Genomic DNA, 53,383 nt, shown 5'->3' on the forward strand with positions numbered 1-53,383 from the left:
ATGCCGAGGCATGCGCTCGGCATCTCATGCACGCCGGGCTGAGACAGGCCTTCGCAAGCCACCGCTTCGATGAAGGCTGCGCGCAATTGCGCCTCCAGGCCCGACAACGCTGCCGCGAGCGGTTGCCCGTCCCATTGCGGATCCCGCAGGAGATCGGATGCGGTGTGCGCCAGCCAAGAGGCGTCGCTCGCGAAGCGGGTCCAGCGTCGGTCCGATACGCCGGTGGCGCCGTCGAGCACCCACAGCCGGCGCGGGCTGCTGCCGCAGGCATCGTCGTTGCAGTCGCCGATGGGCTGGCTGCGCGCAGCCCGGACGACGAAGCGGCTCGACTCAGACTGCATCGTCGAGCTCCAACAGCGGCGCGATTGCCGGACCGGCATTGATCCAACGACCCGACTGCATGACGGCTGCCACCTGGAAGTCGGCATCGAAAACGATCAGGTCGGCGTGCGCACCGGCTTGCAGGCAACCGCGCTCAGCCTGCACGCCGAGCAGGCGGGCCGGCGCGCGCGTGGCGCAGTACAGCGCGTCCGATGCCTGCATGCCGTATTCGCGGATGCCGATCCGGACTGCATCGGAAAGCGTGATCGCCGCGCCGGCAAGCGTCCCGTCTTCAGCGACGCAGCGTCCGCCCTGCACCGAAATCTCGCGCCCCTGAAGCACGAAATGCGTCTGCGTGGACCCGGCCGGCGACATTGCATCGGACACGAGGATCGTGCGATTGCGGCCGCGCAGGCGCCAGGCGATCTCGAAGCTCTCGCGCTTCACGTGATGACCGTCCAGGATCAGGCCGGCCCACAGGTCGGCGTGAAGCAGTGCGTAGCCCAGCACACCCGCCTCGCGCGGACCCAACTGCGACATCGCGTTGAACAGGTGCGTGACGCCGCTGACACCGTCGCGGGCCACCGCGTCGAGCATGCCCGCATAGGGGGCTTCCGTGTGGCCGGCGAACACGATGGCGCCGCCCGCCACCAGCGCACGGATGTGCTGCGGGGCCACGCATTCAGGGGCCAGCGTCACCAGCGTGCGTCCGGCGTCGCGCAGCGCGATCACCCGGCGCACATCGTCTTCAGCCAGATGGGCAATGAAGTCTTCGCGATGGATACCGCGGCGCCGCGCTTGCAGGAACGGCCCTTCCAGGTGGATGCCGAGGATGCCTGGGTCACCCGCTGCCAGGGACGCACGCACCGCGTCGATGGCGGCGTCCAAGCCGTGCGGCGCGTCGGTGATGAAGGTTGGCAGCAGAGCCGTGGTGCCGGCCCGCGCGTGAGCGGCCGCAATTCGCCGCACGGTGGCGCGGTCCGGCGTGTCGTTGAACAACACACCGCCTCCGCCATTGACCTGGATGTCGATGAGGCCGGGGGCGACGATATGGCCGGCCGGAAATGCGATGCCCACGCCGTCGTCGCGCGCGCCGATGCGGGCGATCCGGCCGGCTGCCGTCTGCATCGTGGCATTGGCGATGATGCACTCGCCGTCGAACAGCAGCGGGCAATGCAATCGGACCATGGGCGCGCTCATAGGGTCTGCGTGACCTTGGACAGGCTGGCTGGGGCGTCGGGGTTGCGCCCCATGCGCCGGGTTACGGCCTCGATCGCGAGGTACGCCGGCGGCAGCATGAGCACGGCATCGGTGAAGCGCTCGCACGCCGGCGGCAGGGAAAGATCACCGCTGCCGCCCGTGAATGCACTCAACGTGGGCGCGCCGCACTCGCCTGCGCGCCGCAACGCCTGGTTGACGCTGTCGCGGTGCTCGGCTGCGGAGCACAGGCCGATCACTGGCGTCTGCGCACTCACGGCGCCGAGCGGGCCATGCAGGAACTCGGCGCTGCTGAAGGCCAGTGCCGGAACGCCGGTGGTCTCGCTTATCTTCAGCGCGATTTCCTTGGCGATGCCGAGAGTGGCGCCGCGGCCCAGCACATATACGGCACGCGCGCCGGGCAACACGGCCGACAGCGCTTCCCATTTCTGCTCGAGCGCAGCGGCCATGCGCGCGGGCAGCGACGCGAGCGCATCGTGCAAGCTTGGATCACCCTTTGCACGGCAATAGCCCGCCACCAGGCCCAGGCCCGCCAGCGCCGCCGCCACCGTGCTCTTGGTGGCGGCGACGGAGGTTTCCACTCCCGCACGCAGCAACACCTCCAGGTCGCAGGCCTTGCCGAGCGGGGAATGGGGTGCGTTGACCAACGCCAGCGTGGACGCGCCTCCACGGCGGCAGGCACTGGCATAGGCGGCGAGATCGGGGCTGCCGCCGGACTGCGAAAGCGCCACCATCAACGCGCTGTGGCAAAGGCGCGGCATTCCGTCGCGCCCGGTGGATGGCAATGCCGCCGACACCGTAAGCGGCGTGTGCGACGCCAGGGCATAGCGCAGCAAGGTGCCGGCATGCGACGACGAGCCCCGGCCCAGGATCTCGACATGGGTGATGCGGCCCGATGCCAACCGCCCGCCCTCTTCGGCGACGGCCGGCGCCACCCGCATCAGGAATCTTCGCGCCACGTCGGCGCACTCCAGAGTCTCGCTTCGCATCCAACTCATGACATCCTCCCTCTCCTTGTCCTGTTCATGAAGGCGCTATTCGCATCTCCACGATGTAGTCGTACATGTCGCCGCGAAACAGCGCCCGCGTCAACTCCAGCGGTTTCCCTTCCTGCGTAAAGGAGCGACGCTCGGTCTCGAGCACCGCGGCCCCCAGGCCGATGTTCAACAGCCGTGCGGTCTCGGCATCGGCCACGCCCGCGCGAATGCGCTGGATGGCCCTGACCGGCGCGGCTGCGTTGCGCCGCATGGCCTCGTACAGCGAATCGCCGAACTCCGCGGTTCCACCCACGTGCGCCGCGTTGACCGACGCATGCTCCACAGTCATCGGCTCCCCATCGGCCGTTCTGACCCGCGCGCTGCGCATCACCAGGTCCGTCGACGACACCCCCAGCGCCAGCATTTCCTCGACCGTCGGCCTGACCAATTGGCGCGACAGCCACCTGGAGCCCGGCACGAAACCGCGCCGTTCCATGTCCTCCGAAAAGCTGGCCAGCAACGACAGCGGTTCCACGATCCGCGCGGATACGTAGGTCCCGGAACCCTGACGCGCCTTCAGCAAACCTTCCTCCGTCAACTGCTCGACCGCGCGTCGCACCGTCTCACGCGACACGCCCAGCCCGTGGGCCAGTTCCCGCTCCGGCGGGAGGCCAGCGCCCGTGGGAATCCTGCCGGCCTGGATGGCATGCCGAAGCACCACCGCCAACCGCATGTAGATCGGCCCGCCGCGCGCCTCATGGCCGTCCAGCGCGGCTTTCAGCATCGCGGCCAGGGAGCTTGCGATCGAATCAGTCATGGGAGATGCGATTCCTTTGTTGGCCAAATTCACAATCCAATCAACATCCTTTTCGAATAATTTCCTGGAGTGGTCTGAAATTAATATACCAATTAAATACCACTTAGTCATGGGAGCAAACACCCGGTCCGAACGGCCAAGCGGTGGCGCGCCTGACTGGCGCTGCGATTCGGGACGTCCTGACCGGCTCGCCTGACGGCGGCCCTCGAACGATCGCGGAAGGGGTCAGATCTCGAACTGCGGCTGCAACTCGCGGATGCGCTTCATGGCAACGCCCGCAGCGGCCGTGCGCGTCTCGACCCCAAGCTTGACGTACACCCGCTCCAGGTGCTTCTTGGCCGTGGCCGGGCTGCTGCCGAGGATGTCGCCGATGTCGCGATTGGTCTTGCCCTTGACCACCCAGTACAGCACCTCGGCCTCGCGGGCGGTGAGCTTCAGGCTCAGGCTCATGGCTTCGATGACGGCCGTGTCGGACACCTCGCGCATGATGATCATCCACTCGGCCCCATCGTTGTCGTGGCCGGTCTGCTGGTGCAGGCGCAGGTTGAGCCGCGCGGCGCCGTGCTCGATCGACAGCACCGGCGGCTCGATGCGGTCGACCGTGCCGGGCAGGTGCTGGTGCAGCCACGCGAGCACGGCCGCCGGCGTCTCGGGCGCGCTGGTGCCGCAGTAGCGCAGCAGCAGGTCGCGCGCGAGCGAGGTCTGCCAGATGAGCCGGCCTTCCGGCATTCGCACGGTGATGCTGGCATAGCCGAACGCGTCGAGCGCATTGCGCGCCTGGCCAGCCTGCCGCGCCGACTGCCGCGCCTGCCGGGCGCCCTGCAAGTGCACGTTCATGCGCGCCAGTACTTCCTTCGGCTTGATCGGCTTGGTCACGTAGTCGACGCCGCCGGCCTCCAGTGCGGCGACGAGGTGCTCGGTCTCGGTGAGCCCGGTCATGAACACGATCGGGATGTGCGCGGTGGCCGCGTCGGCCTTGAGCCGGCGCGCCACTTCAAACCCGTCGATGCCGGGCATCATCGCGTCGAGCAGCACGATGTCGGGCCGCGCATGCGCCGCGCGCTGCAGGGCCTGCTCGCCGCTGGTCGCGATCAGCACGGTGTAGCCGGATTCGTCGAGCGCGTCGTGCAGCACCGCGAGGTTGTCGGGCACGTCGTCGACGATGAGCACTAGGTCGCTGTTGGCCGCGTTGTCGCGCAACGTGCGGGCAAGTGCGTTGGGCTCGGCCATCATGAGGCTCCGACGCCCTGTTGCGCGATGGCGCGGCTCATGGCTTCGAACTGGAACTGCCGCGCCAGCGTGCGTTGCGCTTCGGTCCAGCTTGCGCACTCGGGTTGCGCTGCATCGATGTCGTCCAACTGATTCATGATTCCGCGAAAGTAACCAAGTCCGACGGCCTCTTCGAGCACTTTCAGCCGCGCCTCGGAGGGCCGCACCACCGCCACCGCCACCGCAACAGGCGGCGCCGCAGGCGCGATGGCGTTGTCGGTCCAATGGATGGAAAGCCGCCGTTCGAGCCATTCGAGCAAGTCGCTGTGGCGCACCGGCTTGACGAAGAAGTCGTCCGGCGCGATGCCGACGTCGTTGAACAGCCGCTTGTCGAAAGCATTGGCCGACACGATGGCCACCGCGGTTCGCGTCAGGCCGAGGCGATGTGCGCGGCGGATGGTTTCCCAGCCGTCGATGCCGGGCATGGCCAGGTCGACGAACATCGCGTCGGGCCGGTAGCCGGCCGCGATGAGGTCGAGCGCATCGTGGCCGCTGGCGGCGGTGCGCAGTTCGAAGCCCAGCCGGGCAAGCACATGCACGAGCAGTTCGCGGTCGGCCTCCTCGTTGTCGACCACCAATACGCGACGCCGCTCGCCGAGGTAGCCGCGGCGAACGCGCTGCGCCGGCGAGGGCCTGGGCTCCGTGACGGCCACGGCATCGTGCACGCGCGGCAGGAAGAGCCGCAGCCGAAACACCGAGCCCTGCCCCGGCGTGCTCTGCACGTTCATCTCGCCGCCCATCAGGTCGGTCAGCATCTTGGCCATGGTGAGGCCCAGCCCGGCACCCGGCACGCCGGATGCGCCGTGCGACTCGCCGCGCGAGAAGGGCTCGAAGATCACGTCGAGTTCGGCTGGCGACATGCCGGGGCCGGTGTCCTCGATCTCGACTGCGGCGAACTCCCGTGCATAGCGCAGCCGCAAGGTGACCTGGCCGAGGCGGGTGAACTTGATCGCATTGCCCAGCAGGTTGATGAGGATCTGGCGCACGCGCTTCTCGTCGGCACGCACCACAGCCGGCAATTCGCCACTCGGCTCGAAGCGGAACGCCAGGCCCTTCTCGGCCGCCTGCAACTCGAACATGTCGGCCAGTTCCTGCAGGGTCTCTGCAAAGGGCATCGGCCTGGCATTGAGCGTGAGCTTGCCGGCCTCGATGTGCGCGATGTCCAGCGTTCCTTCGATGAGCGACAGCAGGTGCTCGCCGCCCCGCTTGATCACGGCCACCGCCTGGCGCCGATGCGGCGGCACCGAGGCATCCTCGCCCATCAACTGCGCATAGCCCAGGATGCTGTTCAAGGGCGTGCGCAACTCGTGGCTGATGGCGCTGATGTACCGGCTCTTGGCCTGGTTTGCCAGGTCGGCCGTGGCGCGTGCGCGATCGGCGGTTTGCTTGGCATCCTGCAGCGCACGATCGGTCTCGCGGTGCAGCGCGATCTCGCGTTGCAGCAGGTGCGTCTGGCGATTCGACTCTTCCTGCGCCACCTTGCGGCTCTGGTGCGCAAGCACCAGCCACCAGGCCACGATGCCCGCGATGACCAGCAGCGCCATGTAGGCCTTGAGGAAGCCGCCGCGCAGGGACTGCGCGCTGGCATCGACGGCCTCGCTCAGCAGCATCGCGCGCAGCTCCTGCTGGTAGAGCACGCCGAACACCCCCGCGAGCAGCGGGACGATGATCATCATCAACAAGAGGAAGTGGCCCAGCCCCGTGTCGAGGTAGCGCCAGCTGCGGCGCGGCAGCAGCCAGCGCAGCACGGCCGACCATTGGGCGGAGAGGGCCGCATCCGGCTTGCAGAGGTCGCCGCAGCGCGCATCGAGCGTGCAGCACAGCGAACAGATCGCGCCCTGGTAGGCCGGGCAATGGGCCATGTCGGGGCCTTCGTATTCGCGCTCGCAGATCACGCAGCGTTGCAGCTTGAGCCGCTGATAGCTGCCCGCATCGACGTCGGAAGGCGTCTCGACGCGCGCCCACAGGACCTTGCCGCGCCTCTCCCCTTCATGACCCGGTCCGCGCGCAAGGTAGTACTTGCCGCGCGTGACAAAGGCCAGGAACGGTGTCGCGACGAACGCGGTGCCCAGTGCGATCAGCGCCGAAAAAGCCTGCGCCGTCTGGCCGAACATGCCGAGGTGCGCGCTGATCGACAAGCCCGAGGCCAGCGCCATCGCGCCTACGCCGACCGGGTTGATGTCCCACAGGTACGCCCGCTTGAACTCGATGCCCGGCGGCGACAGGCCGAGCGGCTTGTTGATGACGAGGTCGGCCACAACGGCCATCATCCAGGCGATCGCGATGTTCGCGTAGAGGCCGAGCACGTCCCCCAGCGCCTCGAACACGTTCATCTCCATCAGCATGAAGGCGATCAGCGCGTTGAACACCACCCACACCACGCGACCCGGGTGGCTGTGCGTGACGCGCGAGAAGAAATTGCTCCAGGCCAGCGAGCCGGCATAGGCGTTGGTGACGTTGATCTTGAGCTGCGAGATCACCACGAACACCGCCGTGGCCACCACCGCCCAGACGTAGTTCGGGAACACGTACTCGTAGGCCGCGAGGTACATCTGGTTGGGGTCGACCGCGCGCTCGGGCGGCACCATGTGCGTGATGGCGAGGTACGCCAGCAGGGCGCCGCCGAGCATCTTGATGACACCGAGGATCACCCAGCCCGGCCCGCCCGCCAGCACCGCTGCCCACCAGCGGCCGCGCGTGGCCGCGGTTCGGACCGGCATGAAGCGCAGGTAGTCGGCCTGCTCGCCCATCTGCGTGATGAGCGCGATGCCGACCGTGAGCGCGGCACCGAACAGGTGCATGTTGAAGCCCGACACATCGGACTTGACGCCGCTGTAGTGCGCAATGCCCGCAAACGCACCAGGATCGCGCGCCAGCACGTAGCCAAACGGCACCACGAGCATGAGCAGCCAGATCGGCTGCGTCCACAACTGCAGCCGGCTGATGGCGGACACGCCGTGCGTCACCAGCGGGATCACCACCAGCGCGCAGATCAGGTAGCCCCAGGCTGGCGGAATGCCGAGGGACAGTTCGAGCGCATAGGCCATCACCGCCGCTTCCAGCGCGAAAAAGATGAAGGTGAAGGACGCGTAGATCAGCGAGGTGATCGTCGAGCCGATGTAGCCGAAGCCGGCGCCCCGCGTGAGCAGGTCCATGTCGACGCCGTAGCGCGCCGCATAGACGCTGATCGGCAGGCCCGCGAGGAAGATGATCAGGCCGGTCGTGAGGATGGCCCAGAACGCGTTGAGGAAGCCGTACTGCACCAGCAGCGTCGCACCGACCGCCTCGAGGATAAGGAACGACGCCGCGCCGAATGCGGTGTTGGCCACGCGCCATTCCGACCACTTGCGAAAGCGCTGCGGCGTGTAGCGCAGGGCGTAGTCTTCCAGCGTCTCGCTGGCAACCCAACTGTTGTAGTCGCGGCGCACCTTGACGATGCGCTGCGGAGCGTCGCCATCTTCGACGGCGACTTCAGGAGGGAGCGTTGGCGGGGCGAGACTCACACGAGGTACGTGCAGCTTTCATGCCTGGATTTGTTGCTCGCCCCCAGGCTCCGCGCCACTTCGTGTCGCTCCTCCCACCCCCTGCCGGGGGCAACACCAGCGGCCCGGCGAAGCCGGTTCCGCGGTGTTCCACGCATGGGCTGGAATCGTTCGTTAACCTGACGGCGTGACTGTTGCAAAGCGAGCTCCTCCCACCCCCCTGCCGGGGGCAACACCAGGGGGCCGGCGAAGCCGGTTCCGCGGTGTTCCACGGATGGGCTGGAATCGTTCGTGAATCTGACGGCATGACTGTTGCAATGCGGCAATGCGGCAATGCGGAGTTGCCCATAATCGGCGCACCTTGCGCCAACCGATACAACGCCCATGGAACTGACGCCACGCGAAAAAGACAAGTTGCTGATCTTCACCGCGGCGCTGCTGGCCGAACGCCGGCAGGCACGAGGGCTCAAGCTCAACTACCCCGAGGCCGTGGCACTGATCTCGGCCGCCGTGATGGAAGGTGCCCGCGACGGCAAGAGCGTGGCGGCGCTGATGAGCGAAGGCCGCAGCGTTCTCACGCGCGCCGACGTGATGGACGGCGTGCCGGAGATGATTCCGGACATCCAGGTCGAAGCGACATTCCCGGACGGCACCAAGCTGGTGACCGTGCACCAACCCATCGTCTGACCCCCACTGATCCAGCGGAGAACCTCATGCGCTTTCTGACGCGTTCCACTTTCCTTGCGATGCTCGCAACCGCCCTGCCTCTTGCCGCCTCCGCGCACGTAGGCGTCGATGGCGCGGCGCATCACACCGCCGGATTTGCGCAGGGTTTCCTGCATCCGTTCACCGGCATGGACCACATGGCCGCGATGGTCGGCGTGGGGCTGTGGAGCGCCCTCGCCTCGCGCGGCGCACGCGATCTGTTCTGGGCGCCGCTGGGCTTTGCGGCGATGTTGCTCGTCGGCGCATTGCTGGGCCTGGCGGGTGCGCAGGTGCCCGCGGTCGAGCCGATGATTGCCGCGTCGCTGCTGGCGGTGGGGCTGCTGGTCGCGACGCGGCTGCACCTGCCGGGGCCGATGGCGGCGGCGGTGGTCGGCACGTTCGCAGTCTTCCATGGCGTCGCGCACGGCTACGAGTTGTCGGGCGACAGCGGCGCACTCGCGGCCGTCTGCGGCATGGTGCTGGCCACCGGACTGCTGCATATCGCCGGCATCGCGGCGGGCTGGGCACTGCGCCGACGCTCCACGCTGCCACCGCGCATCGCGGGTGCGGCAGTCGCACTGTTCGGCGTCGCGCTTCTCACGCAAGTGGCCTGAGCATGATTCCCGGCGAACTCATCACCGACGAGGGCGAGCATGCGCTCAACCCTGGCCGCCGAACCCTGACGATGGTCGTGCAGAACACGGCCGATCGCCCGATCCAGGTCGGTTCGCACTATCACTTTGCCGAAACCAACGGCGCGCTCGGCTTCGACCGCGAGGCCGCGCGCGGCATGCGGCTCAACATTGCATCCGGTACGGCCGTGCGTTTCGAACCCGGCCAGCAACGCACGGTCGAGCTCTGCGAATTCACCGGCGACCGCATCGTCTACGGCTTTCGCGGCCTGGTTCAAGGAAAGCTGTAAATGGCAACCATCGGACGGCGTGCCTACGCCGAAATCTTCGGCCCGACGGTAGGCGACCGCGTGCGCCTGGCCGACACCGACCTCGTCATCGAAGTCGAAGCCGACTACACGCTGCGCGCCGGCGGCTACGGAGAGGAAGTGAAGTTCGGCGGCGGCAAGACCATCCGCGACGGCATGGCGCAATCGCAGCGCACGCGTGCCGACGGCGCGGTCGACACGGTCATGACCAACGCACTGATCCTCGACCACTGGGGCATCGTCAAGGCCGACATCGGCCTCAAGGGCGGGCGCATCGTCGCGATCGGCAAGGCCGGCAATCCGGACGTGCAGCCTGGCGTCGACATCGTCATCGGACCGGGCACCGAAATCATCAGTTGCGAATGCAACATCGTCACGGCCGGCGGGATCGACAGCCACATCCACTTCATCTGTCCGCAGCAGATCGAGGAGGCGCTGGGTTCGGGCGTGACGACCATGCTCGGCGGCGGCACCGGCCCGGCCACAGGCACGTTTGCCACGACGGCGACGCCGGGTCCGTGGCACATCGAGCGCATGCTCCAGGCCGCGGATGCCTTCCCGATGAACCTTGGCTTTCTCGGCAAGGGCAACGCGAGCCTGCCTGCCGCGCTGCACGAACAGATCGACGCGGGGGCCATCGGCCTGAAGCTGCACGAGGACTGGGGCACCACGCCGGCGGCGATCAGCAACTGCCTCGACGTGGCCGACGCCACCGACACGCAGGTCGCGATCCACAGCGACACGCTGAACGAATCGGGCTTCGTCGAGAACACGATTGCCGCGGTGAAGGGCCGCGCGATCTGCGCGTTTCACACCGAGGGCGCGGGCGGCGGCCATGCGCCGGACATCCTGCGCGTGGTGGGCGAGGACAACTTCCTGCCGTCCTCCACCAATCCGACGATGCCCTACACCGTCAACACGCTCGACGAGCACGTCGACATGCTGATGGTGTGCCACCACCTCCACGCCAGCATTCCCGAGGACCTGGCCTTTGCCGAATCGCGCATCCGCAAGGAAACCATCGCGGCCGAGGACATCCTGCACGACCTCGGCGCGATCAGCATGTTCAGCAGCGACTCGCAGGCGATGGGCCGCGTCGGCGAGATCGTCATTCGCTGCTGGCAGACCGCGCACAAGATGAAGGGCCAGCGCGGCAAGCTGCCCGAGGACGGCGCGCGCAACGACAACTTCCGCGCCAAGCGCTACGTCGCCAAGTACACGATCAACCCGGCCATCGCGCACGGCATCGCGCACGAGGTCGGCAGCATCGAGGTCGGCAAGTGGGCCGACCTGGTGGTGTGGAAGCCGGCCTTCTTCGGCGTGAAGCCCTTCACCATCCTGAAGGGCGGCACCATCGCGATGGCCGCGATGGGCGACCCGAATGCATCGATCCCGACGCCGCAGCCGGTGCATTACCGGCCGCAATTCGGTGCCTACGGCGGCTCGCTCGCGCGCAGCTCGCTGACCTTCGTGTCGCAGGCCGGCCTGGCCGCGGGCGTGGGCCAGCGCTTCGGCTTGGCCAAGACGCTGAGCGCAGTGAAGAACACCCGCAGCGTGCGCAAGCAGCACATGATCCACAACGGCTACGCACCGAAGATGGAGATCGATGCGCAGACCTATGCGGTGCGCGCAGACGGCAACCTGCTGACCTGCGAGCCGGCGGCGTCGCTGCCGATGACGCAGCGGTATTTCCTGTTTTGACGGAGCTCCGTCTTTTTCAACCGATCCGGTATCGACCTCGACGAGTTAAAAAACCATGGGGGCCTGGCGTAGCTGGAGGGTGTCACCAGCCCTCCAATTCATGCTCGCCGCCATTTCGTCCGGGAAGATAATTCCTACCGCGTCCGGATCGTCGCCGATCTGAGTCAGCTGCAGCCTCCCGCTGCAGGTCTTTTCGAGTGTTGTCTTACAGGCCCTTGTCGGGCGCCGCGCAGGCGCCATCAACCAGCTCTCTCATGCTCACCGCCAACAAACTCATGTCCCAGGGCAAGGGCCTCGCACCCGTGCTGCTCAAGCGCGCAGCGACCATCGAACTCGACTGGGACGTGCGCCAGAAGAGCCGCTTCGACACGACCGATTCGCAGGGCCGGCAGATCGGCGTGTTCCTGCCGCGCGGCACGTCCGTGCGCGGCGGCGACGTGCTGGTGGCCGAGGACGGCTCGCTGGTGCGCGTGATCGCGGCGCCGCAGCCGGTGCTGGTCATCACGCATTGCAGCCAGCACGGCACGCCCTTCGACCTGACGCGCGCGGCCTATCACCTGGGCAACCGGCATGTGCCGATCGAGCTCCAGCCCGATCACCTGAAGATCGAGCCCGACCATGTGCTGGCCGCGATGCTGCGCTCGATGCACCTGATCGTGCGCGAGGCCGAGGCGGCCTTCGAGCCCGAAGGCGGGGCCTATGGCGCGCAGGGCGGTAGCCAAGGGCATGGGCATTCGCACGGCGGTACCGCGCCGGTCGGGCCGGTGCTGCATCCCGATGCCTACGGAGGCACGCCCGGCGGGCACGATCACGATCACGATCACGATCATGGGCACGATCACGATCACGATCACGATCATGGGCACGGCCATGACCACGACCACGACCACGGTCATTCCCACGGCCACTCCCACTGATGCCTGACGCCCCTGCCGCGCTGCCTGCGGCCAGCCTGCTGCAACTGATCTGGCTGGCATCGCCAGGCTTGCCGATCGGCGGGTTCTCGTATTCCGAGGGGCTCGAAGCAGGCGTCGAATGGGCCGGCCTCGACAGCGAGGCTCAAGCTTCGGACTGGATCGTCGACCAGCTTTACCTGAGCCTCGGGCGCGGCGACTTGCCGGTGGTCGCGCAGGCCATCGCAGCATGGCGTGCGGGCGACATCGAGCGCATCCATGCCCTCAACGCCTGGGTGCTGCAGACGCGCGAATCCGCCGAATTCCTGTTGCAGGCCGAACAGATGGGCCGCTCCTTCGTCGAGTGGCTCAAACTGCACCACGATGACGTGACCGACGCCTTCGACGGCATGCCGATCACCTATCCTGTTGCCTTCGCCTTTGCCGCGAGCCGCACCGATGCCGGCGTGCGCGACGGCTGCCTGGCCTTCGCCTTCGGCTGGGCCGAGAACATGACCGGCGCGGCCGTCAAATGCGTTCCACTGGGCCAGAGCGCCGGGCAACGCATGCTGGGGCGCTTGTCCCGCGAAATCCCCTCTGCGGTCGATCATGCGATCGCATTGCCGGACGAGGACCGCCAAGCCTTTTCGCCCATGCTCGCGGTGTACTCGGCCCGGCACGAAGTGCAATATTCACGTCTGTTCAGATCCTGATTCCTTCTCCAGGTACACGCCATGTCCTCCGCCCTGCACCACATCGCCAACCGCACCAAGAAACTGCCGCCGCTGCGCGTGGGCATCGGCGGGCCGGTGGGCTCCGGCAAGACCACGCTTCTCGAAATGCTCTGCAAGTCGATGCGCGACAAGTACGACCTGATCGCCATCACCAACGACATCTACACCAAGGAAGACCAGCGCCTGCTGACCGTCTCAGGCGCCTTGCCCGCCGAACGCATCATGGGCGTGGAAACCGGCGGCTGCCCGCACACCGCCATCCGCGAGGATGCATCGATCAACCTCGAGGCCATCGATCGCATGCTCGGCGACTTTCCGGATGCGGACGTGGTGTTCGTCGAGTCGGGCGGCGACAACCTGGCCGCCACCTTCAGCCCCGAGTTGAGCGACCTCACGATCTACGTGATCGACGTCGCGGCCGGCGAGAAGATTCCGCGCAAGGGCGGCCCCGGCATCACCAAGAGCGACCTGTTCGTCATCAACAAGACAGACCTTGCGCCCTACGTGGGCGCCGACCTCGGCGTGATGGAGGCCGACACCCAGCGCATGCGCAAGCACCGGCCCTATGTGATGACCAACCTGAAAACCAGCACCGGCCTGGCCGAGGTAGTGGCGTTCATCGAGCAGCGCGGCATGCTCGTTGGCGCTTGAAATGGAACACCCCCGATGCGCCTGCGGCGCCTCCCCCTCGAGGGGGCGCACCCCAGCGGCCCGGCAAAGCCGGTTCCGCGGGTGCCCACGAACAGACTTCGCGGTGCTCGTCCTGCGTCGCGGGTCGCGGGTCGCGGGTCGCGGGTCGCGGGTCGCGGGTCGCGGGTCGCGGGTCGCGGGTCGCGGGTCGCGGGTCGCGCGATAGCGTGCCGGAAAACTGATATGGCGGCATCCTGGGTCGACACAACCCAACCACCTCATGGCGAGGATCAGGCTTCAGGCAGCGCAGCGCTGCTGCGAAGGCGAATGCCCGCGAACAGCAGGGTCAATCCGAACACCAGCCCATAGGCGACCACGACGAAGCGCCGCTCGACGCTGCCGGACGGTCCGAGGATCAGGCCCACGCCAAACAATGCGGTGCTGACACTGGCGACGACGGCCGGCCACACGAGGGATTGCGGCGATCCGCTGTGACCCTGCTCCTTGAAGGAGTGCACGACGCCGTAGAGCACACCCGTGATGCCCAGCGCGATGAAGACGGTAATGACGGCGGTGGCGAAGAACGCGCCGGTGAGGAGATTCGTCGTGATGTTCGGGTTCAGCAGCAGCATGCCGCCGAATGCCAGCCGCACGATGCCATCGAGCAGCACGATGAAGAAAAGCCATCGCCCACGCACGCTTTGAAACAAGGCAACCGCGAGAAGCAGGGCGAGCGCGCCATCGATCACGCCGTAGTAGCCGCCCAGCATCGTGTCCTTCGGCGCTATCAGCAGGTAACCGGCGAACAGCACGTTGAAGGTACCGCGAAGCAGAAGCAGTTGTCGCATGAGCATGGCCCTGACAGTCGGAAAGCGGGCTACCTTACTAGCTTGCAAACCCGCATGCAAACGCTGTTTTGGCGCGTGCGCTGCACCTTGATGCAACGAATGGGTCGGGCACCGCCAACCCGCCGGCGATTTCCGCTACATTGCCGAAGCGACATTTCTCCGAGAGCCGATGCGGCGTCTGCGCAGCAGGCGCCATCGACTCAATCTTTTCAATGCGCGGGAGTCAATTTTTCATGCGTTATTCCGTCATCGTTCTGGCTGGCGCTCTTGCGCTCTCCAACGCCACATTTGCCCAGGACACGAAAGCTGCGAAGTCGGCGGACGGAAGCGTGCGCGCAACCGCTGGCGAGCTTGTGGTGAGTGCAACCGTCGTCGAACTCGACAAGGTTCACCGCACCGCCGTGTTGAAGGGTCCGAAGGGCAAGCTCACCCGGGTCGATGTTCCCGACTCGGTCAAGAACTTCGACGAAGTGCACGTCGGCGACCAACTCGTGCTGCGCTATGTCGCTGCCCTTGCGAGCAAGCTCGAACCGGTTGCCGACAACAGCGGCATCCGCGAACGGGTAGAAACCACCGGCGGGGCCACTGCGCCGGCAGGTTCGTTGCCTGGCACGGCCGCCATGCGCACGGTCGAAGTACTGGCCACGGTTCAGTCGATCGACCTCAAGGCACGCACGGCGCAGTTGCGCGGCATTTCGCGCACTGTCACCGTCAAGATCCCTGACGACCTGGACGTGAGCAAGGTGAAAGCCGGCAGCCAGGTGCGCGCCGTGTTCACCGAGGCCGCCGTGCTGAGCGTGGAGCGCGTGGCCAAGAAGAAGTAGCGCTAGCGGGATTGCCGCGCGCCCCGCGCACGAAACGCGGGCCAGGGTAGGTTCAACGGACAACATGAGCAGCAAACGTCACCGCAACAAGCAACAAAAAGGCGCCACGCCTTCGCAAGGCGCTGCTGCGCCCGGCAATATGTCGACCCCCGCGCCGGCGGCGCAGCCCCAGTCGACACGAAGGACGTTGCTGCTCGCCTCGATCGGCGCGGTGGCCGTAGGGGGTGCCGCTTATGGCGGCGCAACCTGGTGGCAATCGCGCCAGGCGCAACCGGCCCCGCGCGTGGCCGGCGCCAAGGGCGACAGGCCCATCGTCGTCAGTGGCGACGGCATTCGCGGCCCCAAGGGCATGGTGTGGGTACCCGGCGGCGTATTTCAGATGGGCAGCGACAGCAAGATGGCGCAGCCCAACGAGAAGCCCGCGCATCCGGTCCAGGTACAGGGTTTCTGGATGGACCGCGCGCACGTCACCAACGCGCAGTTCCGCGAGTTCGTCAATGCCACCCATTACGTGACCACGGCAGAACGCAAGCCCGATTGGGAGACCATTCGCGTGCAGAGCCCGCCTGGCACGCCCATGCCCCCCGAGGGCGCGATGGTTGCCGGCGCGATGGTCTTTGTCGGCACCGACAAACCCGTGAACCTCAATGACTGGTCGCAGTGGTGGCAATACATGCCTGGTGCCAACTGGAAGGCGCCGCAAGGCCCCGGCAGCAGCATCGAAGGCAAGGACGACCATCCAGTCGTGCAGGTCAGCTACGAAGATGCCCTGGCCTATGCCAAGTGGGCCAACAAGCGCCTGCCCACCGAGGCCGAATGGGAATTTGCCGCGCGCGGCGGACTCGAGCAGGCGACCTATGCCTGGGGCGACGACTACCAGCCCAATGGCCAGCCCATGGCCAACATCTGGGACCGGACGGCCAAGGGCCGCTTCCCGGTGGTGAGCGCCAAGGCCGGCGGCGCGATTGGCACGCAGCCGGTCGGCACCTTCCTGCCCAATGGCTACGGGCTGGTCGACATGACCGGCAATGCCTGGCAATGGGTGGCCGACTGGTACCGATCCGACTACTTCCAACTGCAGTCCAGGGCGCAAGGCGGCAAGCCAATCGACAACCCCACGGGCCCGCAAGACAGCTGGGACCCTGAGGACGCCAGCGCCCCGCCCGCCGCGCCGCGGCGCGTGACACGAGGCGGCTCCTTCCTTTGCAATGAAGATTATTGCCTGAGCTACCGCCCGAGTGCGCGACGTGGCAATGACCCGTTCAACCCCATGAGCCACATCGGCTTCCGGCTGGTGAGCGACGCTCCCAGACCCGCCAGCTAGCCGCCGGCGGCATTGCCCGCTTCGACCCCGGCGAGGCATGGCAGAAGGCCACTTCCCGAGCATCGTCGCTCTCGCTCATATCCGTTTTCCCCCACGCTATCGCGTGACTCGCGACGCATCAAATCGGGGCCAGCAAAGCGGGGCCTGTTCGTGGGCACCCGCGGAACCGGCTTTGCCGGGCCGCTGGGTGCGCCCCCTCGAGGGGGAGGCGCCGAAGGCGCATCGGGGGTGTTCCATCCCCCGCGGAACCGGCTTTGCCGGGCCGCAGGGTGCGCCCCCTCGAGGGGGAGGCGCCGAAGGCGCATCGGGGGTGTTCCATTTCCCCCGCGGAACCGGCTTTGCCGGGCCGCAGGGTACGCCCCCTCGAAGGGGAGGCGCCGCAGGCGCTTAGGGGATGTTCATCCTCTAGTTCGGAGGGTCGAGCCGCCTCGATTGCCATCTCACATAAGGCACCGTCGCGATGATGCTCACTACAAGGTACAGCATGATCGCGGCGGACGACTGGTGGTCGTTGGGGTCGGCCGCGTTGGCGGTCGCGATGGCAATGGCAATTCCGGGATGCCGGCATGCCGTCGACAGCGCGAGCACTCCCCGCTCCTCCGGATCGGGACCGCCGAGCGCATGGCCGACGACCAATGCGATGGCGACGAACACGACGATCGCGACCAGCGTTCCATCGCCCAGCAAGGCCCCGAGCGCACGGTGTGCGGCGATGAGGATCGCAACACCCGCGATGGGCAACAGGAATTTGCCCACGAGGATGGCGGGTGCCGCGATGGCCTGGGCCCGCTTGGGAAAGAGGCGGCCGCACAGCATGCCAGCCAGCAACGGCAGCACCGCCGCGGTAAAGACGATCTTCGCGATCGCCGCGGGCGGCGTCGCGTAGGACTTGTCGTAGAACAGGCCAAGCAGGTGCAGCGCCAGCGGGATGAAGGCCAACGACAGGACGGCCATCGTCACCATCAGCCCCAACCCGTAGGAGACTTGCCCGCCCGCCTTCTTGTGCTTGCGCGGGAGCAGCGGCGGCACCGGTGAAATGGCCAGCGCCACCAGCGCGACCTCGACCGGATGGCGGAAGTCGAAGCTCTGCGCCAGCACTACTGCAATGACCGGCATGATGACGAACATCGCGAGCACCGAGCGCACGAGATGCATGGGCCGCTCGAAGACATAGAGCACGTCTTCCCGCGTCGCCTTGAGGCCGAAGCCAAATACCGTCACGATGATGCTGGCCTGCAGGGCCAGCGCTATCACTTCACGTGCATTCATTGCACCGTCCTTTCAAAAACCACTTTCGCGACGCGCCACGGCCAGCAACTGCGTTGCACCTTCGCCCAGGAGGCTGCGGCGCGCGCCGTCGATCTGCAGATGGCCACGCACCTCCTGCATGGCCGGCGGCGGCGCATCGAGTTGAACCAGCACATGGAAGAGCGCCGGCGTCGGCACCAGCGCCTCGCCCTGCTTGGACGTGGCCAACGGTCCGCCATGGCGCGCCGCCAGCATGCGATGTTCGAGCTGCGCCACGCGCGTGCTGCCAATGGCGACGACGCGGCCTTCGATGGGCGTGAAGTGCCCTTCCGGATAGAAGCGCGCGCCGGCGCCGGCTTCGATCCGGTGCACTTCATCGGGCTTGACATAGGCATCGACCTGCCAGCTGCGCGGGTCGACCAGCATGCCCAGCGCTTCCCTGGTGCCGGTCCATTGCCCGGCCTGCCAGTCCGGGTCGACGTCGCGCCACTGTCCGTCGAAGGGTGCTTGCAGGTTCAGGCGCGCGATCTCGGAGCGGGCGGCGCGCTGCTCCTGGATCTGCACATCGAGGCGCTGGCGCGTGGCCGCCTCTTCGGTCAGGCCGGCAGGCTCGGCCAGCAGGCCGGTCAGGCGTGCGTCGTAGCTGCGCACGCCCGCTTCGCTTCGCGCCATGCGTTCGGTGATGTCGGGTTGTTCCAGCACGATCAGCGCTTCGCCGGCACGGACCGTCCCCATGCCACGAATGTCGCGGATCAGCGCAGGGAACGGCGCGAACACGCGAAGCTGATGCTCGGCCCGGGCCACGCCGTATGCATGGATCTGCGTTTGCCACGGCATCGCCAGCAGCGCCAGCAGCGCGGCCAGGAAGGCCAGCACGAAGAATTTGCGTCGCATGGGAATGCCCGCCCTTCGGGTCCACCAGTGCCCCAGTTCGCGCCAGATAGGACGCAGGATGAACCATGAGGCCTCGACCGCGAACAGGAAGATCCCGAGCAGCTTGAAGAACAGCAGGTACACCGCCACGGCGATGCCCGCGAACAGCACGAGCCGGTACACCCACGTGACCATGGCGAATGCAATCAGCGCATGCCGCTGCGCCGCGCCGAAGGACTCGGGCCATTCGTCCGGCAAGCCCAGCAGCCCGCGCCGCAACGCCACGCGCGCGAGCCGTTGCGAGCGCTCGTGCAGGTTCGGGAAGTCCAGCAGGTCCGACAGGATGAAGTAGCCATCGAAGCGCATGAACGGACTTGCGTTCAGCGCGAGCGACAGCACCCAGGCGGTGGTTGCCAGGTAGAAGAAGCCGTCGCGCAATGCGCCCGGCTCGCACACGGCCCAGCCGAGCGTGGAGAGCCCCGCGAGCGCCAATTCCGTCAGGATGCCGGCGCTTGCAATGGCCAGCCGCTGGCGCGAACTGCGCAGCTTCCAGGCCTCGCCGGTGTCCGTGTAGAGCATCGGCCACAACACGACGAAGGCAATGCCCATGTGCGCCACCTTCAGGCCCAGCCGCGTGGCCACCAGCGCATGCCCCATCTCGTGCAGGGCCTTGCCGAAGGCCACTGCAATGGCAAAGCCGACGATGCCTTCGGCCGAAAAGGATTCGACGACCGCGCCGCGAAACGCATCCCACTGGTGCGCCACGAGCGCCACGCCGAGGGCGCCGAGCGCCAGCACCAGCAACCCCGTCAACGGATGGAACAGCCAGCCGAGGTACCTCACCAGATGGCCCAGCATCCGCTGCGGCCGCACCAGCGGAATGCGAAAGAAGAGGTAGTGATGCAGCCAGCCCCTCCAGGTCCTCCATGGGTTGCCCTCGCTCTGCATGCGCAGGCGGTCGACCGCTTCCGGGCCGGGCCGCAACAGCTGGTTCTGGTCGAGGAAGCACCGGAAGTCGAGCACCTGTCCGGCGTCGGGCTTGAGCGCGGTCTGCTGCGAAATCAACTCGCTGATGGCGCGCGGCGTCTGGCCCCAGCGCAGCAGGCATTCGAACTCGAGCCAACCGATGCGGTAGAAGCGGTTGATGACCGTGTCCTGGATCACCCAGCTCGGCTCGCCGCTGCGATCGGCAGCGGCCTCGCTCAGGCGCAGATCCTCGCGCAACGGCGGCAGCGGCAGGTCTTCCAGCGCAACTTGCATCACCAGCCCAGCCAGGCGCGCGCCGCCGCGATCGGCCGGCGCAGCAGGTAGTAACCGAGCACGACGCGATCGCCGTATAGCTTGGCCGTGCCGTGCAGGCCGAGGCGTCGGTGCTCGCCCTGCCCCTCGATGCTCGCCAGCAGCCGATAGGCCACGACGCCTTCCTCGGTGCTGCGGGCCTGGTAGCTGGTCTCGAGGATCCTGCCCTCCAGCGGCTCCAGCGGATAGGCCGTGAGGTACAGCGTGACCGGCGCGCCCACCTCCAGTGCAATGGCATCGGCTACCGGCAACTGCACCAGCATCACAGGCTGGGCCGGATCGGCCACCTGGAGGATGCGCTCGCCGGTCACCACCGGCTTGCCGATCCAGTCGTTCGGATCGCTGAACACCGCCACGCCAGCGCGCGGCGACAACACATGCGTGCGCGCGAGTTGCGCCGTCACCGCCGCCCATTCAGAGCGGCGCTGTTGCGCCTTGCCGTTGAGCAACGTCAACTCGCTCTTGCTTTGCGGGTTGTCGAAGGCGCGCTGGCTGGCCGCGAGCAGTTCGGCGTCGGCCACGGCGACTTCCTTGCCCAGCACCTCGGCGCGGCTGCGCAACGTGGTCTCGTCGAGGGTGAACAGCGGTGTGCCCGCTTCGACCGCCTGGTTCGGCCGCACATGCACCTGCGCGATGACACCGTCGATCGGCGAGCTGATGATCTTGGCTTCGCGCGAGACGATTTCCGCCGGCGCCAGGGCGGTCTGGCGCACCGGCAGCAATGCCAGCACGGCAAGCAGTGCCGCCGCCAGCAAGCCGTGCCCGCGGCTCGGACGCCAGCCGGCGAAGCGGCGATGCCTGGTCAACGCCGACCAGCAGTAGGCCCAGGTCTGCCAGATGCCTTGCAGCAGCGGCTGCAGCGGTTCCAGCGGCGGCGCATCCATGAGGAACACCACCAGCCCCAGGCGCTTGCCGTCCTTGCCATGCAGCGGAATGCACCAGAGGCCGACGGGCCACCATTCGGTCCAGCCATCGGCAACCTCGGTCGGCGGCTTCAGCGCATCACGCGAAAGCCACTGCGGCTCGTTGCCCTGCAGCTGTTTCGCCAGCCAGCGCGCGGTGCGGCGCAACCACACCAGGTAAGGCGAGTCTTCCTGCGGCTTGGCCAGACCCGACACGCACAGCACCTCGAAGGATTCGCCGCGTTGCGCCAGCACCAGCGCCTGCCGGAACTGCAGCAGCGGATACAGGTCGTTGGCCATCGAGAAGGCCAGCGTGTTCAACGTATCGGCGGCCAGTGCCTTGTCGCGCAATGCACTCAGGTTGAGCAGCAGTTGCGGCGGGAGCTGGATGCGGTCGTTCACTGCGCAGCGCCCGGAAAGCTCGCGATGCCGCTCATGCCTGCAATGAGGTCGGGAAACTTTGCGTCGAGCTTGCCTTCGAGTTCGACCGTCTGCGCGACAGCGTCGACACGGGCATTGACGGCGCTGATGCGGGCCGGATAGGTCTTGCCGGTCTCGGCGATGAGGACCTTGAACGGCTGGCCCGGCTGCAGCTGCTTGAACAGCGTCGAAGGCACGTTCAACCGCAGCTTCAGCGCGCTGTCGCTCACGATGTCGAACAGCGGCGCACCGGCACTCACGGTCTGGTAGGACTTGGCATACACCTTGGCGATGCGCGCGGCGAACGGCGCGCGCACCGCGCAATAGCCGGCCTGCGTGACGGCGAGCGAGCGCGCACCGGCCGCCTTTTCGGCTTCGGTGTTGGCCATGGAGACTTCGAGGTCACCCACGGCATCGAGTTCGCGCAGGCGCTTCTTTGCGTCGAGGTTCTGCCGGGCCTGGGCCAGTTCCGCCTCGGCCACCTTGGCGCGGGCCTGCTGCTCTGCGCATTGCAACTGCACCAGCAGCGCACCCTTGGGCACCTGCTTGCCGAGCGACCCGTTGATTTCACCGAGCGTGCCGTTCATCTGGGCCGACAGCGTGGTCTCCAGTTCCGGCACCAGCAGCACGCGGATGGCGGACGGGTCGACGACGGCGGGCTTCGAGGCGGGCGCCTGGGCGATCGCGGGCGTGGCAACGACGACGCCGAGGACGAGCGCTGCCAACAACTTCTCAGGGCCTGACAAGGCTTGCACCGGCACCTCCACCTGTTGCAATGCGCAGCAGCGCGGACTGCTCCATCTCAGTGGTCACGCGCTGGATCTCGCCCGACAGCGTCTTGATGTCGAAGCTGTCGATGGCGGGCGGAAACACGTCGAGGCCGACCGAGTTGTACAGGCGCCCCCAGGCGGCCTGCGCGTTCGCGAACGCGGCCTCGCGCTGGTAGCTCGACAACAGGAAGCGGCCTTCGGCACGGATCACTTCGAGCTCCGAGCCGAGGGAGGTTTTCCTTGCGGCACGCGAATAGTCGAGCAGGTTGGCATCGACGCGCAGGCTCTCGTTGGCGAACTGGACTTCCTGCAGCGAAAGCTGGTAGCGCAGCGCGCCTACGCGTACCTGCGTCAGCACGGCCATCGACAGCGCGATGCGCCGCGCGTCGTCGGTCTCGCGCTGCGACTGTTGCGATGCATTGAGCGAAGGAATCGCCAGCAGCTTCAGCAGGTTGATCGACACGTCGACGCCGGTCGCGTTCCAGTAGTTGTTGTAGAGGTACTTGTTGGAGTCGTACTGGCTGCTCAGAATGAGGCTGAGGTTCGGCCAGAGCTGTGCCTTGGCTATCTCGATGTCACGCTCGTTGGCCCGCTTGCGATACCACTCCTCCATGATCTCGGGGCGCTTGACGAGCGAGAGCTGCTCCAGTTGCCCGATGTCCGTGCCGAGCGCGGGCAACTCCGGGTTGGGCGTGTCGACCAGTTGCATCGGCGCATTGGCCGGCAGCGACATCAGCGCACGCAACTCCGCCTGCGAGAACTCGAGGTCCTGCCTGCGGATCGTCAGCAGCGAGACCGAATCCAGCAGCGCGCGCTGGTAGGCCAGGATCTCCTGGCGCGGCAGCAGGCCCTTGTCCTGCGCCTCGCGCGCCTGGCGGATCGCGTTGTTGGTGCGTGCCAGCAGGCCGTCGACCTGCGGCAACAGCCGCTGCGCACCGAGGGCCCGCCAGTACGAATTGCGCACGTCCTGCAGCACGTTCTGCGCGACCTTGCGGCGGCGCTCCTCGGCCATCAGGATCTGGTCGGCCTTCTGCGCGGTGCGGTAGTAGGCAATGCTGAAGTCCAGCGTGCTCCAGCTCAGGCCCAGGCTGCCGAGGTAGCGATAGCGCTCCTCCGACGTCGATGCACGCACGCTCACCTGGCGGTCTTCGATGCCGATGGACGTGCCACCCGAATCGTTGTTGCGCCCGAGATGGCCGGCCGAGGCCACCAGCCGCGGCAGCATCTCGTAACTGGACACATCGCGCAGGTTGGACGCCAGCGCGCTCTCCATCAGCTTGAGGCGGTAGTCGAGGTTGTACTTGAGGGCGCGCGCAGCCGCCTCGTGGAAGGTGATCGGACCCGTCACCGGCTCCTGATCCTTGTACATGCTGACCTGGTCGGCCTGCGCGCGATCGATCGCCTGGTCTTCGGTATAGGGCTGCTGCCGGACGGCGCCGCAGGCCGCCAGCAAGACTGCGATCAGCAGCGTGCCCGGCGTCCTGAGTCTGCGGCAGACCATCGTGACCCCACACCGGCAGTTTCGTTATTGCGGGGGATTGACCACCACGTAGTTGACTTGAGAGCCCACGTACTGCGGCTGGTAATACGACCCGCCGCAATTCTGGTAGGTGATCCCGTTCATCATCACCGCCGAACACGACGGCGGCAGCGTGTTCACCACCGAACCCACCACCGCGGCCGTGACGGCGACGGTTGCCGTCACGGCCGCCGCGGTCGCGACCGGATGGTAGTTGTCGTAGTGGCCGCCGCGGCCGCCCACCACGTTGACGTTGTTGTTCACGTTGACGTTGCGGTTGACGTTGGTATTGGTATTGACGTTGGTATTGCGGTTCACGTTGGCATTGCGGTTCACGTTCGCATTGGCGTTGGCGTTCACATTGCGGTTGACGCCGCCGCCCCCGCCGCCCCCGCCGCCGCCGTGATTGACCGACGTGCGCGCACCGCCACCACCACCACCAACACCACCACCCGCACGTGCATCCGCGTTGCCCGCGAAGCCGAGGCCGGCGCATGCGACGGCCACCGAAAGGGCGCTGCTCGCGGTGAACGAAACAAACCTGCCTGCCGAATTTTTTTGCTGCTGAATCATGGCGCGTCCTTGCATTGAATGTTGATCGGATTCATCGAGTCGGGGCCTACTTGCCCGGGTTCTCGACCGTTCCATCGGTTCTCTGGATCGCAATGCGATGGCTGCCCGCAGGCGCCTTGAAATCGAAAACGCTGGGTGCGAAGGTGGCCGACGTGTTCCAGCGCAAGACCACGGTGTGCTGCGGCCTTGCCGGATCCGAAGTGGTGACGATCACCAGCTTGCGCGGCAGCGGCGTGCTCCCGCGCTCGATCCAGATCTGCCAATCGACATCCGCCTGACGGACCGCAAACTGATCGGTCAGGTGGCCATCGACAGCGGCCACGCCGAGGTAGCTGGCCGACTTGATCGCCGCCGGATCCATCTTGCCGCTGTCCCACGAGAACAGGTCGGCGGCCGGCACGTCGATGTCGTATTTTTCGGTCAGCACTCCCACCACTTCCTTCAGGGTCGCGGGCGCCGGCACGGTCGCGTAGTACTTGGTGCGCGGGCTGTAGATGCTGGCCGTCTTGCCGTTGTAGTACAGCACGTTGCGGTCGCCGCGGTCGTTGTTCAGCTCGACCTGCAGGCCATCGGGCCGGCGCACCTTCAGCCTGGCCGTGCGGCCCAGCTGCGCCAGCTGGCCGTTGTCGAGCGCATCGTCCGTCAGCGAGTAGGTGTCGACCTGGAAGGACGTGAGGGTACGCAAGTAGGCCGACATGCGGTCGAGCGCCTTGAGCACCTCGGGATCGACCGCATCCGCGGCAGGTGCGGCTGCAGGTGCGGCCGCAGGTGCCGCCGCAGCACCGCCCGAACTTGCCTTGGCGGGAGGAGGCGCGGGCGTCGTCGACGCGGGCGCGGAGGGCTGCTGTGCGCACGAAGCCAGCACAAGGCAGGCCGCGGCTCCGAGGACCGACAACTTCAAAGACTCAAATGTACGAAACATGAAACTTCCCTTCAGATGATCATTTCGACGACTGACAGCTGACCATACGATTCACGGCCCCCAGGCGCAATTGCCCCCTGGGGCAGTTTCAGGCCGGCCGCGAACCACTCTACCTTGGCAAGTTCAGGTCGGCGTATCAAGGCGGCCGTCATGCTTTCAGCTCCTTGCGAGGTGGTGATGGGCGCGGCGAGGCTATCGGAACCAGGACGGATTGAACCGCTTGGAAGCCAGCCTGAGCTGTTCGGTGAAGGCCGCCGCGGCAGGGCCTTGCGTACTGCTTGCATTGCCGTTGTCCTGGGCCTCCTTGGTGTCGTTGGTGTCGTTGGTGTCGTTGGCGCCGATGCGCTGGGCCGGCCCGATGATGAGATGGTCATCGGTGTCCGAGAACAACGAGGGATCGCCAAGCAGGCCATCCGCCGTCAGGCTGACCCGGCCATGGCGCCCGATCAGGCGGGCGAGATCGATCTGGCTGGCGAGGACGCTCTCTCGCACGGCCGCATGGACGAACTGGCCACGGACACCACCCACGCGATCACCGCGGCCATCACCGCGGCCATCACCCCCCTCTCCCAGCAAGTCGCGCAAAGTGTCGCTCTGGATGCCCAAGTCGAACACCATCCCGGCCTCGGTGCCGTCGGTGGAAAGGCGCGACAGGCGGTTCAAGAGCGAATCGGCCTCGACCACGGGCGCGATGAAGATCGCCGGCTCCACGTTCATCGTCAGGATCGGATCCCGCACGCGCAGATAACCGCCGGGGTGGGGCGAGGCGCCCGCCTCTATGAAGGGTGCGGCGATATCGAGATCGATGACGAGTTCGGCCTGGTCGGTGCCGCCCGCGCGGTCCGCCACGGTGTAGGTGAAGACGTCCTGCAGCACCTTGCCGGCACCGGCCTGGGCCAGCACGTCAGGGTTGCCCAGGTCGATGCTGTAGGTGTAGCTGCCGTCGGCATGGATGACCAGCGCGCCGTAGCGTCCCGCGATCGGCTGGCCCACGACGCCCGCCGCACCCGTGCCCGTCTCGGCGCCGGAGCGAATGCCCGCGACGTGCAACGCGTCGCCCGCGTCCACGTCGGCGTCGTTCGCAAGCACGTTGCCGGCGGCCTGCGGTGACGGCGTCTGGTCGGTGGCCGCGTTGCTGTCGTTGAGCGCCACCGGGTTGTCGTCGGCGCCCTGCACGACGATGGCAAGACGCGCCTGCGATTGCGCGCCCGCGGCGTCGCGCATGGTATAGGTGAAGACTTCGGTGAGCGTCTCGAGGCCGGTGCGCAGCGCCTGGACCGTCGGGTTGTCGTTGTCGACCGCGTAGCTGTAGCTGCCGTCCGCATCGAGCACGAGGCTGCCGTAGAGGCCGGCCAGCGACTGGCCTGCAACGGCAGACGCGCCCACGCTGTTCATGAACCCATCGACCTGCTTCGTCTCGCCGTTGGCGACGCTGTCGACGTCGGTGTCGTTGGCGAGGACGTTGCCGGCCGGGTTGATGCCGGACGTTGCGTTGTTCACGCCGCCGGCTTCCACCGCGATGGTGTTGTCGTCGGTGGCTTTCGGCGTGTCGTTGCGGCCGTCGACGGTGATCGACAGCCGAGCCGTATTGATGTCGCCCAGCGGGTCGGACACGGTGTAGGTGAAGACGTCGACCAGCGTCTGCCCGCTCACGCGCAGCGCCTGCACCTCGGCCATGGCGTTGTCCACCGTGTAGGTCCATTTGCCATCGGCGTTGATGACCAGATCGCCCCACTGGCCGCGCAACGTCTGCCCGACCGTTCCGGCGCCGCTGGCGGCACTGGTCCCGGCGCTGATGCCGGTGATCATCATCGGGTCGCCGTCGATGTCGAGGTCGTTGCCCAGCACGTTGCCGCCGGGAATCACGCCGGGGACGTTGTTGTCCAGGCCGCCCGCCTCCACCGCGGCGCCGGTGTCAGGCCGCGACAACGGCGCGTTGTTGCGGCCGCGCACGACGATCTGCAGCTGAGCCAGGTCCGTCAGGCCGCCGTTGTCGACGAGCTCGTAGGTGAAGAATTCATTGAGCACCTGGTCGGGCCCGAGCGCGAGCACCTGCAGGTTCAACAGGTCGACCTTGTAGACGTAGGAACCGTCCTCGTTGATGGTGAGCCGGCCGTAGAGCCCGTCGATCACCCGAGGTGTTCCGGGAACCACCGGCTGCATCACGGCACCCGTGCCTTCGGCCCCGACGCCGACCGCACTGACCGCGGACGAATCCGGGGAGTCCACATCGGTATCGTTGGCGAGCACGTTGCCCACGGCGTCGACGCCCAGGCCGGGATTGCGGACGGTGCCGGTCCTGGCGGAGTCGAGGTCGTTGACACCCACCGGCGCGTCCCAGGCACCCACGATGTCCACGGTGATCTGCGCCACGTCGAAGAGACCCAAATCATCGCGGGTCTGGTAGGTGAAGGTTTCGGACAGGATGTCGCCGGCGCGCAGGCGTTCGACCGCCGCGGCCGTGTTGTTGACCACGTAGAGGAAGGTGCCGCGCGGGTCGACGGTGATCCCTCCGAATTGACCGTCGACCACTACGGGGGCGGCGGTGACGATGGTGAAGGCGAGACGTTCCTCCTTGGTGCCAGGGTGAATGCCGGTCAGGAATCGCTGATCGCCGGCGTCGACATCGTTGTCGTTGATCAGCACGTTGCCGCTCGGATTGACACCCGGGGTGCCATTGAAGGCGCCGCCCGCTTCCTGCGCCGTCACAAGATTGACCCTGGCGACCGGCGCGTCGTCGCGGCCATGGATGGTGACCGTCAGGGTCGCCGTGGCGGTGGCTCCCAGCGCGTCCCGCAAGGTGTACGTGAAGACCTCGGTCAGCGTGTCGGTGTCCACGCGCAGTGCCTGCACATCGGCGTTGTCGTTGTCCACCGTGTAGGTGTAGGTGCCATCGGCGTCCAGCAGCAGCGATCCGTAGGCGGCGGTGAAGGCCGTGCCGAGCGTGCCGGTGCCCAGCGCATGCGTGAAGCCGGCAATGCCCAGCGCCTCGCCGTGCTGGTCCACGTCGCTGTCGTTGGCGATGACATTGCCCGCCGGATCGACTCCGGGGATGTCGTTGGCCACGCCGCCCGCCTCCACCGCGTCGGCCACGTCATTGGCCGCCACCGGTGCGTCGTCGGCCCCCTGGATGGTGATGGTCAGTTGCGCCAGGTCGGTGGCACCGCCCACGGCCGCATCGGCCATCGTGTAGGTGAAGACGTCGGTGAGCGTGTCGCCGGACTGGCGCACCGCCTGCACCTCGGCCTTGCCGTTATCCACCGTGTACGCATAGCTGCCGTCGGCATTGATCGCCAGCGAGCCGTACAGCCCCGCCAGCGCCGTGCCCACGTTGCCGGCCGTGCCGCTGCCCGCCTCCGTGCCCGTGCGGATGCCGGCGACGACGAAATCGGCGACCACGTCATCCACGTCGGTGTCGTTGGGCAGCACGTTGCCGGTCGGGGCGACGCCCGGCAGGCCGTTGGCCACCCCGCCCGCCTCGACCGCCAGGGCCGTGTCGTCCACCGCCGTCGGGTTGTCGTCGCGCCCGTGGATGGTGACCGTCAGCGTCGCCGTGGAGGTGGCGCCCAGCGCATCGCGCATCGTGTAGGTGAAGACTTCGGCCAGGGTGTCGCTGTCTTGGCGCAGGGCCTGCACCGCCGCGTTGTTGTTGTCCACCGAGTAGGCGTAGGTACCGTCGGCGTTGAGCAGGAGGCTGCCGTAGGCGCCCGTGAACGCCGTGCCGAGCGTGCCGTTCACCGCACCCTGCGCGAAGCCGGCGACGGACAGGGTCTCGCCGTTGGTGTCCACGTCGGCATCGTTCGCGAGCACGTTGCCCGTGGGGTTCACGCCGGGGATGGCATTGGCCACACCGCCAGCCTCGATGGCGGTCGCCGCATCATCGACTGCGCCGGGCGTGTCGTTGGCACCCTGGATCGTGATGGCCAGCGTGGCGCGGTCTGTCGCGCCTGCGGCATCGACCACCTCGTAGCTGAAGTTGTCGGTGAGCGTGTTGCCGTTGGTGCGCAGCGCCTGCACTTCGGCCTGGTTGTTGTCGAGGCGATAGCTGTAGCTGCCGTTGGCATTGAGCGTCAACCAGCCATAGGTGCCGCGCAGTTCGGCGCCCAACAAGCCAGCGGCGCCGGTGCCGGCCTCGGTGCCGGCGCGCACGGTCGACACGGCGCGCGTCTCGCCGTTGTTGATCGGTCCGGCCGCGCCGCCGTCGACATCGGTGTCGTTGGTCAGCACGTTGCCGGTCGGGTCGATGCCCGGCAGGGCGTTGTTCGGGCCGCCGGCTTCCACCGCGGTGGCCGCGTCGTCCGCAGCCACGGGGTTGTCGTCCGCGCCATGGATGGTGACGGTCAGCGTGGCCGTCGTCGTGGCGCCGAGCGCATCGCGCAGCGTATAGGTGAAGGCTTCGGTGAGCGTGTCGGTGGGCTGCCGCAGTGCCTGCACAGCCGCGTTGGCGTTGTCCACCGTGTAGGTGTAGCTTCCGTCGGCATCGAGCAGCAGGCTGCCGTAGGTTGCGGTGAGCGGCGTGCCGAGCGTACCGGCCGTCGCGCCGAACGTGTAGCCAGCGATGCTCAGGACCTCGCCATTCGCATCGACGTCGCTGTCGTTGGCAGTGATGACGTTTCCGCTCGGGTTGGTGCCCGCCAGGCCATTGGCGATGCCGCCCGCCTCCACCGCATCGGCCGTGTCGTCGACGGCCACCGGCGTGTCGTTCGCACCGTGGATGGTGACGGCCAGCGTGGCCCGGTCGGTGCCGCCCGCGATGTCGCCGACCGTGTAGCTGAAATTGTCGGTGAGCGTATCGGTGCCTTGCCGCAGCGCCTGCACCTCGGCCTGGTTGTTGTCGACGCGGTAGCTGTAGGTGCCATCGGCCGAGAGCGTGAGCCAGCCGTAGGTGCCGCGCAGTTCGGTGCCGAACAGGCCGTTGACGCCCGTGCCGGTCTCGTTGCCGGTGCGGAACTCCGTGACCGTCTTCGTGTCCGCTGTATCTACGTCGGTGTCGTTGGAGAGCACGTTGCCGGTCGGGTCGGTGCCGGCCGTTGCGTTGGCCACGCCGCCGGCCTCGACCGCGTTGGCCGCGTCGTCGACGGCCACCGGCGCATCGTTGCGGCCCTGGATGACGATGCGCAGGTTGGCCAGGTCGCTCAGGCCACCTGCATCGGTAACCTGGTAGCTGAAGATTTCGTTCAGCGTCTGCCCCACCTGCAATCCTTGCACCAGTGCGTTGGTGTCGTCAGGCGTATAGGTGTAGTCGCCGTTCGCGGAGAGGGTGAGCGTGCCGTACAGGCCGGCAATCGATGGCGGCGCGCCCGGCGGGACGGACAGGGCATCTCCGCGCACGTCTTCCGGCACGGCACGAACGGCTGTGACGACCTTGGTCTCGCCGTTGGCCACGCTGTCGACGTCGGTGTCGTTGCCCAGGACGTTGCCGGCCGCAACCGACCCCGCGATGGCGTTGTTGACGCCGCCCGCCTCGATGGCGGTGCCGGCGTCGTCGCCCGCAACGGGCGCGTCGTTGGCGCCGCGGATGGTCACGGTCAACGTGGGCGTGACCGCCGCTGTATCCGCGGCGCCGGCCTTGTCGGCCATCGTGTATTCGAACGACTCGGTCAGCGTCTGCCCGCTCACTCGCAAGGCCTGCACCAGCGGGTTGTTGTTGTCGGCCGTGTAGCGATAGCCGCCATCGAGGTCGAACGTCAGGGTGCCGTAGAGGCCCACGATGTCGACCGGGGCGCCCGGCGGCGGCGTGGCCACGGCGCCCGTTGCCACGCTGCGCACCTGCACGAGGTGCAGCGTGTCGGCGTTGGTCTGGATGTCGACGTCGAGATCGTTGTCCAGCATGTTGCCGATCGGATTCACGCCGGGCGCGCCGTTGGCGACGCCGCCGGCCTCGGTCGCGAGGGCGGTGTCGGGGACGCTCTGCGGCGGGTCGTTCACCGGGGCCAGGATGATCTGCAGCGTGTCGCGGTCCTGCAGCTGGTCCTGGACCGGCTCGCCCGGGATGCCGTCGCCGTCGGCGTCGCCGAAGTTGCCGCGGTCTTTGGCAAGGACGGTGAGCGTGTCGGTGCCGTTGAAGTTGAGCGCGCCCAGGTAGGTCAGGCGCGACAGTGCCACGTTGAGATCGGCGAGCGTGCCGCTCAGCGTCATCGTCGCGGTGCCGGCTCCCGTGGGCGTGACGCCGGTGGTGGCCTGCGAAAGATCGAGCACGCCCTTCGTCACCGTCAGCGTCACATCGAGGATGCCGGCGCCCGCGTCGACATCCGCAATGCCGATCGGGGCAAGGTTCAGCAGCACGTCTTCCAGCCCGTTCTGCGTGCCGGGCAGCGTATTCACCGGCGCATCGTTCTGCTGCACATAGCCGACGTTGGCCGTGCCTGTGGCGCCCTCGCCCACGTTCGAAACGACCTGGCCGGGCGGCGTGGAGGCATCCGTGTCGATGCGCGCGCGCAGTTGGCCCAAGGGCTGCGCAAGCGTCACCGGCGTGGGCGCGTCGATGCGGTATTGGCCTGCAGCCAGCGCGCTGAAGTTGAAGACGCCGTTGGCGTCGGTCACTGTCTGGAAGGTCTGGTTGTCTGCCGTGGTGGCCAGGTTGCCGTCCGCGCCCGCCCAGGTGAGCGTGACGGTCTGGCCGGCCAGCCGCGTGCCGTCCGGCGTGGTGCTGGTCGTGGGCGAGGCCGAGTCATCCCACAGCGCGCCGGTGATGAGGCCGAGGCCGGCGCCCTCGGCCCTCAGGTAGGTGTTGGGAGAGGTGCCCGTGCCGATGCGTTCTCCTTCGCCGGTGCCGTCGGTGCCCACGGTCGAGCCGCCCCAGTTCGTGAAGGTCTCGGGCAGGCTGCTCCAGGTCAGCGTGGCGTCGGAGTTGGCATAGGCCGCGTTGGTGCTCACGTCGACGCCGTACAGCACCACCACCGCGACGCCCGGATCGAGCCGGGCGAAGGTCAGCGTCACGCCGCCGCCTGTCGCGGTGAAGGTCACCCCGGCCGGCAAGGTGGCGGGCGTGTAGAGCACGCCACCGATGGAAACGCTGGTGGGCGTGTAGGCCGTCGCACCGGCGAAGCTGTCGACCAGCGTCACGTCAAAAGCGGGCGCCGTTCCGTCCTGCGTGAAGCGCACCGACACATCGGCATGGCTGGTCGTGGCCGTCGCATTGGGCGTGAAGCTGTCGACCTGCTTGACCACGCCATTGAAATCCGGCTCGACGATGTCCTCGAACAGCACGGCAGCCTGGGTGCTGATCGGCACGCCGGCAGCGGCATTCGAGGGCGTCGCGGAAAGTCGCGTGCCGGCCACGTTGGCCGACACGTTGAGCACGCGGCCGTTGAATTCGATCGTGGCGAACTCGAAGTTCGGGTCGTTGTCGTTGTTCTGCAGGTTTCCGAGGTGGAAGGTGAGCACCGTGTTGCCGTTGCCGTCCGCGCTCACGGTGATGTGACCGGGGTTGAAGACGCTGGTGGGCGCCGCACCGGACAGGTCCGTTGCGATGGGCTGGCGCAAGCCGCTGGTCTCGTCGCCCACCACCTGCAGCGTGCCGCCGGTGGCAAGGTCCCCGAACGAACTGCCGATGCCGCCATTCGACACGAAGGCGATGCGCACGGTGCCGTCGTCGATGTATTCCAGGCCGTTCTGCAATGTGACCGTCACGGTGAGGTCGTTGGTCGAGCCCTCGGGGATTGCGCTCACCACCCGGTAGCGGATCACTTCGCCAACCGCCACTTGCTCGTCCGGCGCCAGCGTTCCGCCCGCGGGCGGCAATGTGTCGGGCAGGCCGCCGATGCGCGACAACTGGACACCGTGCAGCACGCGGACGTCGGTCGACGCCGACGCCTGGTAGTCGTTGAGCACGCCGCTGGCGAGCAGGCCGTCGACGCCGTTGCGTTCGCCCGCGTTGGCGCCATCGAGGCTGGTCCAGCTCACGGTGGCCGTGTTCACGATCGAGGGCGTATTCGCCGCCTGGGATGTGACCGTGCCCCGAACGACCAGCGTGACGCTGCCACCCTTGGGCAGGTCGATGTTCGCGCCGGACACCGTGTGCAGGGTGCCGTCGGGGTCGATCACGAAGTCGCTCGGATTCCCGGTCGCACCGTTGGCAAGCGTCACGCTGAGAATGGTGAGGTTGCTCAATTGTGCCGTCGGCAGGACGTCCCTGAACGCGACGTCGAACGCCGCGAAGTCCGTGGCGGCGTTGCCGTTGCTGATCGTGATGGTGTAGTCGACCGTGTCGCCGGAGTCCACGCCCAACGGTGGGACCGCGCTGTTCGTCTGCGTGATGGTGAGCGTGGGTTCGCGCAGCGTCACCACGGGCTGCGCGCCGGTGCGCGGGACGACGCGGTCGATGGGCGCGGCGCCGTTGGGCGTGTCGGCGTCCGGGTCCGTGTAGGTGAGCCGCGCATCCTGCGCCATCGCACGGCCGGCCTGGTTGTCGATGCTGTTGCTGGCGACCAGGCGCACGCGGATGACGAAGCTGTTGTTGCCGGCAACGTTGTCGGCTGCCGTCGCGTTGGCCGTGAAGGACAGGCGCGCGTCGACGCCGTCTGCGCCCAGCGTGCCGCCAACGCCCGAAAGCGCGCCGACCGTCGCGGTGCCGTTGTAGTCGGCGCCGCCGTTCGCGGCGATGGCGGTCGTGATGAGCTGATAGCCGATGCCATTGAAGGTCGGGTCCAGGCTCATGCCGGCGGGAACGAGATCGTCCACGCGCAGGTTCTGCGCGGTGCCTTCGGGCAGGGTCACGACGATGTCGTACAGCATCGATTCGCCCACCACGACGTCGGCGCCGGTGGTGCTCGCGGAACTGGAATCCGTGTCGTCCACCGTGCCACCGGCAAACACCACGCTGATGGTCGGCACGGCCACCTGCTCGCTCGCGGTGTCGGTGGGGTCGGATGGCGTGAAGTCCGTCCCTCCATCGACGCCCGCGTAGTCGAGCAGCGTCGCGGTGCTCGACAGCGTGCTGCCGGCCGGCAGCGCGGCGGCGGCCAGCACGTCGTAGGTGATCACGATCAGGTTGGCGCCGCTGGTATCGGCCGCGGTGCCGGCACGCCCTGCGGGTAGCGATGCGAATCCGCCCGGGTCCAGGAAAGTGACGACGTTGCCGGTGACGCTGTAGTCGGTGCCGAGCACCATCAACGTCCCGTCGCCACGGTACACCTTGATGGTATTGGCCAGGCTGCCGCCCACGAAGCTCAGGCCCGTCGGCAGCGTGACCGACGTCGCCACGTCGAATGCCACGCCGCCGCCGGTGTTCTCGATGGCGGTGGCCATGCGCAGCGTGTCGCCCGCGTCGAAGCCGTCGATGTTGCCGTCCACCGCCTTCGTATCGGTCACGCTGCCGGTGAACGGCACGCCCGCGCTGCCGGGCGCCGCCCAGGCGCCGATGGTGCCGCTGATGCTGCCGCCGGTGGAGGACACGACACCGTGCGTCATGCCGAGCACTGGTTCCGCGACCGATGAGATGACGGCGGCATCCAGCGATGTCAGGTGGTCCTCGTCCACGGTCGTGAGCTGGTCCGACTGCGCCTGCACCGTGACCGAGCGTTGGTCCCCGAACGGCTCGTTGCCCACCACCAGCGTGAACCGCACTTCGATGCGCGAGCCAGCCACGCCCGGGTTCGTGTTGTCCCCGTAGTCGAAGATCACCGAGTTGCCCGGTCCGTTGGTCACGCTTGCGAGCGTGTCGGTGGTCGTGTTGCCGGGACCGATCTGCCACTGCCCAGGGCCCGTTCCTTCGGACCAGTTCACGCTGGACAGGTCGAACAGGGGCAGCGGCAGGAAGCTGGTCAGGATGAAGTGCTCGTAGTCTCCGGTGACCAGGTCATAGCTCATCTGGAAGGTCACGACGTCGCCCGGATGCAACTCGACTGCGGCCGGCGCCGGCGCGCCATTGACGGCCAGTACCTGGATGTCGACGTTGCTCGGAGGGATCTCCGTCGTCGTTCGGTCGCCGTCGGTGACCACGCCGCCCGTGAGGTTGACCGGGTTGTGCAGCAAGGTCGCGGTGATCGCGGCGTCGTTGCCGACGGTGTCGCCTTCATTGATCGGGACGTGCGGGTGCGGCGTGGTGAAATCCTGATCGACAGTTGCCCTGTAGGTCACGAGGATGGTGGTGGCGCCGTCCCTCACCGGGTCGAATGCCAGGTCGCCGGGCAGCGCGCCGATGGTCTCGCCCGCATTGCGCAAAGATTGCCCGATGTCCAGCGACAGCGCTGTCACACCGTCGGGGAGAGGCACGCTGCCGCTGACCAGCGGAATGCTCTTGGTGACGCCTGCGACCGTGTAGCTCAGCACGCCGCTTCCGACGATCGCGGTCTGCCCGTCGGACAGCTGGTCGGTGGCGTCGAATTGCCCCTGCGTCAGGAGGTTCTCGCCGAAGGCGAAGTAGTCCGACATCGCGATCCGCAAGGTGTAGGTGAGCGTGTCGCCGGGGCTGACCTGCGGGCTGCCGACGTTGGTCGTGACAGCAACGCTCTTGTAGAGCGCGATCGCCTGGGCGGTGAAACTCGCCGAGCCGCCGGTCCCGGCGACATCGATCGTTCCGCTCGACACGTCGCGCGGATCCAGCGGCGTCCATTGGGCGCTGGCCGACGGCGGCGCCACCGTGATGGTGACCGGCGCACCGGTGGTCGGGTCGAGCACCGGTGTGCCGCTCGCATCCGTCTCGGGCACGTAGAACTGCAGCGTCGTGTCGACCGAGCCGGTCAGCGCGGCGTAGGTGACCGTATAGCTCCCGACATAGGCGCCACCCACGAGCGCGGCGTTGATCTCCGCGGGGGCCGTCAGCACTTCACCCGTGGCCAGCGTGACCGAGTTCAGCACGCCGCCGGCGCCGGGCGTGATGCCCGTCACCAGGATGTCGGCGGGCACGTCCTGGCTGATGACCACGTTGCTTACGGTCTGGCCCGGTGCGGCACTTGCCGTCACCACCACGGTGTGCGGATAGTTCGGCCCGGTCACCGTGGTGTTGTCTTCCATCGGGACCGACTGCGTCAGGCTCATCACCGTGGGATGGATATTGAAGTCGTGGGTGCCGGCTTCGACCAGCGTGGGGTCGATGGTCGGGTCATCGGCCGAATCGTTGCCGAACTGGAAGCCGCCGCGCGCCTTGACCAGCAAGTCCGGCGCCGGGTCCGATGCGTTGGTGTCGGCCAGGTTGCTAAGCTGCGCGGTGACCACGATGTCGATGCTCGGCTGCCCCTGGATCACACTCGCATTGGGCAGCTGCAGTACGACCAGCTGGTCGCCCGCCCGCATGCCGAAGTCGGCCGCATGAATCACCAGCGCGGCCCCGGTCGCGTCCTTTGCCAGCGGATGTTCTGCGTTGCCGCCGGCATCGAAGGTCACCGTATAGGTCTTGATCGCCTGACCCAGGTAGGTCGCCGACACGAAGGTTGCGCCGTCGTCGCCGTCCTTGCCGGTCGCGGGGAGGAACACGTCGATGTAGGGCGCGAATCCGACTTGCGACTCGGTGTTGGTGAAACTCGCGGTGAAACTGAACTGCCCGCCCAGCAGGACGTCCGAGCCGCCCGACGACAGCGCCACGGTCGGGCTCGCATTCGCGAGCAGGCCCTTGAATTCGGCAAGGCCCATCGCGCTGATCGCGATGGGCTTGTCGATCAGGCCTGCGCTTGTCTCCAGCGTCCAGTTGCCGCCTGCCGCCGCACTGCCGGTCTCATCGCTGGAAGCTGCAACGTCCGCGCCGGTCCAGCGTGCAAGTTCGCTCACCAGCGCGCGGCCTGTCGCGCCAGCGCCCACGTCGCAGCCATACAACTGGATGTCCGCACCCGCCGTCAGCGACGCGTGCCATGACTGAAGCTGCGAAGCCAGTTGATCGACGTTGTCGCTCGTGATGGCGCGATTGCCCAGCTCGAACTGCCCAGCCATGCCGTGGGACAGGATCTGAATCGAATCGACCTGGCCAAGCCTCGCCAGCGCAGCGGAGATCGCGGCAAGACCATCCTCGTTGCCGTTCACGACCAGCACCGCCGTGCCGGCCACGGCCTGCGCCGCCAGGAAGTCACGCTGATCGAGACGCCCGTCGATGACCAGCAAGTTTTGCGCTGGTGCGGGAGCGGATGCTGCGGGACGTTGCGCCGCGGGCTGCGGCGATGTCGCGGGATGCTCGACAGTCCTGTCGACAGGTTGGGGCGTATCGGCATGGTGCTGCTCCACCGCGGCGGCGGCTGCGCCATCGAACATGATCCTGGGCTCAAGAGCCATTGCATGGCTTTGCGGCCTGAAATGTCTCATGTTCATGCGCGAGTTCCCTTGGTGATATGGCTTGCCTCGCCGGTACAACTCGATGCCCGATGCCCCTCGCACCTAGCTGGGTGCACCAGGTTCACCGCCCTGGCGATGAGCCCGCGCAGGGATGAACTTGATTCTATGGTTCACGGGCGGTCGTGGAAAGGCAAGGCAGGGGTACTGTTGACCGCGGGACAGTGTGCTCCCGGAGCCTGGTCAAGCGAGCGTTGACCCTTTCGACTGGGTTGAATTGTCGAGCTTGTTCTGTCTGGGGACGCGCGCCGCGGCAGGTGGCCTGCCACGGCGCTGGAAACGGTGTAGGGCATCCAACGTTGAAATGCACCCTGGCCTATTTCACCGGCGCACTGCAGGTGCCTGCGCGGGCCCATCGGTCATGCGTCACGAGGCACCTCCAGCGGCATCGCAACCCCGCGCAGCACCTGCATCGGCCCTATTGCACGGACGCGGTCCAGTTCCTCTTGCGAACGCAAGAACAATGAACCAGCGAAGCCGAGCCCGTTCACGGCGATCGATTCGAAGCATGCGCGCGAGCGCGGCACGACGAGCATCCAGCCTCGACGAACCAGCAGGTTGTAGGGTGCCGACTGAACTTCGCCTTCTTCGGTGGCGACAGCAGCAATGCCGCACCGATGAAGCAACTCGCGATAGAGGGCATGCAACTCGGGCGCCGTCGCCTGCGGCGCCAAACGTGCGAACGCATGCCTGAACGGCAGCCGCGAGCCGCTGTCGAGCAATCGCTCCATCGGTACGTCGTCCGGGCTTTCGCATGCGAGCGGGAGCGGCACCAGTTGCAGGTGCTTGTGCCGTTGGCTGGCCCCGGCCTCGACACCCCCGTTGTAGAAGGCGAGCCCGTCGACCTCGCCCAGGCAAGTGACGAGCGCCGCGAAATCCTCGACCGCAAGGAGGCGCTCCTGGCGTTCGAAGCCGCGGGTCACGAGCAGCACGTGGCCGGCGAGCAGTTGGAACTTGTTCAGCAGAACGTAGTGCGCAGGCGCGAGCTCGCAAACGAAAAGAGAACGGTCGTAGTCGCCGAGTGGATCTCTGGGCGCCGCGACATGGCGCGCCTTTTCCTTGTCCTTGTCCTTGTCCTTGTCCTTGTCCTTGCGCACGAGGCTCGACACCGTGCGCAAGACGAACCGGACGCCATCGCTGTCGACGACGATGGATCGAGTCTCGATCGGCTGCAGCGCACCGTCTGCCAGGGCGCGCCGCGTTGCATCTTGGACGAGGGACAGCGAATACACGCTGTCATTCTCGACCCGTTCCGGGCCCATGGGAACGACTACGCGGGGGCCCGGCGCATCAGTACCAGCGCACGCGCACTGACAAACGCTCGGCAACAATCGGTCCAGACCGCAGCAAGGGCAATGACGATGCCAATCGAAATCATCACTGAGCGTTTGCTTCTTCGCATGTGGAAGAGCTCGGATCGGGACCCGTATGCAGCCCTGAACGCAGACCCGGTCGTCATGCGCTTCTTCCCCGGACTGCAGTCTCGCGAGGGGAGTGATCGCGACATTGACAGGTGGGGCGCCGAAATCAATGAACGTGGCTGGAGCAACTGGGCCGCGGAAACCCGAGCGACCGGTCAATTCATCGGCTTCATCGGCCTGTCGATTCCCAGGCGCTCGCTGTCGTTCATGCCATGCGTGGAATTAGGCTATCGGCTTGCCCAAGAGCACTGGGGCAAGGGATATGCCACCGAGGGAGCGAAGGCGGCCGTGCGCGTTGGCTTCGAACAGCTGGGCTTCGAAGAGATCGTTTCGTTTACACCGGTAATCAACATTCCCTCGCGCAGGGTGATGGAGCGCGTTGGAATGACGAACGCCAATGAGGACTTCAACTACCCCAATCCCGCGCTAACGGAAGGCAGCGAACTGAAGAGGCACTGCTTGTATCGAATTTCGCGTGAGAGGTGGCTGCGGATAAAGGCCGCTTGATCGCAGGCCTCCCATTTCCGGTGTGATGGACAACGTGCGGGGGCAATGCCGACGACCACTCTGGCAAGGAACAAAGGACTCCTTCGGGGCCTCACAGCGTGAGTTCGCCAAGCGGCCGCAAAGGATCATCCAGACGGTTGGCGGCGACGTGTCGTTCAGCTTGACATGCGACCATCCCAGCCGGATCAGGCCCACGCCAATCGGCACGGTGGCGCCGGGCACGTAGCCGTCTGCCTTGAAGTCGCCCGTGCCGATGAGCGGCGGGAACTTGTAGTCGTTCTTGTTCCTGGTGCGCGAAATTTCACCGAACAGCTTGACGACGCCGAAGTCCCACGTAGCGCCCAGGTTGGCGATCGCTGCCTTGGGGGTGATGCCCTGGCGGTTGCAGCGCCGATTCAAGCGGACACCTGTCTCACACGAGCGGCGCCGATGCGGGGCCAAGCGACAAATTGCAGACGGGCCGCCCGATATTTCAGGCTTTCCTCCCCCCTTCTGGGGAGGAAAAGGCCACATATTTCGGTTCGTCGGTTGACAATGGCCGTTGCTAGTCCCAGGAGTTTGCCCGCCCGCAATCCACCATGCAGACCGACATCCGACATCGACTGTTGGCCATCCTGGCAGCGGACGCGGCGGGCTATTCGCGGTCGATGGCGCTCGATGCGATGGGCACGCTGGCCGCACTTGACGAGGCCCGCCAAATCTTTCGCACGCATGTCGCGCTGATGGGCGGGCGCGTCGTGGACACCTCCGGCGATTCGGTGCTGGCTGTGTTCGACACGGCGGTGGGCGCAGTCCGGGCCGCGGTCGCAGCCCAGGATGAACTCGCTTCCCGATCGAGCCACCCGCCTGCGCAGCTCCAGTTGCAGTTCCGCATCGGCATCCACGTTGGCGACGTGATCGAGAAGCCCGACGGCACGGTCTACGGCGACGGCGTCAACATCGCGTCGCGCCTGCAGGCGCTCGCGGAGCCCGGCGGCCTGGTTGTGTCGCACGCTGTCGAGGAGTTGTCGTCCGACCAGACGCGCGCCAACTTCGAGGACATCGGCCCGCAGCGGGTGAAGAACATCACCAAGCCTGTGGGCGCATTCCGGCTGGTGCCTGCCGCCACACCAACGTCGACCGCGCCGGCAGCGCTGGCCACGCAGCGTCCGCGCACGTCCCGGCGCCGCTGGCGCTGGGTCATCGCGGGCATCGTGGTGGCCTGCGTCATCGGCGGCGCCACTGCGACGTGGCAGTGGCAGCGGCATGCCACGCCGCCGATGAACATCGACGAAGAGGTCATCAACCGGCGCGCGCTCGCCGTGCTGGCCTTCAACGACCGGCGCGGCAAGGCCGCCGGCTCCACGCTGGCTGACGACATGGCGGACGCCATCGGCACCCAACTCGAGCGCGCAGGCGTGCGGGTCATCGAACGCCGCGCCACCATGCAGCAGGATCCCGCCGCGCCGGAATTCGAGCGCATCGGCCGGGAGCAGGCGGTGCGTTTCGTGCTGGGCGGCCGTGTGGTCCGCGATGGCAGCACCGTCCGGGTGGCTGCCAACCTGACCGAAATCGCCACTGGCGCTGTCTATCGCCTGCACGATGCCGAGTTCAAGAGCGACGAAGAAGCCGTGCGCTCTCCCTATGGACGGGACGTCGCCAACGCGCTGGCGGCGCGCTACTACGAAATCGAAGGCGTGCGGGCGAGGCTCCCCGGCCGTGAGAAGGACCCGGTCGACGCGATCGTCCTGGCCTGGCGCGACCTCGACCGCGGCAACACGCCGGAAGACCTGGAACGGGCGCGCCAGCGCTTCGAGTTCGCCGCAGAGGTCGACCCGAACTCGGTCGATGCTTCGATCGGCCTCGGCGTGGCGCACCTCGTGGCGTTCTACAACTACTTCAGCAAGTCCCCGCGCGACGAGCTCGACGTCACCGAAAAGGTTCTCAAGCGAGCGCTGGACCTCGGCCCGGCCAATGCGCAGAACCTGTCGGCATGGGCCGAGATGCTGTTCCTCCGGCAGCGTCCCGACGAGGCGTTCTGGGTCTGGCAACGCAGCTTGGAGATCAGCCCCGACGACCAGGCCAGCCACCTGCGGATGGCGATCGCGCTGGTGCGGCAAGGCCGCTTCGCTGAAGCCCAGCAACACATGGCCAGGGCGTCCAGCCTGCAGGCCTACCAGACGCGGACGAAGCAATGGCTTATCCAGTGCCGGGCCGACGCTGCCTTCGCGCAGCAGCGCGACGATGAAGCCTACGAGATCCTGCGCAACTGGGCGGCCGAGTTCCCGAACAACGGCCGGCCCTACCTCATGCTCGCGGCCATCGACGCATTGCATGGGCGCAAGGCAGCCGCCGCGGCCAACATGGCACGGCACCGCCAGTTGCAACCGCTGAGCAATATCGCTTACGTGGTTCTCACCTACCCGTCGACTGACCTCGGCTTCCTTGCGCAACGCGAGCGGCTGGTGGAAGGTCTTCGAATGGCAGGACTCCCGGAGGGCAGCAAATGACTCGGCTCCATTCGACGCTTCGCCGTGCGGCAACGCTGGCCATCGCAGTGCTTTGCAGCGTCGCGGTCTGCGCGCAACAAGACCCGCTGGTGTGGTCGCCGAGCCGATCCGCGCACCCTTGGCTGCAACTTCCGCTGACCTACGCGCAGCCACAGGGCGGCACCCTGGTCAGCTTCAAGTCTCCGCGCGAAGGCGCGCCGGATCTCGAGATCAAGGCCGTGGTGTTCAAGCCGCCCGGTGACGCCAAGGCGGCGGTGGTCATCGTCAATGCTGCGGACGGCTGGAGCGACATGCGCGAGGGCCATTACGCCCGGTCGATCAATTCCGCCGGCTATGCGGTACTGGTGATCGACACCTACGGCGCGCGGCGCGTGGCGTCCGCGTCGACCGACAACACGGCCATCAGCCTCTACGAACAGATGCGCGACACCTTCGCCGCAAAGCGCTATCTCGTCTCCCTCGGCTACCCTGCCGACCGGATGGCGCTCATGGGATCCGGACGCGGTGGGACCGTGGCCCTGCTGGTCGCCGACCAAACATTCCTTCCTTCGGAAAAAGCCGACCGGTTTGCGCTCGTGATGGCGGTGGGCGCTACCTGCTTTCTCCACCCGCGGCAGCCCAAGCCAAGCGCCCAGGTGTTCATCGCGATTGGCGGCAAGGACGAAGTGACAGGCGTCAAGCCGTGCCAAACGCTCGCGAGCGAGTACGCGGCAGCGGGTGGCAGCAACCAGGTCAAGGTGTACTCCGGGGCAACCACGGGATTCGACGGCGATCCGAAGGACCGCATCATGTTCCGGAACGCGAACATCGAAAGCCTGGCCAATTGCAACGTCGTGGTCGAGCCGGACGGGCGCTTCAACTACGACGGCAAGACATTTGCAGAGACCGACCCGGCCCCGCTATTCACGGAAATGCGAAAGAGCTGTATCAAGTACGGCGCCTCCATCTACACCAACGTCACCCAGAAGGCCAACGTCACGCTCGACCTGATCGACTTTCTCGATGCCAATTTCCGCCACTGAACGGGCCGTGTCGGACGGGACGCGGACGCTGCATGACAGACGATGATGCGCCTGCAAAGGGCTGCGGGGCGGGCGGGATCGCCTTGTCGCTCGTGCCGTGGATGAACCACGACGGAATGAACTTCCACGCCGGCGATCCCGAGGGCTCGGCAAATGCGGCTGCGCTCAAAGCCGCGGGGTAGCCTCGATCAGGTGCGCCGCGCGCCAGGGCACGTCCGCGGCGAAGCAGGGGCGGTACTCTGATGCCTTGACATAGAGGTCGTAGTTGAGGCGAATCAAGCGCGCCGCAATACACGCTGGCATTCTCGACCCGTTGCGGGCAATACGTTTCAACGCTCCTTCATGCTCAACAAGGCCCGAAGCGTCACTTCCGTCGCATCGTCGTCCGGCCTGGTCCGATGCGCAATGCCCAGCGCCCTCTTCAGCGCCGGCCGCAGCGGTCGCATGCTGATGCGCCGATCAGGTGGCGGCGCGCCTGCTTCGTGCGGCAACAGCGCGGCGCCGTAGCCTGCTGCCACCAGGCTCTTCATCGCATCGTTGTAGTTCAACTCGATGCGCGCCTGCGGCCGTTCGCCGGCCGCGGCGAACCATTCGGCGGTCTGGCGCGAGAGTCGGGTGCCGCGATCATTGGCGATCAGGGGCCGGGCGGCGAGCCAGGCAGGCGTCACGTGCCGCGGCGGTTTCCAATCGGCCGGGATGAACGCCAGCACCGGATCCTGGCGCCAGGCCTGCACGCGCAGGCCGCGAAGCACCGCTGCGGCAGCGCGACGATGCCAATGTCCAGGCTGCCGGCGGCGAGCCGCACCAGTGCTTCCTCGCTGGTTATCACCGCGACCTGCACGTCGATCTCCGGATGCCGGGCGGCCAAGCCCTCCAGCGCCTGCGGCAGCAGGTGCGCGAGCGCGCCGGTGGAGGCGCCCAATCGCACGCGGCCGCCGCGCGCGGCGATCTGGCGTTGCACGGTCTGCAGCAGGTCGTCGGCTTCGGCCAGCAGCCGCCGTGCCTTGTCGATCAGCAGGCTGCCGGCGGACGTCGCGGTGACGCCGGCCGGCGCGCGGTGCAGCAGGCGCATCCCGAGGCGGGCTTCGAGCAGCGCCACGTGCAGCGTCACCGTGGGCGGCGCCAGGTGAAGTGCCTTGGCCGCCGCGGCGAACGAGCCGAGATCGGCCACCGTCAGCAGCGTGCGCAGGCGGTCGAGATTGATTTCGCGCATCGTGCAACTTTCGTCGTCAAAGAGTGATTCAGAATGTCTGAACTGGTAGTTTGTCAGATTCAACTGGCCTGCATGCGATGGGTGATGCACCATGCGCTTCGAACTCAATCGGAGCACTCATGACCCCTCTCGTTTACATCGCTGGCGACCAAGGCACCACCGGCCTGGAAGTGCGGCAATGGCTGGCGGGGCGGACCGACCTGCGCCTGCTGCAATTGCCGTCCGGCCATCGCAAGAGCGCGGCCCATCGCGCCGAGGCGCTGAATGACTGCGACGTCGCGTTGCTGTGCCTGCCGGACGATGCCGCGCGCGAGGCCGTGGCGCTGGTGCGCCGGCCTGGCGTGCGGGTGATCGACGCAAGTTCGGCCCACCCCACCGCGCCGTGCTGGGTCTATGGCCTGCCGGAACTGGACGCTGCGCAGGCCGAGCGCATCGCCCATGCCGGGCGGGTCAGCAATCCCGGCTGCTACCCGACAGGGGCGCTGGCACTGCTCAAGCCCCTGGTCGACGACGGCCTGGTGCCGGCCGACCATCCGCTGGTCATCCACGCGGTGTCAGGCTATTCAGGACGAGGCCGAGCCGGGCTTGAGGATCATGAAGGCGCCGGCGCTGCCACCGCGGTGCCCTTCCAGGTCTACGGCCTGGGCCTGAACCACAAGCACGTGCCTGAGATCCAGCAGCATGCCGGCCTGGCGCATGCGCCGGTGTTCGTGCCGGCGTATGGCCACTATCGACAAGGCATCGTGTTGACGATCGCGCTGCATCTGCGCCTGCTGCCCGCCGGCGTGACGGGCGCGCGCTTGCACGCCGCGCTTCAAGCGCGCTACGCAGGGCAAGCTTTCATCGATCTGGAACCGCTTGCCGAGGACGTCGATGCGCGGCGACTCGACCCCCGGGCGCTCAACGGCAGCAACCGATTGCGACTCGCGGTGTTTGAGCAGAAGCGCACGGGCCAGGTGCTGCTGGCCGCGGTGTTCGACAACTTGGGCAAGGGCGCCGCGGGAGCGGCGGTGCAGAACCTCGATCTGATGCTCGGTTTGTCGGCGGTACGACACCTGGAGCGCGGCGACCCATTTCACAGCGTGCGGGCCGCATGACATTGTTCAGTGGTAGAGATCGCCCCGAGCAAGTCGCTCGCGTTGGATTGCCCCCTTTCCGGGCAGGGCTGGATGTAGCGCGTGACGTGCTTGAGCAAGGCGAACCGTCCCAGCGTCGGCGAGCCGGGGATGGGCTTGGCCACATGTTCCACATGATGAACGAGGCGCGCATCGGCGTGGGCCTGACCGCCTCGGCCCTCGCCTACACCGGCCACGCCGCGTGGCTGGTCGTGCCCGATCCGGTCGAGCGCACGCCGCTGGACACGCCCGCGCACTGGTTGTAAGCGGCAAGAGCGGGTGTCAGCCTTGGGACCTCCCCGACCTCCTCGGGTGCGCCTCATCGGCCCAGGCGCACGCCTGCGGGTAGGATGCACATCCCGCTCACGAGTTGGAGAACGAATGTGATCCCCAAGAACACGATCTGTCTCTGGTACGACGGCACCGCGCTGGACGCCGCGCAGTTCTATGCCCAGACCTTCCCGGACAGCGCGGTGGGTGCGGTCCATCGCGCGCCTGGCGACTATCCCTCGGGCAAGCAGGGCGACGTCTTGACGGTCGAGTTCACCGTCATCGGCATCCCTTGCCTTGGCCTGAACGGTGGCCCGGAGTTCAAGCACAGCGAGGCTTTTTCGTTCCAGGTTGCGACTGACGACCAGGGCGAAACCGACCGCTTGTGGAACGCGATCGTGGGCAACGGCGGCCAGGAAAGCGCCTGCGGTTGGTGCAAGGACAAGTGGGGCCTGTCGTGGCAGATCACGCCGCGCGTCCTCACTGCAGCATTCACCGACCCCGATCGCGCCGCAGCCAAGCGCGCTTTCGAGGCGATGATGCAGATGAGAAAGATCGACATCGCGGCGATAGAAGCGGCCTGGCGCGGCTGACGCTCCCGGTCCGTTTGCAATGACCGATCAAGGCTGCCTTGGGGCGGACGAATGGTCGGTGAAGGACAGGGCCCCGCGGCCATGGCCACGTGGCCGAACTGCGCGCAAGCCAGGGCAGCGCGACGAAAGCCGGGCAGGCACGCGCTCGGCAGCGGGTCCCCGGCACGCCATCGGCAGACTCCTCACCCGGCACAACCCTGAGGCCACGACGCCGTAACCCAGCGCCGCGCGGCTCAGGCGCTGCCGGTCAAGCGCCGAGAAGGCGCAACACTTCGGTGACGGCAAGCTTCCCCACGAACCAGGCGATTGCCACCAGCACAAAGGGGGCAGCCAGCGCGCAAAGCGATGCCATGAGCATCGGAACGTTTGCCTTCGAAGCGTTGCCGATCCGGATTGGGCTATTGAGGGCCGACATAGGTGCTTGGCCGTTCATTGATTATTGATTCGACTTCCGATGCTCGCAGAAGTTCGTCAATGTCATGAGGTGTTGCGGGGAGACGGAGGCGCATGCGGCCACCTCTCCGGTCCCGTCCAATTCGGGCCTGGCCTTGGGCAATGCGGCATTTGCATGCAAACACGGCATGCCCGGTGTCGGGCCGCCGGGCGTAAATGTCGGCAGGACGCCTTTTCTCGCGGCGAATCGACGACCAGAGGTTGATGGGCCGCCGCCGCGATAGACAGCGACATGCTTTGGCAGGGAGGTGCCGGAGGGCCGACTTCACGGACTGCCTGCTTCCGTGCCGCCCGCCGTTGAAATCCAACCAAAGTAGGATTTTCGCGCCGTCCGCCAGCGACTAGCGTTGGGCACTGGCAGAGGTTCGTGCTACCGGCATGGGTGCCGAAGATGGACTGATAGGACGAGGCACCGCCGGGAACCTCGAGCCGTCGGCGGCGGACCTCGCGCATCCGAGCGAGGCCACGCGGTTCGGTCCAGGCCCATCGGCCGGCGCATCGGATGCGGCCGCCTGCGTGACCATGGCCGAGGAACGCGTCAGGTTTTGATTTCACGGCAGGCGAGCCTCGGCTCGCCCTAAAAGCCGCCTTGCGGCGAAAGCAGAAGCTACGAGCACCAGAAGGAGACAGTGATGGACACCATACTTGCGTTCGATCTCGCGACCATGGCAAGCGAGGGCGCGTGGCGCGATTTCACGCCCGGCCAGTGGCAGACCCGGGTCAACGTGCGCGAATTCATTCAGCGCAACTACACGCCCTATGAGGGCGACGGCAGCTTTCTCCAGGGGCCCACGGCGCGCACGAAGGCGATGTGGGACAAACTCACGCCGCTGCTGGCGCAGGAGCGCGAGAAGGGCATCCTGGGTGTATCGCAGATTCCCTCGGGCATCCTGGCGCACGAAGCCGGCTACCTCGACAAGGAGCAGGAGATCATCGTCGGCCTGCAGACCGACGCACCGCTGGTGCGGGCGATCATGCCCTTCGGCGGCTGGCGCGTGGTGGAGGACAGCCTGCGCGCCTACGGCTACGAGCCCGATCCGGCGCTGATCGAGATATTCACCAAGTACCGCAAGACGCACAACGTCGGGGTCTTCGATGCCTACACGCCCGACATCCGCAAGGCGCGCTCGGCCTCCGTGGTCACCGGCCTGCCCGATGCCTACGGCCGCGGGCGCATCGTCGGCGACTATCGCCGCGTCGCGCTGTACGGCGTCGACTTCCTGGTTGGCGACAAGGAACGCGAGAAGCAGGAACTGGACGATCGGCACTCGACGGAGGACATCATCCGCCTGCGCGAGGAACTGGCCGAACAGATCCGCTCGCTCAAGGAACTCAAGGAGATGGGAACGCGTTACGGCTTCGACATTTCCGGCCCGGCGAAAAATGCGCGCGAGGCGGTGCAGTGGACCTACTTCGGCTATCTCGCCGCGGTCAAGCAGCAGAACGGCGCCGCGATGTCGGCCGGGCGCCTGTCCACCTTCTGGGACATCTATTTCGAGCGCGATCTTCGTGACGGCACGCTGAACGAATCCCAGGCGCAGGAGATCATCGACGACCTGGTGATCAAGTGGCGCATGGTTCGCTTCCTGCGCGCGCCCGAGTACAACCAGCTCTTCTCGGGCGACCCGGTCTGGGTCACCGAGGTGGTGGGCGGCCAGGGCGAGGACGGGCGCACGCTGGTGACGAAGAGCGCGTTTCGCATGCTGCATACCCTGAACAACCTGGGGCCGGCGCCGGAGCCCAACCTGACCGTGTTCTGGTCGCCCCGGCTGCCCGACGGCTTCAAGCGCTTCGCCATCAAGACCTCGATCGACACCAGTTCCATCCAGTACGAGTCCGACGATCTGATGCGCCCGAAGTGGGGCGACGACTGTGCCATCGCCTGCTGCGTGTCGGCCATGCGCGTGGGCAAGCAGATGCAGTTCTTCGGCGCGCGCGTGAACCTGCCGAAGACGCTGCTCTACGCACTGAACGGCGGGCGCGACGAAGTGAGCGGCGCGCAGGTCGGACCCCATCTGGCGCCGGTGACCGGCGACCTGCTCGACTACGACGAGGTGATGGAGCGGCTCGACCCGATGATGGACTGGCTGGCGAAGACCTACGTCAACGCTCTCAACATCATCCACTTCATGCACGACAAGTACTGCTACGAAGCGATCGAGATGGCGCTGCATGACCGCGACGTATTGCGCACGCTCGCCTGCGGCATTGCGGGGCTGTCTCATGCGGCGGACAGCCTGTCGGCGATCCGGTACGCGAAGGTCCGCCCGGTGCGTGACGATCGCGGGCTCATCGTCGAGTTCGAGACCACGGGCGAATTCCCCTGCTTCGGCAACAACGACGACCGCGTCGACGACATCGCCCGCCTCCTGGTGTCGAAGATGATGAGCAAGATCCGCATGTACCCGAGCTACCGCAACGCGACGCACACGCAGTCGGTGCTGACCATCACGTCGAACGTGGTCTACGGCAAGGGCACCGGCAGCACGCCGGACGGGCGCAAGAAGGGCGAGGCCTTCGCGCCGGGCGCCAACCCGTCCAACGGGCGGGATACGCATGGCGCGCTGGCGGCGCTGATGTCGGTGGCCAAGATTCCCTATGACGACGCGGAGGACGGCATCTCGCTGACGCTGTCGGTCGTGCCCTCGGCGCTCGGCAGCGAGAGCGAGCGGCTCACCCGCGGCACCGATGCCCTGGACGCCTACTTCTCCAGCGGCGGCTTCCACGTCAACATCAACGTGCTGAACCGCGAGACGCTGCAGGACGCAATGGCCCATCCCGAGAAGTACCCCCAGCTCACGATCCGGGTCTCGGGATATGCCGTCAACTTCATCAAGCTGACCCGGGAGCAGCAGCTCGACGTGATCAACCGCACTTTCCACGGTGCCATGTAGGAGCGCGCCATGGGCCAGACACTCAGCGGCAGCCGCTATGAACTGCACGTCTCGAGGAGCGGGGCGGCGCAGTCGAAATCGCAGGACTACTTCACGATCCACGCGGCCGATCTCGAGGAGTCCGGCGACCCCGGGGAAGACCTCGTCGGCAACGTGCATTCATGGGAGGTGGGCAGCACGGTCGATGGCCCGGGTATCCGCTTCGTGGCCTTCCTCACGGGCTGCTTCCTGCGTTGCCAGTACTGCCACAACCCGGACACCTGGCACAAGAACAACGGCCGGCCGGTGAGCGTCGCGCGCGCCATGCAGGAGATACGCAAGTACGCACAGGTTCTGAAGATCAGCCACGGCGGCGTCACGCTCTCCGGCGGCGAGCCCATGGTGCAGAAGGCTTTCGCCATGCAGATCTTCAAGCGCTGCAAGCAACTCGGGTTGCACACCTGCATCGACACAGCCGGGCGCCTGGGTGATCGCATGACGGACGAAGACCTGGCGCTCATCGACCTGCACCTGCTCGACATCAAGTCCGGCGACCCGGCCATCTACGAGCAGGTCACGCGCCAGCCGCTGCAGCCAACGCTCGACTACGCGCGCCGCCTGTCCGACCTGGGCCGCCCGATGTGGGTGCGCTACGTGCTGGTGCCGGGTCTCACCGACGGCTACGACAACGTGGAGAAGGTGGCCGACGTGTGCGCCGGGCTGAAGTCGCTCGAGCGGGTGGAGATCCTGCGCTTCCACCAGATGGGCCGGGACAAGTGGGAGAAGCTCGGACTCGAATATCCGCTGCGGGATGTCGAGCCGCCTTCGCCCGAGTTGGCCGAGCGCGTCCGCGGGCAGTTCAGGAGCCGCGGCCTGACGGTGTACTGATTGCTGGCGATACACAGGAACACAGGAGAACGCAATGGAGACCTTGAGCAGTCTGTTGGGGCCGCAGCCGATGATGGCGATGTTCCTGACCATCGCGATCGGCTATCTGCTGGGTGAGGTCAACGTCAAGGGCTTCTCGCTCGGCGTGGGCGCGGTGCTTTTCGTGGCCCTGTTCATCGGCTGGCTGGCACCCAAGTCGGCGCCCGCGCCGATGGTGGGCACGCTGGGTCTTGCGCTGTTCCTGTACGCCGTCGGCGTGCAGTACGGCAAGCAGTTCTTCCTGGGCCTCACGAGTTCCGCCGGCCGGAAGGCAAACCTGATCGCGCTGTCCGGCGTGTTGCTCGCCGGCGTGGTCAGCGTGCTGTTCCTCAAGATGACGAACCTCGAAACCGGCCATGCGCTCGGCCTGTTCGCTGGAGCGGGCACCAGCACGCCGACGCTGCAGGCGGCCATCGTGAAGCTGGGCAACGACGATCCCGCGGTCGGCTACTCGGTGGCCTATCCGCTGGGTGTGGCGGGGCCGATCCTCTTTCTGTACGTGACCTTCATGCTGCTCAAGCCGAAGATCGAGATGCCGCCGGGAGGTGGCCTGGAGTTGCTGGAAATCGCGCCGCAGGAGTCCGCGTTGAAGGGCAAGACCATCGGCGACCTGCTGGCCAGCCTGCCGGCCGGCATCGAGATCGCGGCACTGCGGCGGGCGCATCACAATCTGCCCGCTACGCACTCGATGGCGCTGGCCGCGAACGACGTGCTACTGGTCACCGGGCCGAGCCGAGAGGCGCTGGAGGGGGCGGCCAGGCAACTCGGCGAGGTCCATGAGGGGCGGATCATGGGGGATCGCCGCGACCTGGACTACCTGCGCGTCTTCGTATCCCGCCCGACCGTCGCCGGGCGCGCCCTGGCGGACTTGAAGCTGCCGGATGGCAAGCCCCACGTGGTCGTGCAGGTAAGGCGTGGCGACGCCGATATCGTGCCCAAGCCCGACCTGGTGCTCGAGTTCGGCGACCGCGTCGGACTGCTCGCGCATCGCGATGAATTCGGGGCGTTGCGCAAGTTCTTCGGCGATTCCATCAAGGGAACCGCCGAGTTCAGCTACATCTCCATCGGACTCGGGATGGCGCTCGGATTCCTGCTCGGCGCCATCAACTTTCCCTTGCCAGGCATTGGCAAGCTCGCGCTGGGCCTGTCGGGCGTGCTGATCGTGGCCCTCGTGCTCGGCAACATGCGCCGCACCGGCGGGCTGAACTGGACCATACCGCTGTCGGCCAACCTGGTGTTGCGCAACCTCGGCCTGACCCTCTTCCTGGCGCAAGTCGGCATGTCGTCGGGGCCGAAGTTCGCGGCCACGGTTTCCCAGACCGGATTCCTGATGATCGGCCTGGGGGCCATCGTCGTGGTGGCGCTCGTGCTGCCCATCCTGGTATTGGGACTGGGTGTGTTCAAGATGCCTTTTGACGAAGTGGCGGGCATCGTCGCAGGCGCGTGCGGCAATCCCGCCATCCTCGCCTACTCGAACAAGCTCGCGCCCACCGACAAGCCCGACATCGCCTACGCGATGATCTTTCCGGGAATGACGATCATCAAGATCCTCTTCGTGGACATCGTGCCTGCGTTTCTGGGTGGGTGAGCGCCCGGGCGCGCAGCGCGGTCAGAAGGGCTTGTCGCCGACGATGCCGGCACGCTCCAGGTTGCGTACCGCCGGCCAGAAGTCCTGCGCCGCATAGTGCTGCGTGCAACGGTTGTCCCAGATTGCGACGCTGTTCTTCTTCCACTGGAAACGCACCTGGTATTCGGGCACGCTAGCCTGGCTCACCAGGTAGTTGAGCAACAGGCTGGCGCCGGGTGCATGGTCCAGGCCAAAGCGCACGTTGCCAGGCGTGTGGTAGTTGGTGAAGTGGGTCGTGAAGGCATTGACGAACAGGACCTTCTCGCCAGTCTCCGGGTGCGTGCGCACCACCGGATGCTCGGCATCGGGGAACTGGGCGTGCAGCGCCAGGCGCTTCTCGACCGGCATGGCGGCTCCGAAGCTGGCCTCGATGCTGTGGCGCGCGCGCAGCGGCGCGATCTGCGTCTTGATGTGCTCGGGCAGGCGGCGGTATGCCTCGCCCATGTTGGCCCACAACATGTCGCCGCCGACCGCCGGGCCTTCGACGCAACGCAGCACGGCACCCATCTGCGGGCACTCGCGCCAGGTGGTGTCGCAGTGCCAGGCGTTTTCGTACTGCTCCTGGCGGCTGTCGGGTCCCTTGTAGATGCGGACCAGACCGGGGTGGTCGGGGTCGCTGCCGACCACCGGATGATCTTCCAGCGATCCGAAGCGCTGGGCGAAGGCCACATGCTCGGCGCGTGTGAAATGCTGGTCGCGCAGGAACAGCACCTTGTGTGCGAGCAGCAGCCTGCGAATCTCGGCGAACAACGCGTCGTCGTGCACCGCGTCGGCCAGGTCGACATCGTGCAACTCGGCACCGATGGTAGGGGTGAGCGCGTTGACACGCATCGTGCGGGAACGCCGGGATGCAGATGTTGCGGCGGCAGGAGAGCCGCTCTTGGTAGAAGTGCGCATTCTTGTCTCCTTGGATCATGCAGTCCGACGGCTGGCCGGCAAGCGCGGGCCGGCTCAGCCGTCTGGACATGCTCAGCGTGAACGCCGGATCAGAAGGCGTGACGGATACCGACGTCGTAGCCCATCGCGTTCTTGGCCTGGTAGCCCGAACCGGTGGTCAGGAACGTGTTGGTGAACTGTGCCGTGCCGGTCGTGAAGTTGCTGTTGGTGTTGAAGGCAGCACCATCCTTATTCTTGATCAAGGCCGCCGTCGTGTACAGCGCGGTGCGCTTCGACAGGTTGTGCACGTAGCCCAGGGCGAACTTGTCGGCCTTCGGTTCCGGCGCAGTCAGCGCAGCGGCGAGCGTGGGGGCCGAGGTGTAGCTCAGCTTGACGTGCGACCAGCCCACGACGATCAAGCCAGGCCCGACGGGGATGGTTGCGCCCAGGAGGGCACCGTCACCCTTGAAGTCGCCCGTGCCGACGAGCGGCGGGTTCACGTACTCGAACACGTTCTTGGAGCGCGACCA

39 protein-coding genes and 1 pseudogene (1 of these 40 running past the window's edge) are annotated in these 53,383 nt (G+C 66.9%); 19 read left to right on the plus strand and 21 right to left on the minus strand.

What is annotated here, in order from left to right; translation table 11 throughout:
- The 6 genes from WKW80_RS16055 to WKW80_RS16080 form a co-directional block, all read right to left on the minus strand.
- Positions 1-341, minus strand: the beginning of a protein-coding gene (locus WKW80_RS16055; protein WP_340364563.1) for a protein phosphatase 2C domain-containing protein. It extends 547 nt beyond the left edge of the window; only the first 341 of its 888 coding nucleotides appear in the window; it begins with the start codon at positions 339-341; its stop codon lies beyond the left edge, outside the window.
- A complete protein-coding gene (nagA, locus tag WKW80_RS16060) occupies positions 331-1,509 on the minus strand; it encodes an N-acetylglucosamine-6-phosphate deacetylase (RefSeq protein WP_340364564.1) in 1,179 nt (392 codons plus the stop codon). The genes WKW80_RS16055 and nagA overlap by 11 nt, the downstream gene beginning before the upstream one ends.
- An 8-nt stretch (positions 1,510-1,517) precedes the next feature.
- A complete protein-coding gene (locus WKW80_RS16065; RefSeq protein ID WP_340364565.1) occupies positions 1,518-2,537 on the minus strand; it encodes an SIS domain-containing protein in 1,020 nt (339 codons plus the stop codon).
- A gap of 25 nt (positions 2,538-2,562) precedes the next feature.
- Positions 2,563-3,333, minus strand: a complete 771-nt coding sequence (locus WKW80_RS16070) for a GntR family transcriptional regulator (RefSeq protein WP_340364566.1) — start codon at positions 3,331-3,333, stop codon at positions 2,563-2,565.
- Positions 3,334-3,558: 225 nt separating this feature from the next.
- On the minus strand, positions 3,559-4,563 hold the full coding sequence (locus WKW80_RS16075; RefSeq protein ID WP_340364567.1) for a response regulator: 1,005 nt from the start codon (positions 4,561-4,563) through the stop codon (positions 3,559-3,561).
- The gene (locus tag WKW80_RS16080) at positions 4,563-8,105 is read right to left on the minus strand and encodes a hybrid sensor histidine kinase/response regulator (protein WP_340364568.1); all 3,543 of its coding nucleotides are present in this window, start codon (positions 8,103-8,105) and stop codon (positions 4,563-4,565) included. Before WKW80_RS16080 ends, WKW80_RS16075 begins: the two co-directional genes overlap by 1 nt.
- Before the next feature lie 363 nt (positions 8,106-8,468).
- Between WKW80_RS16080 and WKW80_RS16085 the strand changes: the two genes are divergently transcribed.
- The 7 genes from WKW80_RS16085 (at position 8,469) to ureG (ending at position 13,708) form a co-directional block, all read left to right on the plus strand.
- The gene (locus tag WKW80_RS16085) at positions 8,469-8,771 is read left to right on the plus strand and encodes an urease subunit gamma (protein WP_213955060.1); all 303 of its coding nucleotides are present in this window, start codon (positions 8,469-8,471) and stop codon (positions 8,769-8,771) included.
- A 26-nt stretch (positions 8,772-8,797) separates the two neighbouring features.
- Positions 8,798-9,403 (plus strand): HupE/UreJ family protein, encoded by a 606-nt coding sequence (locus WKW80_RS16090; protein ID WP_340364569.1) that lies wholly within the window; start codon positions 8,798-8,800, stop codon positions 9,401-9,403.
- Between the two features lie 2 nt (positions 9,404-9,405).
- Positions 9,406-9,711 (plus strand): urease subunit beta, encoded by a 306-nt coding sequence (locus WKW80_RS16095; RefSeq protein WP_340364570.1) that lies wholly within the window; start codon positions 9,406-9,408, stop codon positions 9,709-9,711.
- The gene (gene ureC, locus WKW80_RS16100) at positions 9,712-11,430 is read left to right on the plus strand and encodes an urease subunit alpha (protein ID WP_340364571.1); all 1,719 of its coding nucleotides are present in this window, start codon (positions 9,712-9,714) and stop codon (positions 11,428-11,430) included.
- A 254-nt stretch (positions 11,431-11,684) separates the two neighbouring features.
- Positions 11,685-12,347, plus strand: a complete 663-nt coding sequence (gene ureE, locus WKW80_RS16105; protein ID WP_340364572.1) for an urease accessory protein UreE — start codon at positions 11,685-11,687, stop codon at positions 12,345-12,347.
- On the plus strand, positions 12,347-13,036 hold the full coding sequence (locus tag WKW80_RS16110) for an urease accessory protein UreF (RefSeq protein WP_340364573.1): 690 nt from the start codon (positions 12,347-12,349) through the stop codon (positions 13,034-13,036). The genes ureE and WKW80_RS16110 overlap by 1 nt, the downstream gene beginning before the upstream one ends.
- A 21-nt stretch (positions 13,037-13,057) precedes the next feature.
- Positions 13,058-13,708, plus strand: a complete 651-nt coding sequence (gene ureG, locus WKW80_RS16115) for an urease accessory protein UreG (RefSeq protein WP_340364574.1) — start codon at positions 13,058-13,060, stop codon at positions 13,706-13,708.
- A 269-nt stretch (positions 13,709-13,977) separates the two neighbouring features.
- Here ureG and WKW80_RS16120 read toward each other — a convergent pair whose 3' ends face one another.
- A complete protein-coding gene (locus WKW80_RS16120; RefSeq protein WP_340364575.1) occupies positions 13,978-14,535 on the minus strand; it encodes a hypothetical protein in 558 nt (185 codons plus the stop codon).
- 233 nt (positions 14,536-14,768) lie between these two features.
- Between WKW80_RS16120 and WKW80_RS16125 the strand changes: the two genes are divergently transcribed.
- Together WKW80_RS16125 and WKW80_RS16130 are read left to right on the plus strand one after the other, a co-directional pair.
- The gene (locus tag WKW80_RS16125; protein WP_340364576.1) at positions 14,769-15,359 is read left to right on the plus strand and encodes a hypothetical protein; all 591 of its coding nucleotides are present in this window, start codon (positions 14,769-14,771) and stop codon (positions 15,357-15,359) included.
- Positions 15,360-15,423: 64 nt separating this feature from the next.
- Positions 15,424-16,683 (plus strand): formylglycine-generating enzyme family protein, encoded by a 1,260-nt coding sequence (locus WKW80_RS16130; protein WP_422822914.1) that lies wholly within the window; start codon positions 15,424-15,426, stop codon positions 16,681-16,683.
- Positions 16,684-17,088: 405 nt separating this feature from the next.
- Here the strand turns inward: WKW80_RS16130 and WKW80_RS16135 are convergent, their stop codons facing one another.
- The 10 genes from WKW80_RS16135 to WKW80_RS16180 all read right to left on the minus strand — a co-directional run bounded on the left by WKW80_RS16135 (position 17,089) and on the right by WKW80_RS16180 (position 38,699).
- Positions 17,089-17,952, minus strand: a complete 864-nt coding sequence (locus WKW80_RS16135) for a bile acid:sodium symporter family protein (RefSeq protein ID WP_340364577.1) — start codon at positions 17,950-17,952, stop codon at positions 17,089-17,091.
- 12 nt (positions 17,953-17,964) lie between these two features.
- The gene (locus tag WKW80_RS16140; protein ID WP_340364578.1) at positions 17,965-20,064 is read right to left on the minus strand and encodes a site-2 protease family protein; all 2,100 of its coding nucleotides are present in this window, start codon (positions 20,062-20,064) and stop codon (positions 17,965-17,967) included.
- The gene (locus WKW80_RS16145) at positions 20,064-21,407 is read right to left on the minus strand and encodes an efflux RND transporter periplasmic adaptor subunit (RefSeq protein WP_340364579.1); all 1,344 of its coding nucleotides are present in this window, start codon (positions 21,405-21,407) and stop codon (positions 20,064-20,066) included. Before WKW80_RS16145 ends, WKW80_RS16140 begins: the two co-directional genes overlap by 1 nt.
- Positions 21,404-22,150: an efflux RND transporter periplasmic adaptor subunit gene (locus WKW80_RS16150; protein ID WP_340364580.1), complete on the minus strand. Its 747-nt coding sequence runs from the start codon at positions 22,148-22,150 to the stop codon at positions 21,404-21,406. Before WKW80_RS16150 ends, WKW80_RS16145 begins: the two co-directional genes overlap by 4 nt.
- 7 nt (positions 22,151-22,157) lie before the next feature.
- Positions 22,158-23,696 carry a TolC family protein gene (locus WKW80_RS16155; RefSeq protein ID WP_340364581.1) on the minus strand — a complete coding sequence of 513 codons (1,539 nt, stop codon included), beginning with the start codon at positions 23,694-23,696 and terminating at the stop codon, positions 22,158-22,160.
- A gap of 24 nt (positions 23,697-23,720) precedes the next feature.
- Positions 23,721-24,287 carry a hypothetical protein gene (locus WKW80_RS16160; protein WP_340364582.1) on the minus strand — a complete coding sequence of 189 codons (567 nt, stop codon included), beginning with the start codon at positions 24,285-24,287 and terminating at the stop codon, positions 23,721-23,723.
- A 46-nt stretch (positions 24,288-24,333) separates the two neighbouring features.
- Complete coding sequence (locus WKW80_RS16165) at positions 24,334-25,209, minus strand: DUF2092 domain-containing protein (protein WP_340364583.1); 876 nt, start codon at positions 25,207-25,209, stop codon at positions 24,334-24,336.
- An 11-nt stretch (positions 25,210-25,220) separates the two neighbouring features.
- Positions 25,221-25,361, minus strand: a complete 141-nt coding sequence (locus WKW80_RS16170; RefSeq protein WP_340364584.1) for a hypothetical protein — start codon at positions 25,359-25,361, stop codon at positions 25,221-25,223.
- 40 nt (positions 25,362-25,401) lie between these two features.
- Positions 25,402-37,446, minus strand: coding sequence for a VCBS domain-containing protein (locus WKW80_RS16175; RefSeq protein WP_340364585.1), 12,045 nt, complete (start codon positions 37,444-37,446; stop codon positions 25,402-25,404).
- A gap of 380 nt (positions 37,447-37,826) precedes the next feature.
- A complete protein-coding gene (locus WKW80_RS16180; protein WP_340364586.1) occupies positions 37,827-38,699 on the minus strand; it encodes an ATP adenylyltransferase family protein in 873 nt (290 codons plus the stop codon).
- Between the two features lie 129 nt (positions 38,700-38,828).
- Here WKW80_RS16180 and WKW80_RS16185 point away from each other — a divergent pair, with 129 nt between their 5' ends.
- From WKW80_RS16185 to WKW80_RS16200, 4 genes are all read left to right on the plus strand, one after another.
- Positions 38,829-39,395, plus strand: coding sequence for a GNAT family N-acetyltransferase (locus tag WKW80_RS16185; protein WP_340364587.1), 567 nt, complete (start codon positions 38,829-38,831; stop codon positions 39,393-39,395).
- Positions 39,396-39,973: 578 nt separating this feature from the next.
- A complete protein-coding gene (locus WKW80_RS16190) occupies positions 39,974-41,884 on the plus strand; it encodes an adenylate/guanylate cyclase domain-containing protein (RefSeq protein WP_340364588.1) in 1,911 nt (636 codons plus the stop codon).
- Positions 41,881-42,906, plus strand: a complete 1,026-nt coding sequence (locus tag WKW80_RS16195) for a dienelactone hydrolase family protein (protein WP_340364589.1) — start codon at positions 41,881-41,883, stop codon at positions 42,904-42,906. Before WKW80_RS16190 ends, WKW80_RS16195 begins: the two co-directional genes overlap by 4 nt.
- A gap of 32 nt (positions 42,907-42,938) precedes the next feature.
- A complete protein-coding gene (locus WKW80_RS16200) occupies positions 42,939-43,088 on the plus strand; it encodes a hypothetical protein (protein WP_340364590.1) in 150 nt (49 codons plus the stop codon).
- Between the two features lie 147 nt (positions 43,089-43,235).
- On the opposite strand, the pseudogene WKW80_RS16205 reads toward WKW80_RS16200, so the two are convergent.
- Positions 43,236-44,119, minus strand: a pseudogene (locus WKW80_RS16205) (LysR family transcriptional regulator).
- A 119-nt stretch (positions 44,120-44,238) separates the two neighbouring features.
- Between WKW80_RS16205 and argC the strand changes: the two are divergent.
- The 3 genes from argC to WKW80_RS16220 all read left to right on the plus strand — a co-directional run bounded on the left by argC (position 44,239) and on the right by WKW80_RS16220 (position 46,097).
- Positions 44,239-45,216 carry an N-acetyl-gamma-glutamyl-phosphate reductase gene (gene argC, locus WKW80_RS16210; RefSeq protein ID WP_340364591.1) on the plus strand — a complete coding sequence of 326 codons (978 nt, stop codon included), beginning with the start codon at positions 44,239-44,241 and terminating at the stop codon, positions 45,214-45,216.
- Positions 45,217-45,359: 143 nt separating this feature from the next.
- A complete protein-coding gene (locus tag WKW80_RS16215; protein WP_340364592.1) occupies positions 45,360-45,500 on the plus strand; it encodes a hypothetical protein in 141 nt (46 codons plus the stop codon).
- Between the two features lie 117 nt (positions 45,501-45,617).
- Positions 45,618-46,097: a VOC family protein gene (locus WKW80_RS16220; protein ID WP_340364593.1), complete on the plus strand. Its 480-nt coding sequence runs from the start codon at positions 45,618-45,620 to the stop codon at positions 46,095-46,097.
- 247 nt (positions 46,098-46,344) lie between these two features.
- On the opposite strand, the gene WKW80_RS16225 is transcribed toward WKW80_RS16220, so the two are convergent.
- Positions 46,345-46,530 carry a hypothetical protein gene (locus tag WKW80_RS16225; RefSeq protein WP_340364594.1) on the minus strand — a complete coding sequence of 62 codons (186 nt, stop codon included), beginning with the start codon at positions 46,528-46,530 and terminating at the stop codon, positions 46,345-46,347.
- A gap of 652 nt (positions 46,531-47,182) precedes the next feature.
- Between WKW80_RS16225 and pflB the strand changes: the two genes are divergently transcribed.
- Genes pflB through WKW80_RS16240 form a run of 3 tightly spaced genes read left to right on the plus strand, consistent with a single transcriptional unit; the run spans position 47,183 to position 51,938 of the window.
- A complete protein-coding gene (gene pflB, locus WKW80_RS16230; protein ID WP_422822915.1) occupies positions 47,183-49,444 on the plus strand; it encodes a formate C-acetyltransferase in 2,262 nt (753 codons plus the stop codon).
- Between the two features lie 9 nt (positions 49,445-49,453).
- Positions 49,454-50,311: a pyruvate formate-lyase-activating protein gene (gene pflA / locus WKW80_RS16235; protein ID WP_340364595.1), complete on the plus strand. Its 858-nt coding sequence runs from the start codon at positions 49,454-49,456 to the stop codon at positions 50,309-50,311.
- 34 nt (positions 50,312-50,345) lie between these two features.
- The gene (locus WKW80_RS16240) at positions 50,346-51,938 is read left to right on the plus strand and encodes an aspartate:alanine exchanger family transporter (RefSeq protein ID WP_340364596.1); all 1,593 of its coding nucleotides are present in this window, start codon (positions 50,346-50,348) and stop codon (positions 51,936-51,938) included.
- Between the two features lie 21 nt (positions 51,939-51,959).
- Here the strand turns inward: WKW80_RS16240 and WKW80_RS16245 are convergent, their stop codons facing one another.
- Both WKW80_RS16245 and WKW80_RS16250 read right to left on the minus strand, forming a co-directional pair.
- A complete protein-coding gene (locus WKW80_RS16245; RefSeq protein ID WP_340364611.1) occupies positions 51,960-52,808 on the minus strand; it encodes a TauD/TfdA dioxygenase family protein in 849 nt (282 codons plus the stop codon).
- A gap of 155 nt (positions 52,809-52,963) precedes the next feature.
- Positions 52,964-53,383 (minus strand): porin (locus WKW80_RS16250; protein ID WP_340364597.1); only part of this gene is annotated, 420 nt, incomplete at its 5' end.

This window comes from Variovorax humicola, assembly GCF_037889915.1.
Taxonomy (GTDB): Bacteria; Pseudomonadota; Gammaproteobacteria; order Burkholderiales; family Burkholderiaceae_C; genus Variovorax; species Variovorax humicola.

Excerpts from the sequence above, each read along its gene's own strand:
- nagA (WP_340364564.1), bottom strand. The coding sequence starts at position 1,509 with ATGGTCCGATTGCATTGCCCGCTGCTGTTCGACGGCGAGTGCATCATC.
- WKW80_RS16065 (WP_340364565.1), bottom strand. The coding sequence starts at position 2,537 with ATGAGTTGGATGCGAAGCGAGACTCTGGAGTGCGCCGACGTGGCGCGA.
- WKW80_RS16070 (WP_340364566.1), bottom strand. The coding sequence starts at position 3,333 with ATGACTGATTCGATCGCAAGCTCCCTGGCCGCGATGCTGAAAGCCGCG.
- WKW80_RS16075 (WP_340364567.1), bottom strand. The coding sequence starts at position 4,563 with ATGGCCGAGCCCAACGCACTTGCCCGCACGTTGCGCGACAACGCGGCC.
- WKW80_RS16085 (WP_213955060.1), top strand. The coding sequence starts at position 8,469 with ATGGAACTGACGCCACGCGAAAAAGACAAGTTGCTGATCTTCACCGCG.
- WKW80_RS16090 (WP_340364569.1), top strand. The coding sequence starts at position 8,798 with ATGCGCTTTCTGACGCGTTCCACTTTCCTTGCGATGCTCGCAACCGCC.
- WKW80_RS16095 (WP_340364570.1), top strand. The coding sequence starts at position 9,406 with ATGATTCCCGGCGAACTCATCACCGACGAGGGCGAGCATGCGCTCAAC.
- ureC (WP_340364571.1), top strand. The coding sequence starts at position 9,712 with ATGGCAACCATCGGACGGCGTGCCTACGCCGAAATCTTCGGCCCGACG.
- ureE (WP_340364572.1), top strand. The coding sequence starts at position 11,685 with ATGCTCACCGCCAACAAACTCATGTCCCAGGGCAAGGGCCTCGCACCC.
- WKW80_RS16110 (WP_340364573.1), top strand. The coding sequence starts at position 12,347 with ATGCCTGACGCCCCTGCCGCGCTGCCTGCGGCCAGCCTGCTGCAACTG.
- ureG (WP_340364574.1), top strand. The coding sequence starts at position 13,058 with ATGTCCTCCGCCCTGCACCACATCGCCAACCGCACCAAGAAACTGCCG.
- WKW80_RS16120 (WP_340364575.1), bottom strand. The coding sequence starts at position 14,535 with ATGCGACAACTGCTTCTGCTTCGCGGTACCTTCAACGTGCTGTTCGCC.
- WKW80_RS16125 (WP_340364576.1), top strand. The coding sequence starts at position 14,769 with ATGCGTTATTCCGTCATCGTTCTGGCTGGCGCTCTTGCGCTCTCCAAC.
- WKW80_RS16130 (WP_422822914.1), top strand. The coding sequence starts at position 15,424 with ATGAGCAGCAAACGTCACCGCAACAAGCAACAAAAAGGCGCCACGCCT.
- WKW80_RS16135 (WP_340364577.1), bottom strand. The coding sequence starts at position 17,952 with ATGAATGCACGTGAAGTGATAGCGCTGGCCCTGCAGGCCAGCATCATC.
- WKW80_RS16140 (WP_340364578.1), bottom strand. The coding sequence starts at position 20,064 with ATGCAAGTTGCGCTGGAAGACCTGCCGCTGCCGCCGTTGCGCGAGGAT.
- WKW80_RS16155 (WP_340364581.1), bottom strand. The coding sequence starts at position 23,696 with ATGGTCTGCCGCAGACTCAGGACGCCGGGCACGCTGCTGATCGCAGTC.
- WKW80_RS16160 (WP_340364582.1), bottom strand. The coding sequence starts at position 24,287 with ATGATTCAGCAGCAAAAAAATTCGGCAGGCAGGTTTGTTTCGTTCACC.
- WKW80_RS16165 (WP_340364583.1), bottom strand. The coding sequence starts at position 25,209 with ATGTTTCGTACATTTGAGTCTTTGAAGTTGTCGGTCCTCGGAGCCGCG.
- WKW80_RS16170 (WP_340364584.1), bottom strand. The coding sequence starts at position 25,361 with ATGACGGCCGCCTTGATACGCCGACCTGAACTTGCCAAGGTAGAGTGG.
- WKW80_RS16175 (WP_340364585.1), bottom strand. The coding sequence starts at position 37,446 with ATGAACATGAGACATTTCAGGCCGCAAAGCCATGCAATGGCTCTTGAG.
- WKW80_RS16185 (WP_340364587.1), top strand. The coding sequence starts at position 38,829 with ATGCCAATCGAAATCATCACTGAGCGTTTGCTTCTTCGCATGTGGAAG.
- WKW80_RS16190 (WP_340364588.1), top strand. The coding sequence starts at position 39,974 with ATGCAGACCGACATCCGACATCGACTGTTGGCCATCCTGGCAGCGGAC.
- WKW80_RS16195 (WP_340364589.1), top strand. The coding sequence starts at position 41,881 with ATGACTCGGCTCCATTCGACGCTTCGCCGTGCGGCAACGCTGGCCATC.
- WKW80_RS16200 (WP_340364590.1), top strand. The coding sequence starts at position 42,939 with ATGACAGACGATGATGCGCCTGCAAAGGGCTGCGGGGCGGGCGGGATC.
- argC (WP_340364591.1), top strand. The coding sequence starts at position 44,239 with ATGACCCCTCTCGTTTACATCGCTGGCGACCAAGGCACCACCGGCCTG.
- WKW80_RS16215 (WP_340364592.1), top strand. The coding sequence starts at position 45,360 with ATGTTCCACATGATGAACGAGGCGCGCATCGGCGTGGGCCTGACCGCC.
- WKW80_RS16225 (WP_340364594.1), bottom strand. The coding sequence starts at position 46,530 with ATGAACGGCCAAGCACCTATGTCGGCCCTCAATAGCCCAATCCGGATC.
- pflB (WP_422822915.1), top strand. The coding sequence starts at position 47,183 with ATGGACACCATACTTGCGTTCGATCTCGCGACCATGGCAAGCGAGGGC.
- pflA (WP_340364595.1), top strand. The coding sequence starts at position 49,454 with ATGGGCCAGACACTCAGCGGCAGCCGCTATGAACTGCACGTCTCGAGG.
- WKW80_RS16240 (WP_340364596.1), top strand. The coding sequence starts at position 50,346 with ATGGAGACCTTGAGCAGTCTGTTGGGGCCGCAGCCGATGATGGCGATG.
- WKW80_RS16245 (WP_340364611.1), bottom strand. The coding sequence starts at position 52,808 with ATGCGTGTCAACGCGCTCACCCCTACCATCGGTGCCGAGTTGCACGAT.